The sequence below is a fragment of the Micromonospora humi genome (genome assembly GCF_900090105.1).
Lineage (GTDB): Bacteria > Actinomycetota > Actinomycetes > Mycobacteriales > Micromonosporaceae > Micromonospora > Micromonospora humi.
This window is the reverse complement of the sequence record NZ_FMDM01000002.1, coordinates 166,129-223,019: the sequence shown is the minus strand read 5'-3', so window position 1 is coordinate 223,019 and position 56,891 is coordinate 166,129. Positions and strand designations below refer to the sequence as shown.

The following is a 56,891-nucleotide window of genomic DNA, read 5'->3' as shown; positions in this document are numbered from 1 at the left end:
TCGAGGACGTCGCGGGCCAGCGGTGGCAGGGAGTCGTAGCCGACCTGGCCGATCCGGTCGCCGCCGAGCAGGATCTCGCAGAGCCGGCGGACGTCGCGCCGGCCGGGCACCACGTCCTTCTCGATGCAGGTGACCGCGGCGTCGGCGAAGTCGTACGGCGTGGGTCGGGCCCGGTTGCGCAGGTTGGCCAGCAGGATCGAGGTCTCGAACACGGCGATCGCGTCGGCGGTGCTGGCCAGGTAGCCGTTGCGTCGGGCGAGCCGGACGATGTCGACGCACCAGCCGCGCAGCTCGGCCTCGTCCAGCTCGTCGAGCGTGGGCGGCGCGGCGAGGAAGCCGGTGAGCCGGTCGGTGGTCACGTCGGACGGGGCGGGCGCGGTGACGGCGCGGGATCGGCGCCCCTTCTTCCCGGTCTGCTGCCCGGCCAGCCGGAACGGCGTGACCCGGGTGCGGCCGAGCGCGGCGGTCCAGTTGGCGGCGGCGATGGAGACGGTGCCGGGAGCGAGCCCGAACTGCGCCTCGATGGCGGAGTGGCTGGACGGGATGAGGCCGTAGCGCCAGCGGGTGCCGGTGCGAGGGCTGATCGGGAAGTCCGGCGCGGTGGAGTCGAGGCCGAACTGTTCGACGCGGCTGGCGGCGTGGAAGGCGCCGCAGACGTAGAGGCAGTCGGCGGGGTCGGCGCCGGTGGCGGCGAGGTGCTGGCGCATCCGGGTCCACATGTGGCGCTCGCGGTCCTCGTCGCGGTCGTCGCGGGCGGACCGGCTCGGGCGCAGCCGGCGGAACAGGCTGCCGATCAGCACCATGACCTGCCGGTAGGTGTCGTGGTCGGCGTCGGCGAGGGGGCGTTCGACATACTGCTCCCACCACTCCGACCAGTGCCGGACCTTGCCGTGGTGCAGCAGGTAGGACTCGAGTTCGGCGAAGCGGGGGCGCAGGTCGCCGATCTCCACGCCGACCGCGTCGCCGTGCAGGGCGGCGTCCTCGTCGGCGGTCGGGGCCGGGTGGGGGCCGGCCGGCTGGTCGTCGCGGGGGGCCCACTGGTAGACGTGGTCGGTGGAGCGGTCCACCAGCACCAGCTCGACGCCCGGGGTGTCCAGCGCGTACGCGATGGCCTGGTATTCCGCGGAGGCCTCGGTGACGGGCGCGATGACGCTCAGCGGGCTCCACTCGGCGGGGAAGCCGTCGAGTTCGGTGGCGAACGCCTGCACGGCCACCGGCAGGCGGCAGTTGCGCAGCTCGTCGAGGAGGGGCCGCAGGTCCTCGCAGAGTTCGAGGTAGATGACCCGGGGTGGGCGGGCGCGCAGCCGTCGGGCCATGGCCAGCGCGGACGCGGGGGAGTGGTGGCAGACGGGGAAGATCTCGAGGCGTTCGCCGAGTGCCCGGTCGACGTCGTCGACCATGCCGGCGAGGATCCCGGCGAACGCGTCGGGTGAGCCGGCGAACGCGGCGGCGGCGTCGGTGAGCTGCTCGCGCAGCGCGCCGAAGACGCCGGTCGGGGCGGGCGCGGTCATGCCAGCGACGCGATCGCCTGGCGACCGCCGTCGAGGAAGCCGTCCCAGTCGCCGCCGTCGGCCTTGGCGCGGGGCTCGACGACGCCGTGCAGGTATTTGTTGAGGATGGCCAGGTCTTCCGGGCTGCGGCGGGCCAGCGAGCTGACCAGCGAGCCGGCGAGGGTCGCCGCGCGCAGCGTGCGGTCGCCGAAGAACTGGCTGTGCAGCACGGCGTCCTCCAGCACGCCGATCTGTTCGGCGGTGGACAGCGCCGACTCCAGCTTCTCGTCGTCGCTGGTGGCGGCGGACGCGGCGGCGCGCAGGTCGGCGAAGCTCTGCAGCAGGATGTCGAGCAGGGTGGGGGGCACCTCCAGCTCGATGCGGTGCCGGCGCAGCAGCTCCTCGGTGCGGAAGCGGACGATCTCGGCCTCGCTGCGCTTGTTGGTCACCACCGGGATGCGGACGAAGTTGAACCGCCGTTTGAGCGCGGAGGACAGGTCGTTGACGCCCCGGTCGCGGCTGTTGGCGGTGGCGATGATCGAGAAGCCGGGCTGGGCGAAGACGATGTTGTCGTGGTCCAGCTCCGGGATGGAGACGTACTTCTCGGACAGGATCGAGATGAGCGCGTCCTGCACGTCGCTGGTGGAGCGGGTCAGCTCCTCGAAGCGGCCGATCACGCCCTGTTCCATGGCGGTCATGATCGGCGAGGGGATCATCGACTCGCGGGACTGGCCGCGGGCGATGACCATGGAGACGTTCCAGGAGTATTTGATGTGGTCCTCGGTGGTGCCGGCGGTGCCCTGCACGACGAGGGTGGAATTGCGGCAGATCGCGGCGGAGAGCAGCTCGGCGAGCCAGCTCTTGCCGGTGCCGGGGTCGCCGATGAGCAGCAGGCCGCGGTCGGAGGCGAGGGTGACGATGCTGCGTTCGACGAAGCTGCGGTCGCCGAACCACTTCTGCGGGATCTCCCGGTCGAGGCCGTCGGCGCGTTCGGAGCCGAGCACGAACAGCCGGACCATGCGCGGGCTCAGTCGCCAGGAGAACGGCTTCGGCCCGGTGTCGACGGATTCCAGGTAGGCCAGTTCGTCGGCGTACTTGACCTCGGCGGGGGCGCGGAGCATGTCGGACATCAGGGGTGCTCTCCTAGGTGAGGAAGTTCTTGAGCTCGGTGACGAGCTTGCGGATGTGGCCGGAGATGACGGGCGTGCCGAGGTCCTTGAAGCGCTGCCGGAACCAGGGGTTGACGCTCTGGTGTCCGGAGCTGTTGACCGAGCCGACCGGGATGAACCTCACCCCGGAGCGGTGCACGGCCTCGATGCCGTCGAACAGCGGTTGCGAGCGGTCGAACTCGTAGAAGTCGGAGATCCAGACCAACACGGTGTTGCGCGGTTCGACGATCTTCGGGCGGGCCAGGGCCATGGCGACCGGGCCGTCGTTGCCGCCGCCGAGGTTGGTGCGCAGCAGCACCTCGAACGGGTCGTGCACCCAGGGGGTGAGGTCGAGCGCCCGGGTGTCGTACGCGATCAGGTGCACGTCGACCTTGGGCAGCCCGGCGAAGATCGAGGCCAGGATGGTGCAGTTGACCATCGAGTCGACCATGGAGCCGGACTGGTCGACGACCACGATGAGCCGGGCCGGGGTGGTGCGGCGGGCGGTCTGCCGGTAGTAGAGCCGGTCGACGTAGAGGCGTTCGTCGTCCGGGCTCCAGTTGGTGAGGTTCTGCCAGATCGTGCGGTCCAGGTCGAGGTTGCGGAAGACCCGCTTGGGCGGCACCGACCGGTCGACCGCGCCGACGGTGGCCTGGGCCACCTGGGTGCGCAGCACCTCGGCGACCTGGTCGACGTAGCGGCGGATCAGCGACTTGGCGTTGGCCAGCGCCACCCCGGACAGGTTCGCCTTGTCGCGCAGGAGCTGCTCGATCAGGGACATGCTCGGGGTGAGCCGGGCGGCCAGTGCCGGGTCGGCGAGCACCTCCCGCAGCCGCATCCGGCGGACCAGGTCGCCCTCGAGGCCGGCGAGGGTGGCGCCCAGGCCGGTGCCGTCGCGGCGCAGCTCGCCGGGGGCGACGCCGCACGCCTGCTCGAACCAGCCGGCGTCGGCCTGCCAGCGGGCCAGTTGCCCGGCGCTGACCTCGCCGGTGCCGGTGGCGAACACGTTGAGCAGCAGTTTGGACGCCAGCGCGGCGCGGCGGACCTCGGCCTCGGCCGGGTGGAACGGCTCGGCGCCGGTCGGGGTCTCCCGGTCGGCGGCGAGCAGGTCGCGCAGCTCGTCGGCGAGCGCCGGGAAGCGCTGGACGACGGTGTCGACGGAGACGGTCGGGTCGAGCAGCGCGGCGGGCAGGCCGAGGTCGTCGACCACGGCGACGCTGGCGGACTCCAGGGCGGGCTGCTCGTCCGGGCTGAACAGGCGGGCGAGGAGGCGCCAGTAGAGCACCTGGCGGCGGTTGGCGTGGGCGCGGTCGTCGTCGGTCATCGGCGCAGCAGCCGTCCCGCGCGCTCGCGCAGCACGGCCACCGCGTCGCCCGCTCTGGCCTCGGCCTTGGCGGCCTTCGTGTCGGTGACGCCGCACGCCCAGTCGCCGTTGTGCGCCTCGACGGCCTGCCGCTTGACGGTGGCCCGCACGGCGAGCGGTTGCAGCAGCCAGCGGTCGTCGTCCCAGCGCAGCAGGCCGAGGCAGGCGGTGGCGGCGGCGAGCAGCGTCGGGGTGAGCGGACCGGCCGCCGGCAGCCGGTCGGCGGCCAGCGGGATCACCGCGCCGTCGAGGTCGACCACCAGGTCACCGGCGGCGTCACGGACGACCCGGCCCTCGACGAGGACCGGCTCGGCGATCGCGGCGGGGTGCCGCTGCAGCGGCGGCGTCGCGGCGGCGGTCGCGCCGGCGAGCAGCACCCGGGCCGTGGCGAACGGGTCGGCCGGCTCGGCCAGCTCCGCGCGTGCGTCGACCCAGTGCAGGTCGCCGCCGTACGCCGGCAGGTCGGTGACGGTCATGCTCCGCCGCTCGGCCAGCGCCTTGAGCAGCACCGGACAGGCCTCCAGCAGCCGCCAGCCGGCCGGGCCGACGATGGTGGCCACCTTCGCCGCGCCCACGGTGACCCGGACCAGCCGGGGCGTGCCGCCGCCGGCCGGTTCGAGCAGCGCGTGCAGCTGCGCCTGGAACGCGGTGTCGTGTTCGTGCACGTCGACGCCGAGCGGCAGCAGCCGGCCGGACACCTGCTCGGGCGCCGTGGCCTCGGCGGCGGCGCCGGCGGCGAGCAGCACGCCCCGGGTCCACAGGTCGGCCCAGCGGCGGGCGGGCAGCCGCGCCGGGTCGGTCACCGGCAGGCCGGCGCGCAGCTCGGCGGCGAGACCGTCGAGCAGCACCGCGAGGCGGCGCAGCGCCGGCGCGGCGAGCGCGGCCTCCACCGGCGCGGCGGCGCCGGAGAGCAGCTCGTGGTCGGCGCCGCGCCAGCCGGTGAGCGTCAGCTCGTGCAGCCAGGCCCGGGCGCCGGCGCGGGCGGGCGCGGCGTCCGCCGGCCTGCCCGTGGCGGTGCCGATCGGCGGGCCCGGGGCCGTGGCGACCGCCGCCGCGCCCGGGATGGCGTCCGCCGCCGTGCCCGTGGCGGTGCCGGTGGGCGCGCCCGGGGCCGTGGCCCCGGTCGGCGCGCCTGCGTCGGTGGTGTCCGGCGGGGTGCCGGTGGCGGCGGCCCACGGGACACGGGACCGGTGCAGGGTGGTGTCGAGCCGGTCCAGCAGCGCGTCGTGGACGGCGCCGAGCAGCGCGGCACGGGCGCCGGCGAGCACGGTCAGGTGCTCCTCGGTGAGCGCGCCGGTGGTGGCGGCGCGCACCGCCTCGCCGGCCCGCGCGGCCATGGGCGTGCCGCCGACCGCCTCGGCCAGCGCCGCCCAGGCGGCCGCGTCCGGTTCGGCGACGCGGGCCAGGCCGCGGGTGAGCGTGTCGTCGACGCCGTCGACGACGGCGAGCGCCTGGGCCAGCCCGGCCGGCGCGTCGTCGTGGAGCTGGGTGAGCTGTGCGGCGAGCATCAGCGCACCCCCGCCGTGGCCGGGAACCAGTGCAGCTCGGGCACCGGCGTGGCGCTCGGCGGGACCTCCAGGTAGGCCAGGTGGCGCAGGAAGCGGCTGAACACCACCGCCGCCGGGCCGGGCTCGTGCCTCGCCTCGGTGCGCGCCAGCAGGTCGGCGCCGCTGTCGACGCCGTCGCCGACGTCGACGCGCAGGTAGCGGGCGACCTGGTCGACGCCGTACTGCAGCACGGCCTCGTCGGCCAGCGCGTGCAGGTGCTTGCAGAGCAGGCTGCCGCGCAGGCCGCCGCAGGGCCGGTTGTTGTTGGTGCTGCAGTTGACCGCGTGGCTGCCGGCGGTCACCGAGGAGACGTAGACGCGCTCCACGTCGGACCCGCTGGACACCACCCCCTGCAGCCGCCCGTCGGCCAACTCCACGAAGGGCACCTTGGCCAGCTTGCGGGCGCGCGCCGGGGGTGCGACCCGCAGCACGCTCCGCCGTCGCCAGGAGGCGTCCGTCGGCTCCGTCATCGTTTCGACCTCCCCGCCGACGGCCGGCACCGGGCACGCCGGAACGCCGTCGCCGGCCCGTGATCCGTGCCGCTGTGACGACAAGGATCATGGACCACGGGTACGACAGGAGCGCGTCGGCCTCACCCGGCGTCGAGCGCCACCAGCCGGGTTCGCAGCTCGACCACGACCGGGTGCTCCGGCACCAGGGCCGCCAGGGCGTCGGCGAGCGCCCGGCCCGGTGCCAGGTGCCGGTGGTCGCGCAGCGTGTCGAGCGCGGCGAGCAGCTCCAAGCGGGCCGGGCCGGGCCGGGTCAGCTGCTCGCGGACGCGCATCGGCAGCCGCGCGTACGCCTGGGCGCGGAACGCCGGGTCGGTCATCCCCGGCACCGCGAGCAGCAGGTCCACCAGCTCGGCGTCGGCGCCAAGCGACGGCGCGTCCCCGCCGGCGCGCGGTCGGGGGAGCGGGGTCGCCGGCGGTCGGTCGTCGGCGCGGGCCAGGCGCCGCAGCTCCTGGCGCAGCACGACGTAGGACCGGTGCGCCGGCGAGTCGGGCTGGACGATCGTGAAGTGGTCGCCGGGCAGCACGCCGGCGTCGGGGAACACGCTGCGGGCCGACGCCGGTGGCACCACGGCGTCGCTCTCGCCCGCGAACGCCAGCACCCGCGTCGACGGCTCGGCCGTGTGCACGATCCGGTGCAGCACGGCGCGCTGGGCGTCGAGGACGGCGGCGTTCAGCGGCCGCAACTGCCGCTCCTGCGGGTTGGCGCGCAGCAACGCCCGGCGCGCGGAGAGCCCGAGGTCCGATCCGGCGGTCGGGCAGGCGTACATCAGCAGCAGGCGGATCCGGGCCAGGTCGGCGTCGTCGTCGGTGAGCATCCGGGCCAGCGCCCGCTGCGCCACCAGGCCGCCCTGGCTGTGCGTGACGAGCGCCAGCCGGGACCGGTCGGCCAGATCGTGCCGCAGGAACGTGCGCAGCCCGTCGGCGACCTCGTCGAACGTCGGCACCTGCCGCAGCGGGTGCCAGGACAGCAGCGAGGTGGCGTACCGGAAGGCGTGTGTCTCGACGTCGTCGAGCGCGGGATCGGCACGGATCAGGTCGCGGAACGCGGTCCACACCCGATCCGAGGACAGGAAGCCGTGGACGAACACCACGGTGGTTCTGGCCACGACGTCACGCTAGCATCGCGCCGCACGGTGGCGGGGCGGCGCGAGTCGCCGCGCCACGCGGCGATTCTTCGGCCCACCGACCGTCCCGGAGGCCCGCCACTATGGATAATGACTCCCCGTGAATCAACCGTACGCTGTCGACGTCGACTCGGAACTGATCGATCTCAACCCCGTCGATCTCGCCCGGCTTCCCGAGCTTGACCAGGAGATTCTCGGCCCCGTGATGGGCCGGTTGCTGCGCCGTGTCGACGATCCCGAGAGCATCACCAGTGGTTACAATCCGCAACGACTCGACTGATCTCGCCCACCCGGGTGGAGGAAGCATGACCGTCACGCAGCCGACGGATGAGCTGGTCCGGCACCGGCTCGCCCGCCACCACTTCGGGGTCCTGGCGGCCGGCGGCGGCGACGCCGACACCGTCGAGGAACTGCTCGCCGCCGAGCACAGTTGGCGGCTGCTGCAGTTGCGCGCCGTGCTCGACGCGGTGGCCGGCACCCCGGAGGTGGCGGGTCCGCTGCCGCCGGTGGCCGAGGCGTGGGCGCTGCTGGTGGCGGCGCAACGCCGCGCCCCGGCCGAGGTCGACCGGCTGATCGCGCATCCGCACGTCGGCACCTGGGCCGGTTACGTGCTGCGCCGGCTACGCGGCTCCACGGTCACCGCCGACGGCCCGCTCTGGGCGGACCTCGGCTATCTGCACGCCCTCGCGGCCGTGGCCGGCCTGCGCGCCGGCCTGTCGTTCGCGGTGCGGGTGCCGGTCCGCGACGGCTTCGCCGCGCTGCCCACACTGGGCGGTGCGGTGCTGCCGGCCACGTCGCGGTGGACGGTGGCCGAGGTGGCCGGCGCCGACGGCGCGGCGACCGTCTCGCTGGAGGGTCACCGGGTCGCCGTCGACGCCGCCGGCGGCGGCGCCGACGGCTGGTTCGCGCTGCCCACCGTCCGGGCCGAGGCCGGCGGCCAGACGCTGACGGTCGGCCTGGACTTCCTCGACCCGTACCGCAACCTGCGCAGCCCGACCCCGCCGGACCTGGACACGGTCGCGACCGTCGACCGCTGGCGGACGCTGCTCACCCAGGCGTGGGAGCTGCTCGTGCGGGTCTGCCCGGAGCGTGCGGCGCCCATCGGCCGCGGCCTGTTCTCGGTGGTGCCGCAACGCCCGGCGGAGCGGTTCCGCACCATGAGCGCGTCGGCCGGGGACGCCTTCGGCAGCATGCTCATCTCGGAGCCGGAGGACGCGCCGGAGCTGGCGGTGACGCTGGTGCACGAGTTCCAGCACATCAAGCTCGGTGGCCTGCTGCACCTGACGCCGTTGCTGACCGCCGAGCCGCCGCACCGGCTCTACGCGCCGTGGCGGGACGACCCGCGCCCGCTGGGCGGCCTGCTGCAGGGCGTGTACGCGTTCGTCGGCATCACCGAGTTCTGGCGGGCGTACCGCCCGGTGGCCACCGGCGTCGGGGGGCCGGTGGCGCACTTCGAGTTCGCCAGGTGGCGGCGGCAGGTCGCCGCGACGCTGGAGATGCTGCGTGCCCGGCCCGAGCTGACCGACGTCGGCCGGCACCTGCTCGACGGGCTGGCCGGCACCGCAGCCACCTGGTGGTCCGAGCCGGTGCCGGCGGAGGTGCTCGCCGCGGCCGACGCGGCGGTCGACGACCACCGGGCCCAGTGGCGGCTGCACCACCGACACCCCGACCCGGCGGTGGTGCGGGTGTTCGCCGAGGCCTGGCAGGCCGGCGCGGCGCGACCCGCCGTGGACTACCCCGATCCGCCGGTCGTGGCGGACGCCGCCGCGCGGCGGCTCGACACCCGGGCGGTCCTGCTGCTGTGGCGGCTCACCGACCCGGAGGGCTTCGAACGGCTGCGCAAGGACCCGTCGGCGGTCGGTGAACGGGTCACCGGGGCGGGACCGGCCGACCTCGCCTACGCCGCCGGTGACACCGCGCACGCGCACCAGCTGCTGCTCGGGGAGCTGACCGGCGGCTCGGACACCCCGTCGGCGTGGGCCGGGCTGGCGTTGACCAGCGCCGCCCTGGGGCTCGACGAGGCGGCGACAGCGCTGCGGAGCCGGCCCGAACTGGTCCGCGCCGTGCACCGCCGCCTCGCCGCCGCGACGCCGACCGACCCGGTGGACCTGGCGGCCTGGATCGGGCCGGCGCCGACCGTCGGGTGACCCGCCCGCCTCGGTGGCGGTACGCGAGCCGCCACCGAGGCCGGGCCGGCTACAACGGCATCGGGTCGAGGTCGCAGTCGCCCCGCACCGCCGGGTCGAGGCCGGCGCGGGTGGCCGGGTGGGCGTCGCCGAGCGTCCGGTGGAACGTCGGGCCGATCTCGTCGAGCAGCGCCCGCCCCTCCGCCACCCGCTCCAACGCGATCAGGTCCATCGCCAGGTTGCCCAGCGCGATCAGCGTGGTCGGGTGCTCCGGCCCGAACACCTCCCGCGCCCGGTCCACTGTCGCCCGGTCCAGCTCGTACGCGGCTCCGTGGTCCTGGAGCACGTAGAGGTCGTTGCCGAGGTTGATCGAGGCGGCCAGCACCAGCGGGTGGTCCGGGCCGAGGCGGCGGGTGAGCACGGCCAGACCGGACTCGTTGACCGACCGGGCGAGCCCCGCGTCGCCGCGCAGCCGGTGCACGATCGCGGCGTTCGCCCGGGCCGCCACGGTGTAGGGGTGGTCGTCGCCGAAGAGCCGCTGGTAGCTCTCGCCGATCTCCTCGCTGAGCCGGGCCGCGGCCGCCAGGTCACCGGTGGCGCGCAGGTCGACGGCGAGACCGAACGCGGCGAGCAGGGTGTCCGGGTGGCCCGCGCCGTAGCGGGCGGCGAAGCCGTCGCGTACCTCCTGGGAGAGGGCGCGGGCGGTGACGTGGTCACCGGCCTTGCGCACCGCGGAGGCCAACCGGCGCCGCGCCAGCAGCGTCTGGGTCTGCGCGCTGCCCCAGACCAGCGGCAGCCGGTCCACCACGTTCTGCATCTCCGCCCGGGCGGGCAGGTATTCGCCCAGCTCGCGCCGGTCGATGATGAGGTTGAGGTGGGACTCCAGGGTCTGCGCGTGGTCCTCGCCGAACAGCAGGACCCGGTGCGCGTAGGTGGCCCGGTCGACCGCGAACGCCCGTCGCATGTCGCCGGTCAGGCGCAGGCTGACCGCGAGATTGTGGGCCGCGTTGAGGGTGCTCGGGTCGTCCTCGCCGAGCAGCACCACGTGCCGGCGGTAGACGTCCTCGTCGATCTCGAGCGCCTGCGCGAAGTCGCCGGCGACGCGCAGGTCGGCGGCGACCGCGCCGAGCGCGCTGAGCAACTCCTCGGTGTCCTCGTGGGTGGCGCTCTCGTGGGCCCGCAGGATCCGGGTGTTCAGCTCGGCGGCCTCGGAGTGCCGGCCGAGGCGGTAGAGCATGAAGCCGAGCCACTGGCCGATCCGCAGGGTGGTCGGATCGGTCTCCCCGAGCCGCTGCCGCCAGGTGTCGTAGGCGTGCCGGGACAACTCCAGCGACGCCTCCATGTCGCCCCACCAGTAGAGGTAGCGGGCCTCGTTGTAGATGAGCTGGTGCACCCAGCCCTGGGCGGACTCGACCGCCCCGGAGACCAGCACGTGCGGGTAGAGGTCGGCGTAGCTGGGCCAGTTGGCCGGCGTGTCCGGGTCGTTGCGGTCACCGGTGGCGAGCAGCCGGTGGGCGCTGGCCCGCATGGCGTCGCGCTCGGCGGTGTTCATCCGGTCCAGCAGCACCGCCTGGATCAGGCGGTGCATCTGGATCGAGTTGGTCCGGTGGATCACCCGGGCCAGCGCGTACCTGTTGATGTCGCGGATCGCCCGGCCGAGCCGCATCGGGTCGCGCAGCGCGCCGTTGAGCTCGGGGTGGATGTCGGCGTTCTGCGCGCCGCTGAACAGGGTGCGGGGGATGGGCTCGGGGGCCAGGAAGGAGCACACCTGAAGCAGCCGGAAGGCGGCCGGGTTGGCGACGACCAGCCGGTCCAGCGAGACGTTCCAGGCGGCGGCCACCGGGAGCTGGTAGTCCATCGGCGGGGCCTGTTCGAGCAGCTCGACGCGCTTCTCCTCGAACACCCGCAGGTATTCCTCGGCCGGCATGCCGGTCTCGGCACGCCAGGCGGCCGCCTGTTCCAGGGCCAGCGGCAGGTCGCCGAGCGCGTCGGCCAGCCGGTCGGCCTGCTCGTCGGTGAGTTCCGGGCCGCGCCGGCGCAGCAGTTCGACGCTCTCGGCGCGGGTGAAGACGTCCACCTCGAGGGTGCGGGCCATGGTGGCCCACTGCGGATTACGGGAGGTGATCATGATGCTGCCGGATCCGCCGGTCGGCAGGTAGGGCAGCAGCACCTCCGGGCTCTCCGCGTTGTCGAAGATCAACAGCCAGCGTGGGTAGGGCCGGCCCGTCCGCAGCGCCTCCTGCACCGCCAGCCGGGCGCTGCCGATGTCCGGGCCGGCGGTCAGGTTCATCCGGTGGGCCAGCTCGACCAGCGAGGCGCCGATCTGGGTGGCGCGTTCGGCCGGGATCCACCAGATCAGGTCGTACTCGCCCTGGTGCTGGTAGACGTATTCCACGGCGAGGTGCGACTTGCCGACGCCGCCCATGCCGTGCAGGGCGTGCGGCAGCACCGCCGTGGCGCCGCCCTGGATCTGGCGGTGCAGCATGGCCAGATGGTCGGCGCGGCCGGTGAAGTTCGGGTTGCGCGGCGGGACGTTGCCCCAGACGGCGGGAGTCCGGCCGGGGGTGCTGGCGTCCACTGGGGTCGTCGACAATCCGGCTCCTTCAGCGGGGACGCTACGGGGGACGTCGGCTTCTTCGCCTCCGTCCATGATGACATTCGTGCCCCGCGATGCGGGAGTGTCGCGGACGTCGCGTTCGTCCGGCGTGTCCCGCTCCAGCGCGCTCCGCAGCCGCCGGGCCCGCCCCAGGTAGCGGCCGGAGAGCGCGCCCAGCACCGCCACCTCGACCTCCGCGGCCGGGCCGGGCCGGTCCAGTGGCGTGCCGTCCGGGTCGGACAGCACCGGCCCCCACGCCGCCAGCTCCGGCCGGTCCGGGCCGAGACGCGCGGCGAGGGCGCGCAGGATCCGTACCGTCTCCGCCCGCCGGCCGATCGCCAGCAGCTCCTCGCGCACCCCGGGCCGGAAGTCGAGGCCGAGCTGCCGCGGCCCCGGCCCGACCAGCGGGCCGGTGAGCAGCTCGGCGAGGTGCACGTCGCCGGCCTCCGGCACCGCCTCGTCGCGGACCGCCGCGATGGCCGCCGCGTCCAGCGGAGCGGCGGCCAGGCCGGTGGCCAGCCGCAGCGCCGCCGGGGACGCCCAGGAGACGAACTCGCGCACCGCCGCCGCCGGATCCCACCGCTCGGGGGTACGCCGGTCGGCGGGGTGCGGCGGCCGGGCGTACGCCAGGACGGCGGGCAGATCGACCCAGCGCGGGTGCCGGCCGGCGACCAGGTCCACCCACGCGGCCAGCCAGCGGGGCCGCAGCTCCACCACCGGCACCGGCACCGCGTCGGGGTCGGCCGGCCGCCCGACGTCGGTCCACGCCCGCAGCGGGTCCGGCTGCCGCCACCACAGGCGGGAGTTCGGCGCGCCGGCCCGGGGCGCCCGCAGGCCCAGACGCTGCGCGGCGAGCCCGCCGCGGTGCCACATCTGCTGCGGCAGCAGGTGCACCACCGCCACCGGCTGGCGGCGCGCCCACGCGTGCAGGTGCGGCAGGGCCGCGCCGCTGCGCCAGGCCGGGGCGGCCCCGTCGGAGAGCACCAGCACGATCCGGTGCCGGCGCACCGCGGGCAGTCCCGCCGCGGCGGGCACGGCCGGGCCGCGCCGGCCGCGGCGCAGCAGGACCTCCTCGGGGCTCGTCCCGCCGGTGGCGAGGTGGCACACCCGCACGTCCTGGAAGGCCATGTGCCGGCGCAGCAGGGTGGTGAACGTCCGTACCCGGGTCGACCAGACCGTCATCGAGGGGTGCTCGTCCACGACCAGCACCACGTCCCAGCGGGCCCGGACCGCCCGCCGCAGCACCGGCCGGACCAGCCCCGCCTCGGCCTGCGCGGCGGTGGCCTCCTCGTCGTACACGAACAGCTCCCGCGGCGAGACCAGCCGCCGGAACGGACGCAGCACGTCGGCGAGCGACTCCTCGCCGGTGGCAGCGGCACCGGATTCGGCCGGGCCGGCGGGGGGCCAACCCGGCAGGATCATTCCGGGTCCGCCGTCGGCCCGCCGCGCCACAGCACCTCGGCGAGGCGGTCCCAGTCCGGGGCGTCGTCGGCGTCGGCGGCGGCGAGCTGGACCGCGTCGAGCAGCTGGTCGAGGGTGGGCGCGTCGGGGCCGTGTCGCCGGTCCAGGTACGCCCGGACCAGCCCGGCGGCGCCCGCGGGTCGCTCGGCGAAGTGCGCGTCCACCATCCGCAGCAGGGCGGCCTCGTCCGGGTCGGCCAACCGCAGCCGCAGGCAGTGGCGCAGGAACGCGGGTGGGAACACCCGGTCCTCGGTGCAGGTCATCACCACCAGCGGGAACTCGTGGCAGCGGACACGCCCGCCGCGCACCGTGGCCCGGCCGCCCGGGTCGGCGGTGTGCACGGTGACCTCGGGGCTGCGCCCCGCGGCCCGGACCAGCTCGGGGATGTCGAACCCGCCGTCGTCGAAGACGGTACGCAGTTGCTGGGGCAGGTCGATGTCGCTCTGGTCCAGCTCGTCGACGAGCAGCACCCGGGGGGCGCGGTAGGGCAGCAGCGCGGTGCCCAGCGGCCCGAGGCTGAGGTGCTCGCCCAGCTCGTCGCCGACCGAGCGGTCGTCACCGCGGCCGGCGCGTACCCGCCCGAGCGGGTCGTGCTGGTAGAGGCCGGCGCGGACGGTGTCGTGGGCGGACACCGGCCAGTGCAGCACCCGGCCCAGGCCGAGTTCCCGGGCGATCCGGTAGGCCAGGCTGGACCGGCCCGACCCGGCGCGGCCGGTGACCAGCAGCGGCCGGCGCAGCAGCAGCGCGGCGTTCACCACGTCCACCTCGCGGGGGTCCGGGCCGGCCGGTGCGGTCGCGGTGCCGAGCCGCCGTCGGAGGTCCGGGTCCTCGGAGGGCGCCGGTGGCTCGTCCGGCCCGCCGTCGAAGGCACGCCAGCGTGGCGGCGCCGGCCAGCGCCGGTCGCGCTCCGCCGGGTCGAGCGGCTCCCCGGTGCCCCGGTAGACGCGCCACCCGGCGACCTGCGGGGCGCTCACGCCGGCCGTCCCGGTCGGTCGTCGGGCCGGTGCAGCTCGGGGGTGCGTTCCGGGTCGTCCCAGAGCACCACCAGGTGGCGGCCGTTGTGTCGGTCGGCGTGCGGCTCCAGGGCGAGCGCGTCCAACCGCGCCCGCCGGGCGTGCACCGGGAGGCGCGCGATGCGTCCGTCGGCGGTCATGTCCCGGATCTCCTCCCAGAACTCGGTGTCGGACGGGCGGGTGCGGTGCCAGACGATCACCGGCAGTCCCGCCCGCAGGGCGGTCATCACTTCCTTGAAGCCGAGCGGGTTCGCCGGCGTCGGCGGCGCGCTGAGCAGCAGGGTCGACCAGCGCGGATCGGTGGTCAGCTCGGCCTCCAGGCGGGTCAGGTACGCCGGGCCGTGCGGCCGGCTGCGGAACAGCCGGCTGTGCGCCGGCTCGGCCTGCAGGTGCTCCCACCGTCGCCGCCAGGCCCGGTGCCACTCGGGTTGCCGCAGCCGGTTGAGGCTGCGCACGACCACCGGGTAGTCCATCGCCAGCACCTTCTGTTCCAGGTGGACACTGGCCGCCTCCTTGCGCCACCAGGCGACGTCCTCGTTGAGCAGCTCCACCGGCAGCACCAGTTCGACGGCGACGTCGGCGCGACGGTCGGACCACTCGATCTCCATCTGCTGGACGATCCGCTCGACGGTCGCCTCCAGTTCGGCGTGCGCGACGTCGGTGAGCTGGCCGTGCCGTCGGGAGTGCCACCCCTGCGCGCCCTGCCACTGGCGGTAGTGCGAGACGGTGTAGCCGGCGCTGCCGGGGGCCAGGTCCGGCTCGACCTGGACGACCAGGTAGACGTACGGCTCGGGGGTCTGGTCGCCGGCGTTGACCTGGGCCCGGCGGCGGTCCAGGTCGGCGGTCAGCTCCAGCAGGCTGGCCTGGCGCCGGTTGCGGTGCCGGATCACCTGGGCCGTCTCGGTGTCCACCTCGTGCTCCAGCAGCACCAGGAAGAGCATGCTCGGGGGCAGCCCGCGCGGCGGCGCGTTCTGCCCGCTGAGGTAGACGAAGACGTCCCAGGCGCTGACGCACCAGGACGGGGGTGTGGCCGTCTTGTGGTCGGTGGCCCGCTGGTACAGCCAGCCGAGCGACTCCGGGCGGTGGGCGGTGAGCGCCGGTCGCAGGTCGGTCCAGTCCTCGGCGGCCAGCAGCTCGAACGCGTCGACCTCGTGCCGCAGCCGGTGCAGCGGGCCGAGTTGGGCCGCGGCCGGCTCGAAGAGCGCCACCACGTCGACCAGGGCGGCCAGGTCGCCGAGGCAGACGCGGGCCACCTCGATGCTCTGGTCGCGGGGGTTGGCGTAGTCGTTGACGCCGTGGTCGGCGAGCCGCTCGCGCAGCCTGCCGACCATGAGCCGGCGGCTGTCCGGCTCCTGCAGCAGGCGCATGCCGGAGAGCAGGTCGACCAGTTCTTCCTCGATGCGGTGTCGCTGGGCGGCGCCGGGGGACGGAGGGTGCGTCATGGGCCATCCGGTTCGTCGCACGGCGGGTGTCGGAGGTCGGCCGGTGCGGCCACGCCGGCGCGGCGGCGGGCGGCGGCGGACGTCCATGATCGCAGTGGGGGGAACGGTCTCACGTCGACTGTCCGGTCCCCGACACCGTTTGCATCGGTACCCTCCGATTCGTCGTGGCGGAGCACGCACCATTCTGACGCTGCGGTCAAGCGCCGGCCACGGGCCGTGGGCGCGGGTGGACTCCCGCCGACGCCCAAACGACCGTTAAGCTGCAGGGGTCCACACCCGGACGCCGCACCGGCTCACCCACCCCCACGGAGCTCATCGCGCTATGGACGTCGACCGGATCCTCCCCACCGACGAGGCCCACGACCTGCTGGACCTCGCCACCGAGCTCGCCGACCGGGAGCTGGCCCCGCGGGCCGCCGGCTTCGAGGAGCGCGCCGAGTTCCCCCGCGACGTGCTGCGCACCCTGGGCCGCGCCGGCCTGCTCGGCCTGCCGTACGCCGAGGAACACGGCGGCGCCGCCCAGCCGTACGAGGTCTACCTGCAGGTGCTGGAGATCCTCGCCAGCCGGTGGCTGGCCGTGGCCGAGGCGGTCAGCGTGCACACGCTGTCCTGCTACCCGCTGGCGCAGTTCGGCACCGACGCGCAACGCAAGCTGCTGCCCGACATGATCGGCGGGGAACTGCTCGGGGCGTACTGCCTCTCCGAGCCGCAGGGCGGCTCGGACGCGGCGTCGCTGACCACCCGGGCGGTGCGCGACGGCGACGACTACGTGGTGACCGGCACCAAGGCGTGGATCACCCACGCCCGGGTCGCCGACTTCTACAACATCTTCTGCCGCACCGGCGGGCCCGGCCCGAAGGGCATCTCCTGCCTGCTGGCCGACCGGGGCACGGCCGGAATCCACCCGCAGGCCGCCGAGCGCACCATGGGCCTGCACGCCTCACCGGTGGCGCAGGTCGCCTTCGACGACGCCCGGGTGCCGGCCGAGCGGTTGCTCGGCGGCGAGGGCGCCGGCTTCACCATCGCCATGGCCGCGCTGGACTCCGGGCGCCTCGGCATCGCCGCCTGCGCGGTGGGGTTGGCGCAGGCGGCGCTGGACTACGCGGTCGGCTACGCCCGGGAACGCCGGCAGTTCGGCCGGGCGATCATCGACTTCCAGGGCCTCGGGTTCAACCTGGCCGACCACGCCACCGGCATCTCGGCGGCCCGCGCGCTCATGCTGGCCGCCGCGCGGCTGCGCGACGCCGGCCGACCGTACTCGATCGAGGCGGCGAAGGCGAAGCTGTTCGCCACCGACCTGGCGATGCGGGTGACCACCGACGCGGTGCAGGTGCTCGGCGGCGCCGGTTACGTCGCCGACCACCCGGTCGAGCGGTACATGCGCGAGGCGAAGGTGCTGCAGATCGTCGAGGGCACCAACCAGATCCAGCGCCTGGTCATCTCCCGCGCGCTCGCCAGGGACTAACCTGTCGCGGTGACCTTCCCCCGGATCACCGTCGACCCCGACGTCATGGGTGGTGCGCCCTGCGTGCGGCAGTCGCGCATCCCCGTGGCCACGCTGCTGGCCATGATGGCCGAGGGCATGTCCGTCACGGACATCCTCACCGACCTGCCGTTCCTCGACGAGGAGGACATGGCCGAGGTGCTGAACTACGCCGCGGACGCGGTCCGCGACCGCACGGCCCGCTGAGCGTCACGACGGCGGGGCGGGTACGCCGTGGGAGCGCTATCTCCGGTAGGTTGCACCGCGTGGAGGACATCGACCGCGCCATCGTCGCCGCGCTGACCGGCGACGGTCGGCTGTCGTACACGGACCTGGCCGAACGGGTGGGCCTGTCGGTGTCCGCCGTGCACCAGCGGGTCCGCCGGCTGGAGCAGCGCGGTGTGATCAAGGGCTACTCCGCACGCGTCTCGTTCGAGGCGCTGGAGCTGCCGCTGACCGCGTTCGTGGCGATCCGGCCGTTCGACCCGTCGCAGCCCGACGACGCGCCGGAGCGGCTGGCCCACCTGCCCGAGATCGACTCCTGCTACTCGGTGGCGGGGGAGGACTTCTACCTCCTGCTGGTGCGGGTCGCCGGCCCGGCCGACCTGGAGCGGCTGCTGCAGGAGATCCGCACCTCCGCCAACGTCACCACCCGCACCACAGTGGTGCTCTCCACGCCCTACGAGAACCGCCCGCCGAAGATCAGTGCCGAGCTGTCCGGTCGGGGTCGTTCCCGTTCGGCGGCGGAGCCGGCAGGTTCCACCGCTGGATGACCCGCCGGCCGTGTTCGTGGCCGAGCACGCTGAGCGTGGCGGTGTCCAGGCGCAGCAGCCCGCCCGCCGACGGCGGCAGTCCGATCCAGCGGGCGCCGAGCACCCGCAGGCTGTGCCCGTGCCCGACCAGCGCGACGCTGCCGCGCTCGAGCAGCGGGGTGACCCGGTCGAGGACCCGGTCGAGGCGCGCGGCCACCTGCTCCGGTGACTCGCCGCCGGGGCCGCCGTCGGTCCAGATCGTCCAGTCCGGCCGTTCCTCGGTGATGGCCGCGGTGGTGCGTCCCTCGTAGTCGCCGTAGTTCCACTCGGCCAGGTCGGGGTCGGTGGCGTCGACGGTGAGCCCGGCCAGGTGGGCGGTGCGGGTGGCGCGCTGCCGGGGGCTGGACAGCACCCGCACGAAGCGCCGGCCGGTGAGCAGGGGAGCGAGCGCCCGGGCCTGCCGCTCGCCGTCGGCGGTCAGCTCGAGATCGGTGTACGAGGTGTGCCGGTGGCTGGCGCTCCAGGTGGTCTCGCCGTGCCGGACCAGCAGTATCTCGTTCACCGACCCAGTCAACCACGCCCTCGGTGCGACCGCCGGTGCAAGCTTCAACCTATCATCCTAGGATGCCTTAGAGGTGGTGCGTATCCGCACCACGTTTCACCAGCACGGCACCGGGGACGCAACCGGAGCAACGCTCAGCCGGACGAGGAGGGCGACATGAGCTTCACCGACAAGGCGAAGAACAAGGCCCAGGAGATGAGCGGCATGGCGAAGGAGCGCATCGGCGACGTGACCGACAACGAGCGGTTGCGGGCCGAGGGCGCCAGCGAGCAGAGCACGGCGCGCGCCAAGCAGGCCGGGGAGAACGTCAAGCAGGCCGGCCGCGACGTCAAGGACGCGTTCGAGAAGTGACCACGAACGAGGGCGGGCCACCGGTACTCCGGTGGCCCGCCCTCGGATGGCAGAGAGCGCGGGTCAGTCGTCGCGGTGGGCGTGCCACCAGGCCTGACCGGCCTCGGGCAGGGTGTCGATCGGGTCGTAGTAGGCGTAGCGCTTGTTCAGCGCCTCCAGGTCGGCCGACTCGATCGAGGTGCGGTAGTTCTTGGTCCAGTAGGAGATGCCGCGCTCGCGGTCGTAGTCGGTGAGCATGTGCACCCAGCGCTTGCCGACGAACGGGACGTCGCAGACGATGCGCGGGGTGGCGTAGCCGGGCAGGTAGCCCATGATGTCGTGCTGGAGCTGCTGGGCGTGCCAGACCGGGACGCGCCAGTGCTCGGCGTTGGGGATCATGTCGCACATGTAGAAGTAGTACGGCAGGATGCCCGCCTCGCCCTGGAGCGCGAAGCACAGGTCGAGCAGGTCGGCGTTGGTGGCGTTGACGCCGCGCATGAGCACGCCCTGGTTACGCACGTCGCGCACGCCGACGTCGAGGGCGGTCTGGGCGGCCTTGGCGACCAGGGGGGTCAGCGACTGGGCGTGGTTGACGTGGGTGTGGATGGCGAGGTTGACGCCGCGGCGGGCGGCGGTGCGGGCGACCCGCTCCAGGCCCTCGACCACGTCCGGCTGGAGCCAGTGCTGGGGCAGGCCCATGAGGGCCTTGGTGGCGAGGCGGATGTCGCGGATGGTCTCGATCTCGAGCAGGCGCATGAGGTAGGACTCGAGGTTCTTCCACGGCACGTTTGCCACGTCGCCGCCGGAGACGACCACGTCGCGGACGCCGGGGTGGGCCTTGAGGTAGGCGATGTGGGCGTCGTAGCGGTCGACCGGCTTGAGGGTGAGCTTGAGCTTGTCGACGGCGGGGGTGGAGTTGCCGACCAGGTCCATCCGGGTGCAGTGGCCGCAGTACTGCGGGCAGGTGGAGAGCAGCTCGGCGAGGACCTTGGTGGGGTAGCGGTGGGTGAGGCCCTCGGCGACCCACATGTCGTGCTCGTGGAGGCTGTCGCGGCTGGCGTAGGGGTGCGACGGCCAGTCGGTGCGCCGGTCGGAGGCGACGGGGATCATGTAGCGGCGGATCGGGTCGGCGAGCAGCGCCTCGGTGGTCATCGGCGCGAACGGCACCATGGTGTTGATCATCTGGGGCGGCACCAGCATGGACATGGTGGCCAGGGCCTTCTGGTCGGCCTCCAGGTCGGCGTAGAAGGTCTCGTCGACGAGGTCACCGAGCACGGCGCGGAGCTGCTTGATGTTCTTGACGCAGTTGACCCGCTGCCACTGGGCGCTCTCCCACTGTTCGCGGGTGACGTGGCGCCAGCCGGGGAAGCGGGTCCAGTCGGGTTCGACCAGCGGGGTGCGCCGGTATTCGTAGGGTTGTCCGGCGGTGGGGACGGCGACCGGCGTGGAGCGGGGCGTCGGGATGGTCTCCACCGGTTGGGTCTGGGTCACGGCCCCTCCTCGTCAGCGGTGCGGGTTGATCAACCTTGCGAAGGCTACTGGAAAATCTGCGGTGAAGAAATTAGTCTGCCGTAAGTTTTCCCGCGACGCGAACCCTGGCCGGGGGTTCGGGCGGCTGAACATAGGGGGTCGGCGTGACGTCACCGGTGGGTCTGCACCGAGTCGTGGAACCGGCGGGGGTGCTGCCGCAGGCGGCCTGGCGCCTGGACGCCGATCCGCGGATCGCGGCGAACGAGGTGCGGATCCGGGTGGAGCGGCTGAACCTGGACGCGGCGAGTTTCCGGCAGCTGGCCGAGAAGCACGGCGGGGACGGCGAGAAGGTCCGCGCCGAGGTGTTGGAGATCATCTCGACGCGGGGCAAGATGCAGAACCCGGTGACCGGCTCCGGCGGCATGCTGATCGGCACGGTGGAGGAGGCGGGGCGCCGCTCACCGCTGGGGCTGCGCGCGGGGGACCGGGTGGCCACGCTGGTGTCGCTGACGCTGACGCCGCTGAGCATCTCCGACGGGCTGGCCCGCTGGGACGGGCGCAGCGAGCAGGTGCCGTGCGACGGGTACGCGATCCTGTTCGCCCGCTCGATCGCCGCGGTGCTGCCGGCGGACCTGCACCCGGAGTTGTCGCTCGCGGTGCTGGACGTGTGCGGGGCGCCGGCGTTGACCGCGCGGGTGGTGGCCGAGCAGGTGGCGCGGCGGGGCCGCGAGGGTGATCCGCGTCCGGTGTCGGTGGCGGTGATCGGTGGGGCCGGTAAGAGCGGCTCGCTGTCCCTCGCGGCGGCGCGGCGGGCGGGCGCCGGTCGTACGGTCGGGGTGGTGCCGGTGGCGGCGGAGCGTGACGCGCTGGTGGCGGCCGGGGTGGCCGACGCGGTGGCGCTCGCCGACGCGCGGGATCCGGTGGGGTTGTCCACGGCGGTGACGACGGCGCTGAGCGCGCCGGCGGACGTGACGGTGGTGTGCGTGGACGTGCCGGGGTGCGAGCACGGCGCGGTGCTGGCCACGGCGGACGGCGGTACGGTGATCTTCTTCTCGATGGCGACGAGTTTCGCGGCGGCGGCGTTGGGTGCGGAGGGCCTGGCGGCGGACGTGACGATGCTGGTGGGGAACGGGTTCGTGCCGGGGCACGCGGAGCTGGCGTTGGAGTTGTTGCGCTCCGAGCCGGGGGTGCGCGGCCTGTTCGAGGCGCGGCTGGCGGCAGACTGAGGCCATGACGAACCCCTCGACGCTGTATCGCGGTGGAGTGCTGCACTGTCCGGCCGAGCCGAGCGCGACGGCGCTGTTGGTGCGCGACGGGCGGATCGCCTGGTTGGGTACGGACGCGGACGCGCCGGCTGCCGACCGGGTGGTGGAGTGGGGCGGTGCGCTGGTGACGCCGGCGTTCGTGGACGCGCATGTGCATGCGACGGACACCGGCCTGGCGTTGTCGGGGCTGGACCTGTCGGCGGTGCGGTCGGCCGGTGAGCTGGTGGCGGCGGTGTCGGCGTTCGCGGGCGGGTTGCCGGGTGACGCGGTGGTGCTGGGGCACGGGTGGGACGAGTCGTGCTGGGCGGAGCCGGTGTTGCCGGACGCGGCGGCGTTGGACCGGGCGGCCGGGGGTCGCCGGGTGTACCTGTCGCAGGCGTCGATCCATTCGGCGTTGGTGTCGTCGGCGTTGCTGGCGGCGTGTCCGGACGCGGCGGGGGCGGCGGGGTTCGACGGGTCGGGGTGGTTGCGGCGGGACGCGCACCATGTGGTGCGGGCGGCGGCGTTCGCGTCGGTGACGCGGGCGCAGCGGGTGGCGGCGCAGCGTCGGGCGTTGGCGCATGCGGCGTCGTTGGGCATCGCGGCGGTGCACGAGTGCGGTGGTCCGGAGATCTCCGACGAGGAGGACTTCACCGGGCTGTTGGCGGTGTCCGGCGACGGGGTGCCGGAGGTGTACGGGTACTGGGGTGAGTTGCTGGGCGCGGCGCGGGCCCGGGACCTGGGTGCGGTGGGTGCCGGTGGTGACCTGTTCGCGGACGGTGCGTTGGGGTCGCGGACGGCGCACGTGTCGGCGGCTTACCTGGATGGTGAGCCGGGGGCGTGTGGGCACGGGTACGTGTCGGCGGAGCAGGTTCGTGATCATCTGTTGGACTGTGCGGCGCACGGGATGCAGGGCGGTTTCCACGCGATCGGTGACGCGGCGATCGGGACGGTGCTGGCGGGGTTCGCGGAGGCGGCGCGGAAGCTGGGCACGGAGCGGTTGCGGGCGGCGCGGCACCGGGTGGAGCACGCGGAGATCATGAGCAAGCGGTTGATCGCCGGGTTCGTGGAGTACGGGATCGTGGCGTCGATGCAGCCGGCTTTCGACCGGTTGTGGGGCGGTTCGGGGCGGATGTACGAGTCGCGGTTGGGCCTGTCCCGGGCGTGGGAGTCGAATCCGATGGGTGCGATGCACGGGGTGGGTGTGGCGTTGGCGTTCGGGTCGGATTCGCCGGTGACGCCGTTGGATCCGTGGGGGTCGGTGCGGGCGGCGGCGGCGCATCACAACCCGTCGCAGCGGATGAGTGTGCGGGCGGCGTTCGCGGCGCACACCCGTGGCGGGTGGCGGGCGGTGCACCTGGACAACGAGGGGGTCCTGGCGTTGGGTGCGCCGGCGACGTTCGCGGTGTGGGACTCCCCGGCGGGGGTGGAGCGGGGTCTGCCGGTGTTGCAGGCCGAGGATCCGGAGGTGCGGGGTGCGGATGATCCGACTCCGCTGCCGGTGTGCCGGGCCACGGTGTTGCGCGGTGACGTGATCTATCAGGAAGGTTCTTCGTGACGGGCAAGCTTGGGTTGGATCCGGCGCTGGTGGCGCGGGCGCGGGAGTTGGCGCGCCGGGCGGGGCAGCCGGTGGTGGATCTGGCGCGCAGCCACACCACGGTGTCGGTGGAGCGGGCGGTGTTGCGGCTGGCGGGGGTGTCGGGCGCCGACCCGGACGGCATTCCGTGGGTGAACCGCCTGGTGGACGCGGTGGTGGCCGATGTGGGGCTGGGGCGCGGGGTGGCGTTGCCGGTGTTCGACGCGTTGGCGCGGGAGGGCATCGCGGATGTGACGTTGCTGGCGCAGAAGGCGGCGGCCGGGTCGGTGCGGTTCGACCAGCCGGCCGGGAAGGCGGCGACGGCGGCGCGGCGGTCGTCGCGGCGGGCGGTGGCGGCGGGGATCCGGCAGATCGACAGGCGGCGTGCGGAGCGGGACCGGCTGGTGAAGCGGTTCGGGGATCCGAAGCAGCGGCCGTGGATCTATCTGATCGTGGCGACCGGGGACATCTACGAGGACATTCCGCAGGCGCAGGCGGCGGCGCGGGCCGGCGCGGACGTGATCGCGGTGATCCGGTCGACGGGGCAGTCGTTGTTGGACTACGTGCCGGAGGGGGCGACCCGGGAGGGGTTCGCCGGCACGTACGCGACGCAGGAGAATTTCCGGTTGATGCGGGCGGCGTTGGACGAGTCGTCGAGGGAGTTGGGCCGGTACGTGCGGCTGACGAACTACGCGTCGGGGCTGTGCATGCCGGAGATGGCGACGTTGGCCGGCCTGGAGCGGCTGGACATGATGCTCAACGACTCGATGTACGGGATCCTGTTCCGGGACATCAACCCGATCCGCACGTTCGTGGACCAGCGGTTCTCCCGGCAGGTGCACGCGCGGGCGGGGATCATCATCAACACCGGTGAGGACAACTACCTGACCACCGCGGACGCGGTGGACGAGGCGCACACGGTGACGGTGTCGCAGTTGTTGAACGAGTTCTTCGCGCACGAGGCGGGGTTGGCGGACCGGCTGTTGGGGTTGGGGCACGCGTTCGAGATCAACCCGGATGTGCCGGAGTCGCTGCGGTTGGAGTTGGCGCACGCGTTGTTGGCGCGGGAGTTGTTCCCGGACGCGCCGTTGAAGTGGATGCCGCCGACGAAGCACATGACCGGTGACGTGTTCCGGGGCAATCTGCTCGACGGGTTCTTCAACCTGGTCGGGGCCATGACCGGGCAGGGCATCCTGCTGGTGGGGATGATGACCGAGGCGGTGGTGACGCCGTGGTTGTCGGACCGGGACATCGCGTTGCAGAACGTGCGGTACGTGTTGGGCGCGGCGGGTGGTCTGCACGAGGACTTCGTGCCGGCGTCGGGCGGGTTCATCCAGCAGCGGGCGCACCGGGTGCTCGGTGAGGCGGTGGAGTTGCTGGAGCGCATCGGGGAGCAGTCGTTGTTGACGGCGATCGCCGAGGGCACGTTCGGGATCATGAAGCGGCCGGCGGACCGGGGCAAGGGCCTGGACGGGGTGGCGCGGCACGCCGACGACTACTTCAACCCGGCGACGGAGATCCTGGAGCGGCAGCCCTGATGAGCGAGCGGAAGACGGTCGTGCGGCCGTACGGGGACACCACCGGTGACGGCATGGTGCAGGTGTCGTTCACGTTGCCGGTGCCGCACGACAAGCGGGCCGAGGGCGCGGCGGTGCAGTTGGCCAACCGGATGGGCATGGACCCGGCGATGCTGGTGCACGCCAAGCCGATCGGTGACGGGTTCACCTTCTTCGTGGTGTACGGGCGGGTGAACCATCTGGTGGACCTGGACCAGGTGCAGGTGGTGGAGCGGGACTTCCCGCTGCTGTCGGCCAAGGAGGTCAACGCGGTGGTGAAGCAGAAGATGCGCCGCAAGTTGTCGGTGGTGGGGGCGTGCATCGGCACCGACGCGCACACGGTGGGCATCGACGCGATCCTGAACGTCAAGGGCATCGCCGGGGAGAAGGGCCTGGAGTACTACCGGGAGTTGAAGGTCAGCAACCTGGGCGCGCAGGTGAGCGTGCCGGAGCTGGTCGAGGCGGCCCGGCAGGAGAAGGCCGACGCGGTGCTGGTGTCGCAGGTGGTGACGCAGCGCGACGCGCACCTGCACAACACGCGGGAGATGTCGGCGGCGTTCCGGGAGGCGATGCCGGCCGGGAAGCGGCCGCTGCTGATCGTGGGTGGGCCGCGCTTCGACGAGACGATGACCGGTGAGTTGGGCGTGGACCGGATCTTCGGGCGTGGCACCACCCCGGGTGAGGTGGCCAGCTACCTCGTGCACGCGTTGATCACTTCCAGGAAGGCGAGCAGTTGAGCGAGCAGGATCCCCGGCTGGGGTTGACCGTGGTGCACCGCCGGTACGTGCCGTACGCGCACGCGCACTACGCGGGGAATCTGGTCGACGGGGCGTACGCGTTGGGGTTGTTCGGTGACGTGGCCACCGAGGTGTGCATCCGCACCGACGGCGACGAGGGTCTGTTCGCCGGCTATGCGGATGTGCGGTTCACCGCGCCGATCCGGGCCGGTGACGTGGTGGAGGTGACGGCGCAGGTCGCCCGGGTGGGTTCGCGCAGCCGGACGCTGGAGTTGAGCTGCGTGGTGGTGTGCCGGGGCCGTCCGGAGCGGGGCGAGTCGGCGGCGGAGGTGCTGGATCCCCCGATCGTGGCGGTCACCGCGACCGGCACGGTGGTCGTGCCGGCGGCGTGAGCGGCGAGCCGATGCCGCGGCGGTCGCGACCGACCGGCGGCGCCGCGTGAGGGCCGTGGTCTGCGCCGACGTCGGGTCGACGTACACGAAGGCGGCGGTGGTCGACCTCGACGGCGGGCGGCTGGTCGGCGCGGCGTCGGCGCCGACGACGGTGGGCACGGACGTGCTGCACGGCCTGGACGCCGCGGTCGGCGCGGCCACCGCGTCGGCGGGCGTCGGTGAGGTGCCGTGGTACGTGTGCTCGTCGGCCGGCGGTGGGTTGCGGCTGGCCGTGATCGGCTACGAGCCGCTGGTCACCGCGCCTGCGGGTCGGCGGGTGGGCCTGTCGGCGGGGGCGAACGTGGTGCACGTGGCCGCCGGGCGTCTCGGCGCGGCGGAGCTGGCGGCGTTGCGGTCGGCCCGCCCGGACGTGGTGTTGCTGGTCGGCGGCACCGACGGCGGTGACGCGGACACGTTGACGCACAACGCGACGCGGCTGGCGCGGGCCCGCTGGCGGGTGCCGGTGGTCCTGGCGGGCAACGTCGACGCCCGCGCCGGGCTGTACGCGTTGCTCACCGACGCGAAGGTGCCGGTGACCGTGGCGGACAACGTGCTGCCGCGCATCGGGGTGCTGGCGCCGGCGTCGGCGCGCGCGGCGATCCGGGAGGTGTTCCTGCGGCACGTCATCGGCGGCAAGAAACTGTCCCGCGGGGTGCGCTTCGCGCGGCTGGTGCGCGCCGCCACCCCCGACGCGGTGCTCACCGGCGTGGAGGTCCTCGCCGACACGCTCGGCGGTGACCTGGCGGTGGTGGACGTGGGCGGCGCCACCACCGACGTGTACTCGGTGCTCACCCCCGACGAGCGGGCCGACGGCCCGGGTCGGGAGGTCACCGGCACCCTGTGGCGGGCCCGCACCGTGGAGGGGGACCTGGGGATGCGGTGGTCCGCGCCGGGGGTGGTGCGGGCCGCCGCCGAGGAGCGGCTGCTCGCTCCCGGGGAACAGGAGACCCTGGCCGCGGCGGCCGCCGTGCGGGCCGCCGACCCGGGGTTCCTGCCCGGCGGGGACGACGAGCGGGCCGCGGACCGGCGGATCGCGGCGCTGGCCGCGACCGTGGCGGTGCGCCGGCACGCCCGCGGCGCGGCGACCGGGGAACGCGCCGGCCGGGACCTGCGGGAGGTGCGGCTGCTCGTCGGCTCCGGTGGGGTGCTGCGCCACGGCGACCCGGGTGACGCCGGCGCGGTGCTCGACGCGGTGCTCACCGACCACGCCGGCGGGTGGCCGCTGCCGCGCGCCGCCCGCCCGGTCGTCGACGTCGACTACGTGCTGGCCGCCGCCGGGCTGCTCGCCGCCGAGCACCCGGGCGCGGCCGTCGCGGTGCTGCGCCGGCACCTCGGCGCCTGAGCGAGGCGTCCACCCATCGAGACGCGCCGACGCGACACGCCGTGGCGCAACACACGACAGGCCGGGGTGGGTTGACAGCGGCGGGGGTGCACGCCGTACCGTCTTTGAGTCCTACCACGGGAAGCGGCTGTTGTTCGTTTCGTCCTCTCGTCCGCTGGCCGAGCGACCGGAAGGTTGCGGCGGCCAGGTCCAGCGGGCGGGGGTCGGCGGGACGGCGCGAACCGGTCGCGGTTACCGGTGTACGGGCAGGGTGTGAGGAACGGCCAGTAGACAACGGCCAGGCGGGGGCAGCCAGTCCACGTCCGGTCGGTCCGAAGGTCGGCGCCGATCACTCTCGCCCCACCGGCCGGGGAGGGCCTGGGAGCATCGGGGCGCGGCTTAGGCCGCGCCCCGATTTCCGTCCCGGAGCCGGTCAGCGGCCGAGGCGCTGGTAGCGGCGCACCGCCGCCGGAGCGGCCACCGCCATCAACGCCAGCGGCCAGGCGATCGCCAGCAGCAGCGCGTGCCGCGCCGGCCACGAGTCCGCGCCGACACCCGGGTTGCCGAACAGGTCCCGGACCGCCGCCACGGTCGCCGACAGCGGGTTCCACGCCGCGACCGCGCCCAACCACTCGGGCATCAGCTCCGGCGCCACGAACACGTTCGACAGTGCGGTCAGCGGGAACGCCAGCGGGAACACCACCACCCCGACCGTGTCCGGGTTCGGCACCAGCAACCCCAGCAGCACCCCCACCCACGTCAACGCGACCCGCAGCAGCAGGAGCAACGCCACCGCCGCCAGCGCCGCGACCACGCCCTCACGCCACCGCCACCCCACCAGCAGCCCGCACACCACCAGCGTGGCCATCTCCAGGCACGCCCGGACCAGGTCCGCGCCGGCGCGACCGGACAGCAACGCCGAGCGGGCCATCGGCAGCGACCGGAACCGGTCCACCACGCCGCGCCCCGCGTCGACCGCGATCGCCGACGCGGTGGCCCCGAGGCCGTAGAGCATCGTCATCACGAACACCCCGGGCAGCAGGAACTCCCGGTAGCTGCCGTGGCCCGGCACCGCCATGCCGCTGCCGAACACGTAACCGAACACCAACACGAACATGATCGGCAAGCTGAAGTACAGGACGATCTCCTCGGGGGAGCGGACCACGTGCCGCAGGTTCCGCCCGGCCATCAGCCACCCGTCGGTCAGCGCCGTCACACCGCCACCCCCGCACGGTCGTCGCTCTCCGCCCGGTGGCCGGTCAGCAGCAGGAACGCCTCGTCCAGCGTGGGCCGGCGCACCAGGACGTCCTCCACCGCGATCCCGGCGTCGGACAGCGCCCGCAGCACCGCGGTGAGCACGGCGATCCGGTCGGTCACCGGCGCCTGCACCCGGCGCAGTTCCCCGTCCACCCGCACGGCCGCGCCGGTGATCCGCTCGAGCACCGCCGCCGCCACCGGCACGTCCGCGCTCCGGCGGACCACCAGCTCGACCCGGTCGGCGCCGATGCGCGCCTTGAGCTGGTCCGGGGTGCCCTCGGCCACCACCCGGCCGGCGTCGACCACGCACACCCGGTCGGCGAGCTGGTCGGCCTCCTGCAGGTACTGGGTGGTCAGCAACACCGTGGTGCCGTCGGCGACCAGGTCCCGCACCGCCGTCCACAACCCGTTGCGGCTGCGCGGGTCCAACCCGGTGGTCGGCTCGTCGAGGAACAGCACCCGCGGCGGGACGACCAGGCTGGCCGCCAGGTCCAGCCGGCGGCGCATCCCGCCGGAGTAGGTGCCGGCCGACCGGTCCGCCACCGGCGCCAACCCGAACCGGTCCAGCAGCTCGTCGGCGCGGCGGCGAGCCGCACGCGCCGGCAGGCGCCGCAGCCGGCCGAACAGCACCAGGTTCTGCCGGCCGCTGAGCACCTCGTCGACCGCCGCGTACTGCCCGGTCAGGCCGATCGCCTCGCGTACCCGCTGCGGCCGGGTGGCCACGTCGTGCCCGGCGACGCGGGCCCGCCCGCCGTCGAAGCGCAGCAGCGTGGTCAGGATCCGCACCGCCGTGGTCTTGCCCGCCCCGTTCGGGCCCAACACCCCGCACACCGTGCCGGCCGGCACCACCAGGTCGAACCCGTCGAGGGCGGTGGTCGGGCCGTACCGTTTGCGCAACCCGTCGGCCAGCACGGCCGTCGTCTCATCCGTCATGCCGCCCAGCGTCACCGCCACCGCTGACCGACCACGCACCGCCGGCTGACCGGCACCGGGAGGCCGCGGTCAGCCGGCGTTCAGCAGCGCCACCGCCCGCGGGCGGGTCAGGCCCGCGCCGCGGCTGAACGCCGCCGCGAACGCCGCCGCGCCCAGGTGCGCGCGCAGCGCGTCGGCGACCGGCGCGCGCCCCGGCGCGTCGGCCGCGCCGGTGCCGGCCAGCAGCGCCGAGGTCGCACCCAGCAGCCGCGCGGCCCGTTCGTGCCCGCCGGCGTCCAGCAGCGGCCGCAGCAGCCCGTCCACCGCGGCGAGCACCGTCGGGACGTCCCACACCCCGACGGTCGCGGTGAGGACCCGCAGGTAGTGGGCGCGGGCCGCCGCCGCGTCGCCGGCGGCGGCGGCGAGCCGACCGAGCGTCACCTGCGCCGCCAACCGGACCATCTCCGCGCCGAACCAGCCCGACGGGCACCGCGTGAGGGCCCGCTCGCACAGCGCCCGGGCGCGGTCCGTGTCGCCGTCGCGGCGGGCGATCTCCCCGAGCCCCAGGTCGGCGGCGGCGACCAGCTCCGGCGCGCCGGCCGGCCCGGCGATGCGGCGCACCCGCCGGTAGTCGTCGCCCGCCCCGGCCAGGTCGCCGACGAGCAGCCGCCCGTCGGCGCGGGTGCGCAGCAGCTCCGCCAGGTCGAGGGTGGAGCCGAGTTGCTCGGCCAGGCGCAACGCCTCCGCCATCGGCGCGGCAGCGGTGTCGGCGTCACCCTCCCGGTAGGCGGTCTCGGCGAGGGTGCTCAGTGCCAGGATCATGCCCCACCGTTCACCCAGTGCCCGGAACCCGGCGAGCGCGTCGGTCAGGTCGGCGCGGGCCCGTTCATGCCGGCCGTGCAGCAGGTGCACGGTCGCGGTGCCGAGCGCGCCCAGCGCCCGGCTCCACGGGTCGGCGCCGAGCAGCCACTCCCGGCCGGCCCGGTCGGTCAGCAGGGCCAGCCGGTGCGGCGGCGGCGGGCCGCTGGCCATTCCGGACAGGTAGAGCAGGAACGGGTGTCGGGGCGGCCGGTCGCGGTCCCAGAGGATCCGCCCGGCGGTGGCGACCGCCGAGGCGTCGCCGGCGCCCGCGAGGGTGGCGACCAGCAGGCACATCGCGTATTCCTCGTCGAGGTCGGCCGGCGCCCCGTCGAGCCGGTCGACCAGCCGGGCGGCCAGCGCGGCGCCCTCGCCGCGCAGCCCTCGCAGCCACCAGTAGAACGCCGACGCCGCCACCAGCCGCAACGCGGTGGCGGTGTCACCGTCGTCCACCGCCCGGCGCAGCGCCGCGTGCAGGTCGTCGCGGGCGGCGTCCAACCGCCGCAGCCACCGGTCCTGGCCGACACCGCGCAGGCCGGCGTCGCCGGCGCGGGCCAGGTCCAGGAAGTACGCGGTGTGCGCCGCCCGCACCCGCGCGGCGTCACCGGCGTCGTGCAGCCGCGCTACCGCGTACGCGCGGATCGTCTCCAACATCCGGAACCGCCCGCCGGCGGCCTCCACCAGCGACTTGTCCACCAGCCCGGTCAGCGCGTCGGTCACGTCGTCGTCCGCCGGGGCGCACACGGCCTGCACCGCCGCCAGGTCGACGGCGCCGGCGAACACACCCATGCGGGCGGCCAGGCGCCGCTGCGGGGCGTCCAGCAGCTCCCAGCTCCAGCCCACCACCGCCTCCAGCGTCCGGTGCCGGGCCGGCGCCGCGCGGTCGCCGCGGCTGAGCAACCGGAACCGGTCGTGCAGGCGCGCGGCGACCTCCGCCACGGGCAGCGCGCGCAGCCGCGCCGCCGCCAACTCCAGTGCCAGCGGCAGACCGTCGAGGGTGCGGCAGATCCGCAGCACCGCCGCCACCGTGTCGGCGTCCAGGGTGAAGCCCGGCGCGACGTCGACGGCCCGCTCGGTGAACAGCCGCACCCCGGCGTAGCCGGTGGCCGCCGCCGGTGGCACCGGGCCGGCCGGCACCGGCAGCCCGCCCACCGGGCAGCACGCCTCGCCGGTGAGGCCCAGCGGCTCCCGGCTGGTGGCCAGCACCCGCAGGCCCGGGGCGGCGGACAGCAGCCGGGCGGTCAACCGGGCGGCGTCGTCGACGACGTGCTCGCAGTTGTCCAGCACCAGCAGCAGCCGCCGGTCGGTCAACGCCGCCACCAGCCGGTCGGTGAGGTCCCGGGGGCGGCCCGCGGCGCGCAGCCCCGAATCCCGCAGGTCCAGCGCGGCCAGCACCGCCGGCGCGACGGCCGACCCGGGTGGCACCGACGCCAGCTCCACCAGGCACACCGGGGTGTCGTGGCGGCTCGCGGCGGCGACGGCCAGGCGGGTCTTGCCGGCGCCGCCCGGGCCGAGCAGGGTGACCAGCCGCGCCGAGGCGAGCAGCGCACCCACTCGGGCCAGCTCCCGGTCCCGGCCCACGAAACTGGTCAGCGGCGTCGGCAGGCGCGCGACACCGGAGGGTGGGGCGGCGTCGTCGCGCAGCAGCGTGGTGTGCAGCGCGACCAGCTGCGCCGACGGGTCGGCGCCCAACTCCTCGGCGAGGACCTCCCGCGCCCGGGCGAACACCGCCAACGCCTCGGCACGGTCACCGGCGCCGTGCAACGCGCGCATCAACTGCCCGTGCAGCCGCTCCCGCAGCGGGTGCGCGGCCACCAGCGCCCGCAGCTCCGCCACCAGCGGCGCGCCGGGCGGCCCCGACGCCAGCTCCGCCTCGACGCGGTCCTCCACCGCGGCCAGGCGCAGCTGGCGCAGCCTGGCCGCCTCGACGGCGGCGAACGGCGCGGCGGCCACGTCGGCCAGCGGCTCGCCGCGCCACAGGCCCAGCGCCTCGCGCAGCAGCCTGGCCCCGTCCGCCGGGTCACCGGCGGCCAGCGCGGCCCGCCCGGCCCCGGCCAGCGCGGTGAACCGGTGCACGTCGACGCGCTGCGGATCCACGTCGAGGCGGTAGCCGGCCGGCCCGAATTCGATGTGCGCCGCGGGCAGCAGCCGGCGCAGCCGCGACACCTGAGACTGCAGGGCGTTCGCCGCCCCCTGCGGCGGCCGGGCGCCGTAGACGCCGTCGACGAGCCGTTGCGGCGACACCGTGCGTCCCGCGTCGAGCAGCAGCAGCACCAGCAGCGCGCGTAGCCGCCCGCCACCCACCGGCAGTGCGGTGCCGTCGGCGGCGTACGCCTGGGTGGGACCGAGGACACCGAAGTGCATGCGCCCGATTCTCGCCCCCGCCGGGTACGCCCGGCCGCCCGGCCCCGGCCGGTGGCGTCCGTGGCCCGGCGCACACCGGCGAGGCCGGTCGACGTCGCGGCCGGGTAGCCTTCGGCCCGTGATCGTGGTGAGGTGCCGGTGACGACGCTCGAGCAGGACCAGCCGCGTGCCGCCGACGGGGCAGGCCCGCACGCCGGTGGGCGCGCGTTGCCGCTGACGGTGGCCGTGCCGGCGGCCGTAGCGGCCGGGTTGGCGCTGCTGGCGGCGTTCCCGCCGTACGGTTTGTGGCCGCTCGCGCCGGTCGGGGTGGCGTTGCTGGCTGCCGCGGCGCACCGGCGGCGGTTGCGCGCCGGGACCGGGCTGGGGTTCCTGGCCGGGGTGGCGCTGTTCGCGCCGCTGCTGGAGTGGACGAACCTGCACACCGGCTGGTTGCCGTGGGCGCTGCTGTCGCTGCTGCAGGCCGGCTATCTGGCGCTGCTCGGCGCCGCCACCGCCTGGGTGTCGCCGCTGGTCGACCGGTGGCGGGCGGCGTGGCCGCTGCTGACCGGTGTGCTGTGGGTGGGGCAGGAGGCGCTGCGCGACCGCACCCCGTTCGGCGGGTTCCCGTGGGGGCGGCTGGCGTTCAGCCAGGACACGTCGCCGCTGCTGCGCCTCGCCGCGCTCGGCGGCGCGCCGCTGGTCACGTTCGCCGTCGCGCTCGCCGGTGGGATTGTGCTCACCGCCGCCTGGCGGGACTGGCGCCGGCCGGCCGGGCAGTGGCGGCCGATCGCCGGGCTGGCCGCCGCCGGAGCGCTGCTGCTCGCCGCCGGGCCGGCCGTCCCGGCGGGGGTACGCGGCGCCGGCGACACCGTCACCGTGGCGATCGTGCAGGGCAACGTGCCGCGCCTCGGCCTGGACTTCAACGCCCAGCGTCAGGCGGTGCTCAACAACCACGTCGACGCCACCCTGGAACTGGCCGAACGGGTCACCCGGGGCGCGCAGGAACGCCCCGACCTGGTGGTGTGGCCGGAGAACTCCAGCGACATCGACCCGCTGCGCAACCCCGGCGCCGGCTACCGCATCTCCCAGGCCGCCGACGCGATCGGCGCGCCGATCCTCGTCGGCGCGGTGCTGCTCGGCCCCGGCCAGGGGCAGGTCCGCAACGCCGGCCTGCTGTGGCGCCCCGGCAGCGGCGCCGACCTGAGCCAGGTCTACACCAAGCGGCACCCGGTGCCGTTCGCCGAGTACGTGCCGCTGCGCTCCATCGCCCGCAAGGTCAGCGCCGAGGTCGACCGGGTCCGCTCCGACTTCGTCCCCGGGGACCGCCCCGGCGTGCTGGACGCCGGCGCGGCCACCCTCGGCGACGTGATCTGCTTCGAGGTCGCCTACGACGGCATCGTCCGCGACACCGTCACCGGCGGCGCGCAGCTGCTGGTGGTGCAGACCAACAACGCCACCTTCGACGTGGCCGAGGCCCGCCAGCAGTTGGCCATGGTGCGGCTGCGCGCCGTCGAGCACGGCCGCGCGGCGTTGATGTCCTCCACGGTCGGGGTGTCCGGGTTCGTTTCCCCCGACGGGCGGGTAGACGGTGCCACCGGGTTCAACACCGCCGAGACGGTGGTGCGGCAGATGCGACTCGGTGACGGGCGTACCCCGGCCACGACGGTCGGGGTGTGGCCGGAGGTGGCGCTCGCGGCCCTCGCGGTCGCGGCCCTGGCCGGCTCGGCCGTGGCACGCCGCCGCCGGGAGGTCACGCCCGGCTGAGGCGACGGAAGGGCGGTGCGACGGTGGGTGCGGCAGCCGGCCATCCCGGGGTGGGGCGGGTCCTCGTGGTCATCCCCACCTACAACGAGGCGGACAACGTGCGCCACGTCGTGGCCCGGGTCCGCGCCGCGGCGCCCGCGGTGGACGTGCTCGTCGCCGACGACAACAGCCCCGACGGCACCGGCGGCATCGCCGACGCGCTGGCCGGCGTCGACACGCAGGTGCACGTGCTGCACCGCCCGGGCAAGGACGGCCTGGGCGCGGCGTACCTGGCCGGGTTCGCGTGGGCGCGTGAGCGCGGCTACGACGCGGTGGTGGAGATGGACGCCGACGGTTCGCACGCCCCGGAGGACCTGCCGGCGCTGCTGCACGCCGCCCGCGACGCCGACGTGGTGATCGGCTCGCGGTGGACGCGCGGCGCGCGGGTGCTGAACTGGCCGTGGCGGCGGCTGCTGCTGTCGCGGGTGGGCAACCTGTACGCGCGGGTGGCGTTGGGCATGCCGGTCAGCGACGCCACCGGCGGCTACCGGGTGTACCGGTCGGCGGCGTTGGACGCCATCGACCTGGGTTCGGTGCGGTCGCAGGGCTACGCGTTCCAGGTGGAGCTGTCGCGGTTGGCGCACCGGGCCGGGGTGCGCATCGTCGAGGTGCCGATCACGTTCGCCGAACGGGAGCACGGTGACAGCAAGATGAGCCCGCTGATCGTGGCGGAGGCGCTGTGGCGGGTCACCCGGTGGGGGGTGCGGGACCGCCGGGCGGCGGTGCGGGGTCGGCCGCGGGCGTTGGCCCGGTGGCCGTGAGCGCGGTCGTGTCATGCTGGAGGGGCGTGAGGACACACCGGGCGGATGGGGTGAGATGCGCCGAGGACTCAGATTCGTACCACCGGCTCTGCTGCTGTTGACGCTGCTGGAGCTGGCCGTTTTCGTGCTGGTCGGGCGGGCCGTCGGGTTCGGCGCGGCGCTGCTGCTGGTGTTCGCCGCGTCGCTGCTGGGGCTGGTGCTGCTGCGCCGCGAGGGGATGCGGGCGTGGCGCGGGTTCCGGGCCGCCGCGCAGGCCGGCCAGCCGCCGGGTGCGCAGGTCACCGACGGTCTGGTCGGGTTGGCCGGTGCGCTGCTGCTGGCGCTGCCCGGCCTGGTCAGCGGTGTGGTGGGCCTGCTGCTGCTGGTGCCGCCGCTGCGCCGCCTCGCTGGCGGCGGGGTGCGCCGGGCCACCGAGCGGCGGGTGTCGTCGATGGTCGCCGGTGACCTGTTCGGTCCGCGCCGGGTGCGGGTCTATCCCGGCGCGCCGCAACCGGCGCCCACCACCCCCACCACCCCCACCAACACCGTGCAGCCGCCGGCCGGGCCGCAGCAGCAGCCCGGCCCGGCGATCGAAGGGGAGATCGTGGACCGCTGAGGCGGAACCGCCCAGACGTGACGAAGCGCCCCCGGGATGATCCAGGGGGCGCTTCGACGCATCAGGTGCTCAGGCGCGACCGCGGCGGGTGCGGACCTCCTGCAGCCGCTCGGCGAGGATGTCCTCCAGCTCGGCGATCGAACGCCGCTCCAGCAGCATGTCCCAGTGGGTGCGCGGCGGCTTGGCCTTCTTCTGCTCCGGCTCGCTGCCGTCGACCAGCCGGGCGACGCTGCCGTCGAACTTGCACTCCCAGGTCGTGGGGACCTCGGCGTCGACGGCGAACGGCACCTCGAACTGGTGGCCCTTGGCGCACAGGTACTCGCGGGTCTGACGCGGCGCGAGCTCCGTGTTGCGGTCGGATTCGTAGCTGACCGCGCCCAGCCGGCTACCGCGCAGCATACGCTCGCCCATGATCGACTTCCCCTCGTTCGTGGTGCTGGTCCTCAGGTGTAACGGCCGGTCACCGTCCGCCCATTCCCCACCCACGCCGGCCGGGCCGTACGCGGGTCGGGAAGCTCAAGGGTAACCGGCCGCGACAGCCGACCGAATCGGTGGAGTGTTTCGCCCGTCACCGGGGATGTTACCCACCACGCGTGCCGGAGGTGACGATGAGCAGTGACGCGCCGGTCGGGGCCCGACCGCCCGCAGGGAAGACGTTCTTCGGTCACCCGCGGGCGCTGTCCACCCTCTTCCTCACCGAGATGTGGGAGCGGTTCAGCTTCTACGGCATGCGGGCCATCCTGGTGCTGTACCTGACCGCGGCGGTCGCCGACGGCGGCCTCGGCATCGGCGAGTCCACCGCCAACGCCGTCTACGGCACCTACAACGCCATGGTCTACCTGATGGCGCTGCCCGGCGGCTGGGTCGCCGACCGGCTGATCGGGGCGCGGCGCAGCGTGCTGTGGGGCGGCGTGGTCATCGCCGCCGGGCACTACGTGATGGCGATCCCCACCGGGTGGAGCGTGTTCGCCGGCATGACGCTGATCGTGCTCGGCACCGGCCTGCTCAAACCCAACATCTCCACCATGGTCGGCGACCTGTACGAGCGGGACTCGCCGCGCCGCGACGCCGGGTTCTCCATCTTCTACATGGGCATCAACCTGGGCGCGTTCATCGCCCCGCTGATCACCGGCTTCCTCGGCGAGAAGATCAACTGGCATCTGGGGTTCGGCGCGGCCGCCGTCGGCATGACCTTCGGCGTGCTGCAGTACGTGGCCGGGCGGCGCAACCTCGGCGACGCCGGCGCCCGCCCGGCCGACCCGCTGCTGGGCGCCGACCGCCGCCGGGCGTTGACCCGCGCCGGCATCGCCGTCGGCGTGCTGCTGCTGGCGCTGCTCGTGCTCCTGGTGGCCGGCTGGTTCACCGTCGACACGGTGGTCAACCTGCTCGCCGTGCTCACCGTGCTGGTGACCGTCGGCTACTTCACGCGGATCCTCACCGACCGGGAGATCAGCGACACCGAACGCAGCCGGATGAAGGCGTACGTGTGGTTGTTCGTCTTCGCCGCCGCGTTCTGGCTGATCTACGACCAGGCCGGGTCGGTGCTGAACATCTTCGCCGCCGACCGCACCGACCGGAACGTGGGCGGGTTCACCTTCCCGGCGTCCTGGCTGCAGTCGGTCAACCCGATCCTGATCATCATCGGCGCGCCGCTGGCCGCGTGGCTGTGGCTCAAACTCGGCCACCGGGTGTCCACGCCGACGAAGTTCGCCGTCGGCCTGGTGCTCAACGGCCTGTCGTTCGTGCTGATGGCCGCCGCGGCGCGCGCCGCCGTCGGCGGCGACCTGGTCTCACCGTGGTGGCTCGTCGCGGTCTACGCGATCCAGGTCGCCGGCGAGCTGTCGCTGAGCCCGGTGGGCCTGTCCGCCACCACGAAACTCGCCCCGGTGAAGTACGCCAGCCAGATGCTCGGCCTGTGGTTCCTCGCCACCGCCGTCGGCGACGCGATCGGTGGCCAGGTGGCCCGGCTGGCGCAGAGCTGGTCGCAGTCGACCTATTTCCTCACCTTCGGGCTGGCGTCGGTGGTGCTGGGCCTGGCGGCGGTGATGTTCACCCGCCAGATCCGCGGCCTGATGGCCGGCATCCACTGACCGGTGGGCTCAGCGCGCCGGCGTGGGAGGCAGCGGCAACGGCAGGCCGGGCAGCCCGTCGATGCTGCGCGCGACGTGCTCCTTGCCGGCGAAGTAGGCCGACAGCGACGTGTCGTCCTCCCGGGCGAAACGACGCCCGTGCAGGTCGCGATCGGCGTCGTAGCTCATCAGCGGCACCGCGTAGCCGCAGGTGTCGCGGACCAGCTGGGCGCGCACCACGATCACCGCCCGCAACCCGTGCGGCGTCGGGTCGACGTCGAAGTGTCGCAGCAGGTCGGGCCAGCGCGGATCGTCGCGGAACACCGGCTCACCGCGCCCGTGCACCCGCACGATGTTCGGCGGGCCGTCGAACGCGCACCACATCAGCGTGACCCGGCCGTTCTCCCGCAGGTGGGCGATGGTCTCGGCGTTGCTGCCGGCGAAGTCGAGGTAGGCCACGGTGTGCTCGTCGAGCACCGCCAGCGTGCCCCGCAGGCCCTTGGGGGACAGGTTGACCGTGCCGTCGCCGGCAAGCGGGGCGGTGGCCACGAAGAACATCGGCTGCGCCTCGATGAACTCCCGCAGCCGGCCGTCGATGCGCTCGTACGTCTTTCCCATGCCGTCGATCCTCGCCCGGCACGCCGACGTCGCGCTGCCCCGTCCCGGTCCGTGGCCGCTCAGCCGGCGCGCGACCCGAGCGACGCCAACGCGCCCGCCAGGTCGCTGACCTGGTCGGCGAGCTGCCCGGCGCGGCGCGTCGCGGCATCCCGGTCGGTCTCGGCGGCGGCCAGGCGCGCCGCCAGGTCGCTCCCGCGCGCCTGCGCCGCGGCGGCGGCACGCCGGGCCTCGGCCAGCTCGCCGCGCAACGCCTCCCGCTCGGCGGCCCGGGCCGCCACCGCCTCGGTTGCCTCGGCGCGGGCCGCGTCGGCCGCCGCCACCGCGTCGACGCGGGCGGCCTCGGCGCGGTCACGCTCCGCGGCGGCCTGCCGGGCGGCGGCGGCCTCGGCGGCGGAGTGTTCGGCGGCGGCCTGCGCCGCGCGGCGGTCCTCGGCGGCCTGCGCCCGGGCGGCCTGCGCGTCGGCGCGGGCCTCGTCGGCCTCGGCGCGCAGGCGGTGCGCCCGGTCCAAGGCCTCGGCGGCGGAGCGGGTGGCGCGTTCGGCGTCGGCGCGCGCGGCGTCGCGTTCGGCGGTCAACTCGGCGACCCGCTGCCGCTCGGCGTCGCGTTCGGCGCGCACGGCGCGCAGCTCGACGCGCGCGGCGTCGCGGTCACGTTCGGCCTGCACCCGCAACGCCTGGGCGGCGCCCGCCTCGGCACGGGCGGCGTCGCGGGTGGTCTCGGCGGCGGCGGCCCGTTCGGCGGCTGTGGCGGCCGCCGCGTGCGCCCGCTCGGCCCGCTGACCGGCGGTGTCGCGCTCGGCCAGCGCGGCGCGGGTTGCGTGCCGGTCGCGGGCGGCCGCGGCGGCGGCGTCCTCGGCGTCGCGGCGGGCCTCGTCGCGCTCGGCGTGCGCGGCGGCGACCTGCGCGGCCGTCTCGGCGCGCAGCTCGGCGAGCTGTCGTTCCACACCGGCCGGGGACAGCTCGGCGTGCAGCGCCTCGGTGAGCGTCTCCACCACCTGGTCGAGCCGGTCCACCGCCTCCCAGGTCCGCGCCACCTGCCCGGGCAGGCCGGGGGAGTTGCGGTGGCGCATCCGCGAGTTGCGGGCGGCCCGCTGGCAGGCGCCGTCGTTGTCCCGGCAGTAGCGGAACGGGCGGCCGGCGCCGGCGCGCTGCGGCACCTCCCGGCCACAGTGGGCGCAGGGGCGGGTCTCGGTGGCGGGCTCGGCGTCCATCGGGGGCGAAGTCTAGTGCTCGTCGCGGGCGGCGCCGTCCAGGGTGTAGCGGCGCTGCACCAGCAGCGCGAGCACCATCACGGCGGCCGGCAGCAGGCCGAAGCCGTAGCGCAGCGCCGCGAGGGCGCCCGGCGACTGCACCACCGTCTGCCCGGCGCCCGACGCCACGAACCCGCCGGCGGCCAGACACAACGCGTACGCGTAGGGGCCCAGCGCGGCGCCGGTGGCCTCGGTGGCGGTCCACACCCCGGTGTAGGTGCCGGCCCGTGGCGCGCCGGCGGCGCGGATCACGTCGGGCAGCATCGAGAACGGCAGCAGCTGCATGCCGGCGAACGCCACGCCGAGCACCGCCACCGCGGCGACCAGCACCGGCAGCCCGGCCGGCCGGCCGATCGCCAGCACCAGCGACCCGGCGGCGAACGCGGCCTGCGCGCCGAGCAGGGCCCGCTGCTTGCCGACGCGCCGGGCCAGCACCAGCCACCCGGGGGTGACCAGCAGCGCCGGGGCGACGAACGCGGCGACCAGCACCGTGGTCAGCCCGGCGCGGCCCAGCTCGTACTCGGCGTAGTAGGGCACCCCGGCCAGCACCAGGTGAGTGGTGGTCGACATGGCCAGGTACGCCCCGGCGAGGCGGCGGAACTGCCGGTCGCGCAGGCTCGCCGCCAGCGCCCGCCACCCGCCCGCACCGTGCCCGGCCGCCGGGGCGGGCGCCGCGCGGCGCAGCCGGCCGATTCCGGCCACCCCGACCGCCATCGCGGCGAGCATCCCGGCGGCCAGCAGCACCGCCATCCGCAGGTAGCCGGCCCGGGTGGCGTCGTCGCCGCCGGCCAGCAGCGGCGCGAGCAGCCCGGAGACCAGGATGCCGAGGGTCAGCACCACCATCCGGAAGGCCATCAGCCGGGTCCGCTCGTGGTAGCCGATCCGCAGGTCCGCCGGCGTCGCCAGGTAGGGCACCTGGTAGGCGGCGAACAACAGGTTGCCGGCCACGAAGAACACCGCCACCCAGGCCGCCGCGCCCGCCCCGGTCAGGCCGCCGGGCACCGCGAACAACGCGGCGAACGCCGGCGGCAACGCGCAGCCGGCAAGCAGCAGCCGCCGCCGGTGGCCCCGGCGGGCCTGCTCGACGTCGCAGCGGTGCCCGATCCACGGGTGCAGCAGCACGTCGGCGACCTTCGGCAGCAGCAGGGTCAGCCCGGCCAGCCACGGCGCGACGGCGAGCACGTCGGTGAGGAAGTAGAGCAGCAGCAGGCCGGGCACGGTGACCCAGACGCCCATGCCCAGCGAGCCGGCGGCGAACCCGACCAGCGGGCCACGCGGCAGGGCGACGGCCTCGCGTCGCGGCGCCACAGCGGTCATCGCCACTCCAATCCAACGGTTGCTGGATTGTAGGGGGAACAATGGCCGGATGACCATGCCCCGCCGCCGACCGGGTCGGCCCCGCCGCGACGACCAGCGACCGACCCGCGACCTGGTGCTCGCCGCCGCCACCGCGCTCTTCGCCGAGCGGGGCTTCGACGCGGTGAGCGTGCGGGACGTCGCCGCCGCGGCCGGCGTGGACGTGGCGACCGTCGCGCACCACACCGGCGCCAAGGCGCAGCTCTACGACGCCTGTTTCGCCCGGGTGTTCAGCGCCGAACGGCAGGCCCTGGAGGCCGCCGGGGAACGCGCGCGCGCCGCCCTGGCGGCCGGGCCGGCCGACGCGCTGCGCGCCCTGCACGACCTGGTCGACGTGTTCGTCGACTTCCTGGAGGACCGGCCGGAGACCACCGCGCTGTGGCTGCGCCGCTGGTTGGAGCCGCAGCGCCACGCCGAACTGGACCAGCGGTACGCCGCCCCGCTGTACGCGCTGGTCGAGGGGCTGCTCGCCGCCGCCGCCGACGCCGGGGCGCTCGTCGAGCCGGCGCCGCACGTCACCGTGCGCAGCCTGGTCTGGGCGGTGCACGGGCACGTGGTGGCGCTGGCCGCGCGCACCGGCTCGGCGGCCCGCGAGCGGCGGGAGTTCCGCGCGTTCGTGCACCGGCTGCTCGACGGGCTCTACCCGCCCTCGCGGTAGCCCGACGCGCGGTGGGTCACGTCGTGCCGCCCTGCCGCCCGGTGCGCATGTTGGCGGTGGCGGCGGTGATGACCCGGTCCAGCCTCTCGTGGGTGTCGGTGAGGTCGGCGATCCGGCGCTCGACGCGGTCCCGTTCGGCCGCGAGTCGCTCCAGCAGTTGCGGGGTGGCCCGGCCGTCCACCACGCACGGCAGCAGGTCCACGATGGACCGGCTGGACAGGCCGGCGGCGTACAACTGCTGGATGAGCCGGACCCGCTCGACCGCGTCGTCGGGGTAGTGGCGCTGCCCGCTCGCGCTGCGGGTGGAGTCGAGCAGCTCCTGCTGCTCGTAGTAGCGCAGGGCCCGAACGCTGACGCCGGCCCTGGTGGCGAGCTCGCCGATGCGCATCCCGCTGCCTCCCGGGTGAGTCGGACCACCTGACTTGCCGCTGACGTCAACGTCAGCTCTTAGCGTACCGGGGACAGCTCGCCCGGCTACCGAAGGAAGCCCACCCATGAGCGCATTCGTCCCGTCCGTCCCCGCCGCGCCCGTCGTCTCGGTGCAACCGGTCCTGCTGGCGGCTCCGGGCCGCGGCCTGGACCTGTCGGTGCGGGTCACCGCCCCGGTGACCGGGAGCGGCCTGCCGGTCGTCGTCTTCTCCCACGGTTTCGGTTCGTCGCTTCAGGGCTACGGGCCGCTGGTCGACTTCTGGGCCGCCCACGGGTTCGCGGTGGTGCAGCCGACCCACCTCGACTCGCGCACGGTGGGCCTGGCCGCGGATGATCCCCGCCGGCCGCAGCTCTGGCGCACCCGGGTGCGGGACCTGACGCTCGTGCTCGACCGGCTCGACGTGCTGGAGGCCGCCGTGCCCGGCCTGGCCGGACGCCTCGACCCGGGCCGCGTCGCGGTGGCCGGGCACTCCTTCGGCGGGCAGACGGCGGGCAACCTGCTCGGCCTGCGCGTCCTGGATCCGGTCACCGGGGCCGAGGAGGACCTGTCCGACCCGCGGGTCACCGCCGGGGTGCTGCTGGCCACCGCCGGCGCCGGCGGAGCGGACCTCACGCCGTACGCGGCCGAGCACTTCCCGTTCATGAACCCGAACTTCTCCACCATGACCTCACCGGCCCTCGTGGTCGCCGGGGACCGGGACGACTCCCCGCTGTCGGTGCGGGGACCGGACTGGCTCACCGACCCGTACGTCCTGAGCCCGGGGGAGAAGAGCCTGCTGACGCTGTTCGGCGGCGAACACTCGCTGGGCGGGATCGCCGGCTACGAGGTCCGCGAGACCACCGATGAGCACCCCGATCGCGTCGCGCTGGTCCAGCGGGCCACCTGGGCCTACCTGCGCCACGCGCTCGGCGTCGAGGACGCCGATTGGGCCGCGCTGCGCCGTCGGCTGACGGACGGCTCCGACCCGATGGGGCGGGTCGAGTCCCGCCCGGCGCCCTGAGGCACCACGCGGGCTCTTGACCGCGCGACACCTCGCCGGGGATTATCCAGCGGTCGTTGGATTAAGGGGGCGGGGATGGCAGCACCACCGAGGGTCGCGGTCGTCGGCGCGGGCGCCGCCGGCCTGGCCACGCTCAAGGCGCTCGCCGACGCCGGGGTGCCGGCGGTCGCGTTCGAGACCGCCGGCACGCTCGGCGGGCTCTGGGTCTACGGCTCGCCCGGCTCGCCCGCCTACCGGACACTGCACCTCAACACCAGCAAGGGGCGCACCGAGTTCGCCGACCACCCGATGCCGGCCGACTGGCCCGACTACCCCGACCACACCCGCGTCGCCGGCTACCTCGCCGCCTACGCCGACCGGTTCGCGCTGCGCGAGGCGGTACGGCTGCGGCACACCGTCGACCGGGTCGCCCGCGCCGGCGACCGCTGGCGGGTGCACGCCACCGGCCCCGACGGGCCGGTCCAGGTCGACGTCGAGGCCGTGGTGGTCGCCAACGGGCACAACCGGGTGCCGAACCGACCCGAGCCCTACCCGGGCGAGTGCGCCGCCGCGCAGATGCACAGCCACGACTACCGGGGGCCGGAACAGCTCGCCGGCCGGCGGGTGCTGGTCGTGGGCGGCGGCAACTCGGCCATGGACATCGCCGTCGACGCGTCGCACGCCGCCGACCGGACGCTGCTGTCGCTGCGCCGCGGCGTCTGGGTGGTGCCCAAGTATCTGCTCGGGCGCCCGTCGGACACCCTCAACGGGGCGCTGGCCCGCCGGTTGCCGTGGCGGCTGCGGCAGCGGATCAGCCAGCGGATGCTCACCGCCACCGTCGGACCGCCCACCCGCTACGGCCTACCGGCGCCGGCGCACGGCTTCCTGCAGGACCACCCGACGCTCTCCGACGCGCTGCTGTCCCGGCTCACCCACGGCGACATCCAGCCCCGCCCCGGCATCACCCGCCTCGACGGGCACCGGGTCGAGTTCACCAACGGCCACGCCGACGAGGTCGACCTGGTCATCTGGTGCACCGGCTACCGGGTGCGGGTGCCGTTCCTCGACCCGGGCCTGCTCGGTGACGGCGCCGACCGGCTGCCGCTGTACCGGCACGTGTTCCACCTGGACGCCCCCGGGCTGGCGTTCGTCGGGCTCATGCAGTCCACCGGGGCGGCGTTCCCGCTGCTGGAGGCGCAGGCCCGACTGGTCGCCGCGCGCCTGGCCGGCGACTGGGCGCCACCGGAGCCGGCCCGGCAGGCCGCCGCCTGCGCCGCCGAGCTGCGCGCCGCCACCGCCCGCTGGGGGCACCGCCGCCCGCACATGCGGGTCGACTTCGACGCCTACCTGGCCGAGCTGCACCGGGAGCTGGCCGCCGGCCGGCGGCGCGCCGGAGCGACGCGGTGAGCGCGCTGGCCGGCCGGCGGGTGCTGGTCACCGGCGCGCGCGGCACCTTCGGCCGGCGCCTCGGTGACGCGCTGACCGCCGCCGGCGCGCACGTGGTCGGGCTGGACCTGCACGCCGACCCCGACGGCACACCGCCGGTGCTCGGGGTGGACCTGACCGACCCGGCGGCCACGCCGGCGGCCGTGACCGCCGCCGTCGGCCGGCTCGGCGGGCTGGACCTGCTGGTCAACAACGCCGGCGTCGGCGGGCCCGCGCCGGCCGAGCTGGCCCCCGACGAGGTGGTACGCCGGCAACTGGAGGTGAACCTGCTCGCCGCCTGGCGGACCACGGCCGCGGCGCTGCCCGCCCTGGAGGCCGCCCGCGGCCGGGTGATCTTCGTGGCCAGCCGGATGGCCGTGCTGCCACTGCCGCTGGCCGCCGCGTACGGGGTGAGCAAACGCGCCCTGGTCGCGTACGCCGACGCGCTGCGCCACGAGGTCGGCACGCACGTCGGGGTCAGCGTCGTCTACCCCAGCATGGTCGACTCGCCGATCCACGACAGCACGGTGGCGGCCGGGCTGTCGCTGAGCGGGGTGTCCCGGCCGGAGCCGGTCGACGGGGTGGTGGCGGCGATCCTGCGCACCGCCGCCGCCCGGCGGGCGCCCCGCGACGTGGCCACCACCCGGCGCGGGCGCGTCGAGCTGGCGCTGGCCCGGCACGCGCCGGCGCTGGCCGACCGGCTGGTGCGCCGTACCGTCGCCGGGCGCGTCGCCGCCGGTGACCTGGACCGTGCGGCGCTGGCCGCCGGGATGCTGCGGCGGCACCGCGAGGGCCGGCGGTAGCCTGCTCGCCATGCCCGTGTCGCCGTACATCGCCCGGCTGCGCCAGCACGTCGGCCAGGACCTGCTCATGCTCTACGGGATCAGCGCGGTGGTGACCGACGACGCGGGGCGGGTGCTGCTGGCCCGCCGCGGCGACAACGGGCGCTGGTCGGTGCCGGCCGGCACCGTCGACCCGGGCGAGCAACCCGCCGACGCGCTGGTGCGTGAGGTGCGCGAGGAGACCGGCGTCGACGTGGTCGTCGAACGGTTGGCCGGCGTCGCCACCCACCCGGTGGTCTACCCCAACGGCGACGCCTGCGAATACCTCAACGTCTGGTTCCGCTGCCGGGCCGTCGGCGGGGTGCCCACCCCCGACGGCGACGAGTCGCTCGCGGTGGCCTGGTTCACCCCCGACGCGCTGCCCGACCTGGACGACTGGGCGCGGCTGCGGATCGACACCGCACTGGCCGAGGGCCCGCCCTGGTACGCCGCGCCGGGCGAGCGGCACGCCGCGTTGCGCCGGCCCGACAGCCTCTGACCGCCCCGGGGCGGCCTCCTTCATCTCGTCGCCGCAGTCCATCCGGCTGCCACGGAAGGGCTGTAGTACCGGGTGAAACCGCAGCCCCACGCGATCGGGTCGGCGAGCGGCGCGCCGCCCCAGCGGGGCGTGCCGGACACGAGCAACCGGGTGCCGATCCGATAGGCAGGGACATGCTCGGACGTGGCATCGCCCGTCCCGGCCCTCGCGGCGGGCGGCGACATGTCCACCACGGCGGTGCCCGCCGAGCCACCCCTGAACCAGGTGTGCACCTGGAAGGTCACCGATCGCAGGTCCCGGGGCGGCTGCGTGCCGCGCCCGGTTCGTGCCGGTCCGATGCCGGTCACGGTGCCGTCGAAGGCGAAGGCCTGCTCGGCGAGCGCCCGCGGTGAGTACGTCTTGACGCACTGCGCCTCGCCGACGGCGAGCGGATCGCCCGGCTTCACCCCGGCCGGCAGATCGGCCGCCGGCGCCGAAGCGACGGGTGCGAGCGAGGACGTGACCGGCGGTCGCGCCTGCGGCGTCGCGGCCGGCCGGTGAACGCCGTACACGCCCGCCGCGACGATCACCGCGGTCGTGGCCGCCGCCACCACCAGGGTTCGGCGCCTGCGGTGGACCCTGCGTACCGCCGCCGCGGCCACGGCCGACTCGTCGGGGGCGTCGGCGGCGTCGGCGGCGAACAGCTCGCGCAGCTCGCGCTCGGTCGACTGGTTCATCAGGTCTCCCTCTGTGCGTCGATGGCCGCGGGCACGCGCAGGCTCGCCAGGGCACGCGAGGCGGTGGCCCGCACCGAGCTCTCGCTGACCCCCATCGCCGCGGCGATCGCCGCGTCGTCCAGGTCGGCGTAGTAGCGCAGGACGAGCACCGTGCGCGCGCGGGGGGCAAGCCTGCTCAACAGCACCCGCATCTGGTCCCGGGCGGCGACCGCGTCGGCCGGGTCGGCCACCGTGGCGCCGGTCTCCTGGCTCAGGTCGGCGGGCCGCTCCGTCGTCCAGCGCCGGCGACGCCAGCTCAGATGCGCGTTGACCAGCATGCGGCGTACGTAGGCCTCGGGGTCCGCCGCCGCGCGTACCCGCTTCCAGTGCCGGTACGCATCGGCCAGCACGGTCTGGGCGAGATCCTCCGCCAGCTGCCGGTCGCCGCTCAGCACGAACGCCAGTCGCACCAGCGACCGGCCGTACCCCGCCACGAAACTCTCGAACGACACGCCCGCTCCCGTCAGTGCTCCTCACCAGGAAGACGCATCGGCTGCCGCCCCGCGCTGCACGCCCGCCGCTCCTAGCTCAAAGCCGAACGTTTGTCAGCCCGCTGCCGACCGCTGTCGGCAATCGAACTCATTCGATTGCGATGTGCTCCCGTGCCATAACCTGACGATCGGCAGTCATCCATACCTGCCGCTGCGGCACCTTCGCCGCGCCGACAAATCGGGGGAAACATGCAGGTCAATCATCGCTCACGGTGGCTGTTCGCCACCGCGACGGCCATCGCGCTGACAGTGGCCATCCTGCCGGGCGCCGCCCACGCGTCCACCACGCACGCGTCCGCCGCGACGTTCATCGACCCGGACGAGCAGTACGCCGCCTTCCTGGCGGAGAAGAAGGCGGACGGCAGCTGGGCGGGCTCCGCCGACCCGGGCGCCAAGGCCAAGGCCCCGGCCACCGACCTCGCCGCCTACCCCAAGCTCACCGACCAGCAGCTCGCCGCGATGAGGGCATCGGCGACCGCCGCCGCGCCGGTCGGCGCGGCGGAGCCGGTGACCGTGCAGAGCGTGCAGGTCACGCCGACCGGCATCAGCGTGACCACCTACGACCCGGCGCCGGGGTTCACCCCGGAGAGGTTGGCGGACAAGCTCCGGGCACAGGGCAAGACGTCCGTGCGCGTCGTCCGGCCGGCGCCGACCGACGGCATCTCAGCGATGGCGGCCAGCGACTGCGCGTACGGCTCGGCCAGGAGCTGGAGCTGCCCGGTGTCGTTCTGGCGCAACCAGGGGTGGGAGGACCCGTACGTGCGGTTCAACGACCACTCCGGCTCGTCGTGGCCGGTGTCCTCGGTGGTGCCCAAGTGGAACACCGTGAAGAACATCGACAGTGAATACCGTTGGAACAGCTGCCCGGCGGTGTCCGGCTCCCGGTGCGTCGACGTCTTCTCCGGCAACTACGGCGCCGGCTGGACCGGGCTGACCACGCTGTTCTACGCGTCGGGTTCGCCCGGCGCGTTCTCCAACACGGGCGCGAAGGTCCAGCTCAACGACTACTACGACTCGGTTGCGATCGGTGGCACCCGTAACAACACCACCACCCACGAGTTGGGCCACGCCCTGGGGCTCGGCCACAACACCTACAGCAACGACGTCATGTACTACGCCATCAACAAGCGTGAGGACCTCGGCGGCGAGAACCCGGTGCTGCTGGCCAGCATCTACTCGGTGACCCGCTGACCTTCGCCCCACACCGGAGCCGGCCCGTCACGTCGCGGGCCGGCTCCGCACCGGTGCCCCTCCCGGTCCTGTCGACGGTGACCTGGCGCCGGCGTCACCGGCTGGTGTCGCGCACGGTCAGTCGGGGCTCCAGCAGGGTCACCTCCGGCACCGGCTCGTCGCGCAGGCGCCGCATCAGCAGCGTCACCGCCTGCCGGCCGACCTCCTCGGCGGGCACCGGCACGCAGGTCAGCGCGGACGGTTCGGCCAGTTCGTCGGGGCAGACCGCGACCACGGAGACGTCCTGCGGCACCCGACGGCCCAGCGTCGGCAGCGTGGACAGCACCGGCTCGACGGCCGACTCGTTCTGCACCACCAGGCCGGTGATGTCGGGATGGTCGGCCAACAGCGCGGTCAGGTCCCGGCGTACCGCCGCCGGGTTCTCCTCGCAGGGCCGGGTCACCGCCTCGACGCCGAGCCGGCCGGCCGCGGCCAGCACGCCGCGGCGGGTGCGGTGGGCGAAGCCGGTGCCCCGGTCGTAGACGGCGGCCGGGGCGCCGAGCAGCGCGATCCGCCGGTGCCCGGCGCCGGCCAGGTGCTCCACGCACAGCTCGCCGGCGCGCCGGAAGTCGAGGTCCACGCAGGCCAGACCGGTGCTGTCGGCCGGGTGCCCGATCAGCACACCGGGCAGCGACAGCTCCCGCAGCAGCGGCACCCGGGAGTCCTCGAGTTCCACGTCCATCAGCAGCACCCCGTCGACCAGCGCGCTGCCGGCGATGCGGTGCAGCCCGGACGGGCCCTCGTCGGCGGTGACCAGCAGCACGTCGTGGTCGTAGCGGCGGGCGGTGGTGACCACCGCGGTGGCGAAGCGCATCACCACCGGCACCTGCATGCCGGTGCGCAGCGGCAGCACCAGCGCGATCACGTTGGCCTTGCGGCTGGCCAGGGCGCGCGCGCCGGCGTTCGGGTGGTAACCCAGGGCGCGCACGCTGGCCAGCACCCGGCTGCGGGTGGTGGCGGAGATGGCGCGCTTGCCGCTGAGCACGTACGACACGGTGCTCGCGGCCACCCCGGCGTGTCGGGCCACGTCCGCGATGGTGACCTGCTCGCCGGCGGCCCGGCCGCTCACCGGCCGGCCCCGGAGCGCCGCGCCGCGGGCGTGCTCACCCCGCCGGCGCCGGTCACGGTGACCGCGCCGACCAGCCGGATGTCGCGGGCGGAGCGGCCGACCAGCACCGAGTGGGTGGCGTCCTCCACCACCGGGGCGGCGCGGGTCTCGTCCCACCAGGCCAGTTCCGCGGTACGCAGCCGCAGGGTGACCCGGGCCGCGCAGCCGGGTTCGAGGGTGACCCGGGCGAAGTCGCGCAACTGGCGCAGCGGCTGCTTGGCCCGGGAGCGCCGCTGCCGGGTGTAGAGCTGCACCACCTCGGTGCCCGGGCGGCGGCCCGTGTTGGTGACCTCGACGCTCACCTCCACCTCCTCGCCGGCGTGCGCCGCGGCGGTGCTCAACCGGAGGTCAGCGTAGTCGAACTCGGCGTAGCTGAGCCCGTGGCCGAACGGGTACAGCGGCTCGCCCCGGTGGTAGAGGTAGGTGGCGTCCGCGCCGATGACGTCGTAGTCGAGCAGGTCGGGCAGCTCCGCGGTGTCGGCGTACCAGGTCTGGGTGAGCCGGCCGCCCGGGTCCTCCGCGCCGAGCAGCACGTCGGCCAGCGCGTTGCCGTGCTCCTGCCCGCCGTGGGCGCTCCACAGCACCGCCGGCAGGTGCTCCCGGGCCCACCCCACCGCGTACGGGTAGCTGCTGGTCAGCGCCAGCACGGTGCGCGGGTTCGCGGCGTGCACGGCGCGCAGCAGGTCGAGCTGACCGGCGGGCAGCGCCAGGTCGACGCGGTCCTCGGTCTCGCGGCCGTTGACCATCGGGTGGTTGCCGAGCACCACCACGGCCACGTCGGCGGCGGCGGCCAGCGCGGCGGCCTCGGCCGCGCCGTCGACGCGCAGCCGCACGGTGAACGCGGCGGGGGCGTCGGTGGCGACGCTGAGGCGGCCGCCGCCGTCGACGCCGACGTGCCGGCCGGTGGCGAGGTGGTGCAGCAGCGCCGTGCCGTCGGGCCGGTGGTGCAGGCGGAACGTCTCGCGGACCACCCAGCCGCCCGGGCCCGGACGGTCGGCGACGAGCGCGCCGGAGTCGTCGGCGCCGACGTAGCGGCCGGTGTGGACCGTGCACAGCGCCAGCACCCCGTCGCCCCAGTCGACCACGTCGAACTCGGCCGGCGTCGCGTCGGTGAGGGTCAGCGGCCCGTCGTCGGTGCGGCCCACCGCGCGACTGTCGACGTGCAGCGTGATCCGGTCCGCGCCGGCGTGGGTGGTGACCTCGCGTACCCGTCCGAGCAACCCGTCGTACACGCTGACCGCGTACGGCAGCGTGCCGCTGTACCAGTCGGTGAGCACGGTGTCGGCGAGCGGGCCGAGCACGGCGACCCGCAGGTCGGCCGCGAGCGGCAGCAGCCCGTCGTTGCCCAGCAGCACGATCGACTGGCGGGCGGCCTCGCGGGCGAGTTCCCGGTGGGCCGGACAGTTCACCACGTCGGCCGGCACGTCGGCGTACGGGTCGTGGCCGGGCGGGTCCAGGTCGCCCAGGCGCAGCCGCACCGACAGGATCCGCCGGACCGCCCGGTCCACGTCGGACTCGGTGATCAGGCCACGGGCCAGTGCCTCGGTGAGCCGTGCGACGGTGGGGCCCGGATCCTCGTCGTCCTCGGTGAAGCTGTCCACCCCGGCGCGCAGCGCGGCGGCGAACCCGGCGACGTGGTCGGGCAGGTGCCGCTGCACGCCGGCGATGTTGCCGACCGCGCCGGCGTCGCCGACCACCATCACCTCGTCGTCGGCCCAGCCGCGCAGCTCGCCGTCGATCAGCGGGCTCAGGTGCGCCGGCACGCCGTCGACCAGGTTGTACGACGCCATCACGGCGACCGCCGCGCCGGCGGCCAGCGGGGCACGGAACGCGGGCAGCTCGTACTCGTGCAGCACGCGCGGCGGCAGGTTGCTGGAGGTGACCGCCCGGTCGGTCTCGTTGTTGTAGCCGAGGAAGTGCTTGAGCGTCGGCGCGGTCCGCAGCCGGGTGGGGTGCTCGCCGCGCAGCCCGGACGCGTACGCGGTGCCGAGCCGACCGGTGAGCCAGGGGTCCTCGGACCAGCCTTCCTCGTTGCGGCCCCACCGGGGGTCGCGCAGCGGGTTGACCACCGGCGCCCACACGTTGAGCCCGACGCGCCGCGGGTCGGCCCGGTGCTTGGCCCGTACCTCGTCACCGACGGCGGCGCCGACCGCCCGGATGAGCTGCGGGTTCCAGCTGGCCGCGAGGCCGAGCGCCTGCGGGAAGACGGTGGCCTCGCCGAGCCAGGCGACGCCGTGCAGCGCCTCGGTGCCGGTGCGGAACGCGGGCAGGTCGAGTCGGGGGACCGGCGCCTGCCACTGGTGCAGCAGGCCGAGCTTCTCCGCCACGGTGAGGCGGGCCAGCAGGTCGTCGGGGCGGTGGGGGGTGCGGTCGGTCATGGCGGGCGCCTCCGGTGGGCGTGCGCCCGCCCGCCGGGGCGTCGAAGCGCTTCGACGACCGACCGGTGGACGGCGGCGCGCACGCGTGCAGAAAAGGGGGGTGGTCGGCCGGCGGCGGTCGGCCCGGAGCGTTGGTGAAGCGCTTCGACAACCACCGGAAAACAGGCCGCCCACGGGTTGCCCGGCCCGGTAGCGGCGCTACCGAGGTTGGCACCCGGGGGCGGTGCGGTCAAGGGTCAGGCGGCGGGCAGTTGCCCGGCCTCCACCGCGGCCAGTGCGGCGGTGGCGCCGCCCACCGCGCTGGCCACCGAACCCAACGCGCTGGCCTCCAGCCGGACCGTGGCCGGCGGCCCCGACGTGCGGGCGGAAACCTCGGCGCGGGCGGCCGGCAGCAGCCACGGCGCGAGCGCCGCCAGGTGACCGCCGACCACCACCACCTCCGGGTCGAGCAGGTCGACCAGGACGGAGATCGCGTACCCGAGCTGCCGGCCGACCTCGGCGAGCCCGTCGCGCACCGGGACGTCCCCGGCGCGGGCGAGGGCCTGGATCCGTTCGATCTCCGGCAGGTAGTCGGTGACCGGGCCGTCCGAGGCGGCGTCCGGCAGGAGGCGACGCACCACGGCGTCCACCCCGGCCACCGCCGCGAGACAGCCGTGCCGGCCGCAGTGGCAGGCCGGCGCCTCGGTCCCGGTCGGCGGCGGACCCGCCGCCACCGGCAGGTGGCCGATCGCGCCGGCGAAGCCGCGGCCGCCGCGCAGCAGCCGGCCGCCGCTGACCAGGCCGGCGCCGACGGCCAGCCCGCCGGTCACGTGCACCAGGTCGGCCGTGCCGGCGTACGGGCCGTGGCGCAGCTCGGCCGAGACGGCGAGGTTGGCGTCGGTGTCGACGCCGACGGGGAAGCCCGGGTCGCGCAGCGCGCGGCGCAGGGCGGCGGCGAGCGGCACGCCGCGCCAGCCCAGCGCGGGCGCGGCCGGCACGACGCCGTCGGCGTCGACCAGCCCGGGTACGCCCACGGTGAGGCCGAGTACCGTGCGGCCCGCGCCGGTGACCCGGGTGACCGCGCGGCGGGTGAGCGTGGCGAGCGCGCGTACCGTCTCCTCGGGCCCGGCGGTCGCGGCGGCGAACGCGCGTCGCCAGGTGAGCAGCGGCTCGCCGGCGAGGTCGGCGGCGACCACGACCAGCTCGTCGGCGCCGATCTGCAGGCCGAGACCGACGTGGCGGGAACCGTCCAGGACCAGCATGGTGGCCGGCCGGCCGACCCGGTTCTCGGTCAGCCCGGTCTCGCGCAGCAGACCGTGTTCGATCAGCTCGCCGACCAGGCTGGAGACGGTGGCCTTGTTGAGCCCGGTGCGCGCGGCGACGTCGGCGCGCGAGCAGGGGGCGTGCAACCGGACGTGCCGCAGCACGACGGCCCGGTTGGCCACCCGCACGTCACCCAGGTCGGCCGTCTGGAACGACCGGTCGATGCTGATCACGTGGTGCCCGCCTCCTGCGCCGCGGCCGTCGGGTTCGGCTACAGCTTAAACTAAATCGGCCACAGCCCCGGCCGGCGGCCTCAGCCGCCGAACCAGGGCTCGAACGGGGTCACCGGCGCCGGCTGGCCGTCGAGCACCACCCGCCGCGGCGGGTCGTCGCCGACCACGCTGACCCGGCGGACGTCCAGCGGTCCGTCCACCCGTACCCGCAGCGTGTCGCCGTCGCGGGCGGCGGTGACAGTGGTGTCGCCGTCGGGGTCGCGGATCACCGTCACCCCGTCGGTCCCACCCCAGGCGACGAGCGTGACGTCACGGAACGGGCCGTCGGCGACGGTCGACGCGGGCGCCACCACCGGCACCAGTGCCCCGTGTCGTACATACAGCGGCAGCCGGTCGATCGGCGCGTGCACCCGCAGGTGCCGGCCGCCGGCGTGGCGCTGCCCGGTGGCCGCGTCCAGCCAGTCGTCGCCGACGGGCAGGTAGACGGCGCGGCGCCCGGACTTGTCGAGCACCGGCGCCACCAGCAGGTCGGCGCCGAGACGGTACTGCAGGTCGGTGGCCCAGGCGGTCGGGTCGTCGGGCGTGTCGAGCAGCAGCGCCCGCATCATCGGGCTGCCGGTGCGGGAGGCCTCCACGGCCGCCGACCAGAGGTACGGCAGCAGCCGGTAGCGCAGCCGCAGCGCGGCCACCGCGTGGCGTTCCGCCTCCGGCGGGAAGTCCCACGGCAGCCGGCTGGTGGTGCCGTGCAGCCGCACCAGCGGTGACAGGGCGCCGAACTGGGTCCAGCGCACGTACAGGTCGGGCTCCGGCGTGCCGTGGAAGCCGCCGGTGTCGTGGCTCCAGAACGGCACCCCGGACAACCCGTGCGACAGCCCGCCGCGCAGCGTGCTCGCCATGCCCGGCCAGGTGGCGTTGACGTCGCCGCTCCACTGCGCGCTGTGCCGCTGCCCGCCCAGGTAGGACGAGCGCGCCCACACCGTGCGGTGCCCGGCCACCTCCTCGGTGACGTCGGCGACCACGTCGTTGAACAGCAGCGCGTAGACGTTGTGCAGCTCGACGCCGGTCATGCCGTTGTGCGCCACCGCGTCGGCGGGCACCGCCTCGGCGAAGTCGGTCTTGAACACCGCGACGCCCTGGGCGAGCAGCGGCCGCAGCAGGCCCTGGAACCAGCGCACCGCCGCCGGGTTGGTGAGGTCCACGATGGCGCAGACCGGATAGCTGCCGTGCCAGGTGTCCGCGACGTACGTGCCGCCGTCCGGGCGGCGCAGGAAGTAGCCGGCGGCGTCGGCCTCGGCGTAGAGCGGGCTGTCGGTCATCAGGTAGGGGTTCATCCACAGGCACACCCGGAAGCCCTGCTCGGTGAGGTCCTTGAGCATGCCGGGCGGGTCGGGGAACGCCTGCTCGTCCCAGCGCATCTCCGACCAGCGGCCGGCGACCTGCCAGTAGCAGTCCAGGTGCAGCACGTCGCAGGGGATGTCGCGCTCGCGGATCAGCCGGGCCCGCTCCCGTACCCGCTGCTCGCTGTCGGGGAAGAATCCGGAGGAGATCCAGGCGCCGAACGCCCACCTCGGCGGCAGGTACGGCCGGCCGGTCAGCGCGTCGAGCCGGTCCAGGATCTCGGCCGGGGTGGGGCCGGCCAGCACGTAGTAGTCGAGCAGGTCGTCCGGGACCAGCAGTTGCACGCTGCTGTGGGTGCTGGCGCAGACGTCGAACTGCACCGGCAGTCCGCTGTCCACGAGCACGCCGTAGCCGCGGTCGGACAGGTAGAACGGCACGTTCTTGTGCGACCGGTCGGACTCGCCACCGAACGCGTCGAAGTTCCACATCAGCGGGCGTTGGCCGCGCTTGTCGAGCGGGGTGAACTTCTCGCCGAAGCCGACGAACCGCTCGTCGCCGGGCGCCACGAAGCTCTCGTGCCAGGCGACCGGCTCGCCGTCCACGGTCGAGCGGCCCAGCGGCAGGGTACGCCGCCGGCCGCTGATGTCGCGGGTGCCGCCGTCGGTGGCCACCAGCAGCCGGCCGTCGGAGTCGAGGAACCGCAGCCCCCACGGGTCGAGGCGGATCTCGGCCACGGCGCCGCCCGCGTCCACCCGGGCGTACGCGTCGTCGACGGTGACCTCGGCCGGGTGCGGCGCGGGCCGGGTCAGGGTGGTGGCGGGCGCGGAGCGGCTGCGCACCGAGAGGTCGTCGGTGAGGCGTACCCGCAGGATCCCGTCCCCGGCGGCCTCGACCCGCGCGACGAGCGTGCGACCGGAGGCGCAGGTGGCGCTGAGCGTGACCCCGTGCGGGTCGGTCGCGACCACCTCGGCCCGCAGCACGTCGTCGGCGCCCTCCTCACCGGGGCAGCGGACCGGCAGGTCGGGCGGGTCGGCCACGAACGTCTCGTACGGGACCAAGGGCGGGCGGTACGGCATGGGCGTCTCCTCGCGGCGACCCGGGCGGCGGCACCGCCAGTTTCTTTGGAACCACAACTAACTGTCAATGATCGGCCGCATTGACTTTCCGCCTCACCTGTTCTTACTTTGGCCGGGATGACAACTAAAGCGCTGTGGTACGGCGGGGACTGGAACCCGGAGCAGTGGCGTCCCGAGGTGTGGCACGAGGACGTCGCCCTGATGCGCGCCGCCGGCGTCAACCTGGTCACGGTCGGCGTGTTCGCCTGGTCCCGCCTGGAACCAGCCCCCGCCCGCTACACGTTCGACTGGCTCGACGAGGTGCTGGACCTGCTGCACGCCGGCGGCGTACGGGCCGCCCTGGCCACCCCCACCGCCTCACCGCCGCCCTGGTTCACCCACGCCCACCCGGACGCGATGCCGGTCACCGCCGACGGCACCCGCCTGCACCACGGCAGCCGGGACACCTACTGCGCCGCCGCGCCCGCCTACCGCGCCGCGGCCCGCCGCATCGCCGCGACGCTCGCCGCCCGCTACGCCCACCACCCGGCGCTGGCACTGTGGCACGTGCACAACGAGTACGGCACCACCTGCCACTGCCCGCACGCCGAGACGGCGTTCCGCCGCTGGCTGGTCGACCGGCACGGTGACCTCGACACGCTCAACGACGCCTGGGCCACCAGCTTCTGGGGTCAGCACTACGCGGACTGGGCGCACGTCGGCGCGCCCCGCGCCACCCAGTACCTGGGCAACCCCGGCCAACTGCTCGACTTCCGTCGCTTCTGGTCGGACGAGCTGCTGTCGGCGTACACCGAGCAGCGCGACGTGCTGCGGGCGGCGAACCCGGCGGTGCCGGTCACCACCAACTACGTGCTCGGCGACTGGGTGCCGGTCGACCACGCCCGGTGGGCGCGCGAGGTCGACCTGGTGGCCGTCGACCACTACCCGGACCGGGTCGACGGCGGCGCCGAGGAGCAGACCGCGCTCGCCGCCGACCTCGCCCGCGGCTGGGCCCGCCACGGCGCCGGCCGGCCCGCGCCGTGGCTGCTGATGGAGAGCGCCCCCGACCGGATCCACACCGCCGGGCGGATGCACACCAAGGAGCCGGGACGGATGACCCGGCACAGCCTCGCGCACGTCGCC

At 74.9% G+C, this 56,891-nt stretch carries 47 protein-coding genes and 2 pseudogenes (2 of these 49 only partly in view); 23 read left to right on the top strand and 26 right to left on the bottom strand.

Annotated elements, in window-relative coordinates; all coding sequences use genetic code 11:
• The 6 genes from GA0070213_RS04105 to GA0070213_RS04080 all read right to left on the bottom strand — a co-directional run.
• Positions 1-1,511, bottom strand: the 5' portion of a protein-coding gene (locus tag GA0070213_RS04105; protein WP_091057408.1) for a DUF5682 family protein. 1,330 nt of this gene lie to the left of the window's left edge; only the first 1,511 of its 2,841 coding nucleotides appear in the window; the start codon lies at positions 1,509-1,511; its stop codon lies beyond the left edge, outside the window.
• The gene (locus tag GA0070213_RS04100) at positions 1,508-2,620 is read right to left on the bottom strand and encodes an ATP-binding protein (protein ID WP_091057404.1); all 1,113 of its coding nucleotides are present in this window, start codon (positions 2,618-2,620) and stop codon (positions 1,508-1,510) included. Before GA0070213_RS04100 ends, GA0070213_RS04105 begins: the two co-directional genes overlap by 4 nt.
• A 13-nt stretch (positions 2,621-2,633) precedes the next feature.
• Positions 2,634-3,962 (bottom strand): VWA domain-containing protein, encoded by a 1,329-nt coding sequence (locus GA0070213_RS04095; RefSeq protein WP_091057400.1) that lies wholly within the window; start codon positions 3,960-3,962, stop codon positions 2,634-2,636.
• Positions 3,959-5,509 carry a hypothetical protein gene (locus GA0070213_RS04090; protein ID WP_091057396.1) on the bottom strand — a complete coding sequence of 517 codons (1,551 nt, stop codon included), beginning with the start codon at positions 5,507-5,509 and terminating at the stop codon, positions 3,959-3,961. Before GA0070213_RS04090 ends, GA0070213_RS04095 begins: the two co-directional genes overlap by 4 nt.
• Positions 5,509-5,979: a hypothetical protein gene (locus GA0070213_RS04085; protein WP_175441216.1), complete on the bottom strand. Its 471-nt coding sequence runs from the start codon at positions 5,977-5,979 to the stop codon at positions 5,509-5,511. Before GA0070213_RS04085 ends, GA0070213_RS04090 begins: the two co-directional genes overlap by 1 nt.
• Before the next feature lie 161 nt (positions 5,980-6,140).
• Positions 6,141-7,166, bottom strand: a complete 1,026-nt coding sequence (locus GA0070213_RS04080) for an esterase/lipase family protein (RefSeq protein WP_091057393.1) — start codon at positions 7,164-7,166, stop codon at positions 6,141-6,143.
• A 118-nt stretch (positions 7,167-7,284) separates the two neighbouring features.
• Here GA0070213_RS04080 and GA0070213_RS04075 point away from each other — a divergent pair, with 118 nt between their 5' ends.
• Both GA0070213_RS04075 and GA0070213_RS04070 read left to right on the top strand, forming a co-directional pair.
• Positions 7,285-7,464 carry a hypothetical protein gene (locus GA0070213_RS04075; RefSeq protein WP_091057388.1) on the top strand — a complete coding sequence of 60 codons (180 nt, stop codon included), beginning with the start codon at positions 7,285-7,287 and terminating at the stop codon, positions 7,462-7,464.
• A 25-nt stretch (positions 7,465-7,489) separates the two neighbouring features.
• Entirely contained in the window at positions 7,490-9,331 is a 1,842-nt protein-coding gene (locus GA0070213_RS04070) for an HEXXH motif domain-containing protein (RefSeq protein ID WP_091057385.1), read from the top strand.
• 49 nt (positions 9,332-9,380) lie between these two features.
• Here the strand turns inward: GA0070213_RS04070 and fxsT are convergent, their stop codons facing one another.
• From fxsT to GA0070213_RS04055, 4 genes and pseudogenes are all read right to left on the bottom strand, one after another.
• Positions 9,381-12,092 carry an FxSxx-COOH system tetratricopeptide repeat protein gene (gene fxsT, locus GA0070213_RS32730; RefSeq protein ID WP_425412801.1) on the bottom strand — a complete coding sequence of 904 codons (2,712 nt, stop codon included), beginning with the start codon at positions 12,090-12,092 and terminating at the stop codon, positions 9,381-9,383.
• A gap of 156 nt (positions 12,093-12,248) precedes the next feature.
• A pseudogene (locus GA0070213_RS32725) lies at positions 12,249-13,439 on the bottom strand (SAV_2336 N-terminal domain-related protein); the annotation flags it as partial.
• A complete protein-coding gene (locus tag GA0070213_RS32720) occupies positions 13,325-14,341 on the bottom strand; it encodes an ATP-binding protein (protein ID WP_091057378.1) in 1,017 nt (338 codons plus the stop codon). The pseudogene GA0070213_RS32725 and the gene GA0070213_RS32720, both read right to left, overlap by 115 nt.
• The gene (locus tag GA0070213_RS04055) at positions 14,338-15,822 is read right to left on the bottom strand and encodes a VMAP-C domain-containing protein (RefSeq protein WP_091057374.1); all 1,485 of its coding nucleotides are present in this window, start codon (positions 15,820-15,822) and stop codon (positions 14,338-14,340) included. Before GA0070213_RS04055 ends, GA0070213_RS32720 begins: the two co-directional genes overlap by 4 nt.
• 322 nt (positions 15,823-16,144) lie before the next feature.
• On the opposite strand from GA0070213_RS04055, the gene GA0070213_RS04050 reads away from it, so the two are divergent.
• The 3 genes from GA0070213_RS04050 to GA0070213_RS04040 are packed head-to-tail and all read left to right on the top strand — an operon-like array spanning position 16,145 to position 18,078.
• Positions 16,145-17,287: an acyl-CoA dehydrogenase family protein gene (locus GA0070213_RS04050; protein ID WP_091057370.1), complete on the top strand. Its 1,143-nt coding sequence runs from the start codon at positions 16,145-16,147 to the stop codon at positions 17,285-17,287.
• 9 nt (positions 17,288-17,296) lie between these two features.
• Positions 17,297-17,512, top strand: coding sequence for a DUF433 domain-containing protein (locus GA0070213_RS04045; RefSeq protein ID WP_013286269.1), 216 nt, complete (start codon positions 17,297-17,299; stop codon positions 17,510-17,512).
• Between the two features lie 59 nt (positions 17,513-17,571).
• Positions 17,572-18,078: an Lrp/AsnC family transcriptional regulator gene (locus tag GA0070213_RS04040; protein ID WP_091057367.1), complete on the top strand. Its 507-nt coding sequence runs from the start codon at positions 17,572-17,574 to the stop codon at positions 18,076-18,078.
• Here GA0070213_RS04040 and GA0070213_RS04035 read toward each other — a convergent pair.
• Complete coding sequence (locus GA0070213_RS04035; RefSeq protein WP_091057363.1) at positions 18,008-18,619, bottom strand: histidine phosphatase family protein; 612 nt, start codon at positions 18,617-18,619, stop codon at positions 18,008-18,010. The two genes, GA0070213_RS04040 and GA0070213_RS04035, sit on opposite strands and share 71 nt — an antisense overlap.
• A 156-nt stretch (positions 18,620-18,775) precedes the next feature.
• Here GA0070213_RS04035 and GA0070213_RS04030 point away from each other — a divergent pair, with 156 nt between their 5' ends.
• Complete coding sequence (locus GA0070213_RS04030; RefSeq protein WP_091057359.1) at positions 18,776-18,970, top strand: CsbD family protein; 195 nt, start codon at positions 18,776-18,778, stop codon at positions 18,968-18,970.
• A gap of 63 nt (positions 18,971-19,033) precedes the next feature.
• On the opposite strand, the gene GA0070213_RS04025 is transcribed toward GA0070213_RS04030, so the two are convergent.
• Positions 19,034-20,440: a KamA family radical SAM protein gene (locus GA0070213_RS04025; protein WP_091057354.1), complete on the bottom strand. Its 1,407-nt coding sequence runs from the start codon at positions 20,438-20,440 to the stop codon at positions 19,034-19,036.
• A 143-nt stretch (positions 20,441-20,583) separates the two neighbouring features.
• Between GA0070213_RS04025 and kdd the strand changes: the two genes are divergently transcribed.
• From kdd to GA0070213_RS03995, 6 genes are read left to right on the top strand one after another with little or no spacing between them, the layout of a single operon-like run.
• Positions 20,584-21,645: an L-erythro-3,5-diaminohexanoate dehydrogenase gene (gene kdd, locus GA0070213_RS04020; protein ID WP_091057351.1), complete on the top strand. Its 1,062-nt coding sequence runs from the start codon at positions 20,584-20,586 to the stop codon at positions 21,643-21,645.
• 4 nt (positions 21,646-21,649) lie between these two features.
• Positions 21,650-23,221: an amidohydrolase gene (locus tag GA0070213_RS04015; RefSeq protein ID WP_091057348.1), complete on the top strand. Its 1,572-nt coding sequence runs from the start codon at positions 21,650-21,652 to the stop codon at positions 23,219-23,221.
• Positions 23,218-24,777, top strand: a complete 1,560-nt coding sequence (gene kamD / locus GA0070213_RS04010; protein ID WP_091057344.1) for a lysine 5,6-aminomutase subunit alpha — start codon at positions 23,218-23,220, stop codon at positions 24,775-24,777. Before GA0070213_RS04015 ends, kamD begins: the two co-directional genes overlap by 4 nt.
• The gene (gene kamE / locus GA0070213_RS04005) at positions 24,777-25,532 is read left to right on the top strand and encodes a lysine 5,6-aminomutase subunit beta (RefSeq protein WP_091057341.1); all 756 of its coding nucleotides are present in this window, start codon (positions 24,777-24,779) and stop codon (positions 25,530-25,532) included. The genes kamD and kamE overlap by 1 nt, the downstream gene beginning before the upstream one ends.
• Complete coding sequence (gene kal / locus GA0070213_RS04000; protein ID WP_175441189.1) at positions 25,529-25,924, top strand: 3-aminobutyryl-CoA ammonia lyase; 396 nt, start codon at positions 25,529-25,531, stop codon at positions 25,922-25,924. Before kamE ends, kal begins: the two co-directional genes overlap by 4 nt.
• Positions 25,925-25,970: 46 nt before the next feature.
• Positions 25,971-27,305, top strand: a complete 1,335-nt coding sequence (locus tag GA0070213_RS03995; protein ID WP_091057335.1) for a glutamate mutase L — start codon at positions 25,971-25,973, stop codon at positions 27,303-27,305.
• 412 nt (positions 27,306-27,717) lie between these two features.
• Here GA0070213_RS03995 and GA0070213_RS03990 read toward each other — a convergent pair whose 3' ends face one another.
• The 3 genes from GA0070213_RS03990 to GA0070213_RS03980 all read right to left on the bottom strand — a co-directional run bounded on the left by GA0070213_RS03990 (position 27,718) and on the right by GA0070213_RS03980 (position 32,675).
• Positions 27,718-28,500: an ABC transporter permease gene (locus GA0070213_RS03990; protein WP_245716249.1), complete on the bottom strand. Its 783-nt coding sequence runs from the start codon at positions 28,498-28,500 to the stop codon at positions 27,718-27,720.
• Complete coding sequence (locus GA0070213_RS03985; RefSeq protein WP_091058518.1) at positions 28,497-29,474, bottom strand: ATP-binding cassette domain-containing protein; 978 nt, start codon at positions 29,472-29,474, stop codon at positions 28,497-28,499. The genes GA0070213_RS03990 and GA0070213_RS03985 overlap by 4 nt, the downstream gene beginning before the upstream one ends.
• Positions 29,475-29,543: 69 nt before the next feature.
• Entirely contained in the window at positions 29,544-32,675 is a 3,132-nt protein-coding gene (locus GA0070213_RS03980; RefSeq protein ID WP_091058513.1) for an ATP-binding protein, read from the bottom strand.
• Between GA0070213_RS03980 and lnt the strand changes: the two are divergent.
• From lnt to GA0070213_RS03965, 3 genes and pseudogenes are all read left to right on the top strand, one after another.
• Positions 32,674-34,418, top strand: a pseudogene (lnt, locus tag GA0070213_RS03975) (apolipoprotein N-acyltransferase). The gene GA0070213_RS03980 and the pseudogene lnt overlap by 2 nt on opposite strands.
• Before the next feature lie 23 nt (positions 34,419-34,441).
• The gene (locus GA0070213_RS03970) at positions 34,442-35,218 is read left to right on the top strand and encodes a polyprenol monophosphomannose synthase (RefSeq protein WP_091057327.1); all 777 of its coding nucleotides are present in this window, start codon (positions 34,442-34,444) and stop codon (positions 35,216-35,218) included.
• A 55-nt stretch (positions 35,219-35,273) separates the two neighbouring features.
• A complete protein-coding gene (locus tag GA0070213_RS03965; RefSeq protein ID WP_245716248.1) occupies positions 35,274-35,813 on the top strand; it encodes an FxsA family protein in 540 nt (179 codons plus the stop codon).
• A 69-nt stretch (positions 35,814-35,882) separates the two neighbouring features.
• On the opposite strand, the gene GA0070213_RS03960 is transcribed toward GA0070213_RS03965, so the two are convergent.
• The gene (locus GA0070213_RS03960; protein WP_046564157.1) at positions 35,883-36,224 is read right to left on the bottom strand and encodes an RNA polymerase-binding protein RbpA; all 342 of its coding nucleotides are present in this window, start codon (positions 36,222-36,224) and stop codon (positions 35,883-35,885) included.
• Positions 36,225-36,421: 197 nt separating this feature from the next.
• Here GA0070213_RS03960 and GA0070213_RS03955 point away from each other — a divergent pair, with 197 nt between their 5' ends.
• Positions 36,422-37,903 carry a peptide MFS transporter gene (locus GA0070213_RS03955; RefSeq protein ID WP_091058509.1) on the top strand — a complete coding sequence of 494 codons (1,482 nt, stop codon included), beginning with the start codon at positions 36,422-36,424 and terminating at the stop codon, positions 37,901-37,903.
• 9 nt (positions 37,904-37,912) lie between these two features.
• On the opposite strand, the gene GA0070213_RS03950 is transcribed toward GA0070213_RS03955, so the two are convergent.
• The 3 genes from GA0070213_RS03950 to GA0070213_RS03940 are packed head-to-tail and all read right to left on the bottom strand — an operon-like array spanning position 37,913 to position 41,067.
• Positions 37,913-38,500, bottom strand: coding sequence for a pyridoxamine 5'-phosphate oxidase family protein (locus GA0070213_RS03950; RefSeq protein WP_091057323.1), 588 nt, complete (start codon positions 38,498-38,500; stop codon positions 37,913-37,915).
• A 59-nt stretch (positions 38,501-38,559) separates the two neighbouring features.
• Complete coding sequence (locus tag GA0070213_RS03945) at positions 38,560-39,711, bottom strand: hypothetical protein (RefSeq protein WP_091057320.1); 1,152 nt, start codon at positions 39,709-39,711, stop codon at positions 38,560-38,562.
• A 12-nt stretch (positions 39,712-39,723) separates the two neighbouring features.
• Positions 39,724-41,067, bottom strand: coding sequence for an MFS transporter (locus tag GA0070213_RS03940; protein ID WP_091057315.1), 1,344 nt, complete (start codon positions 41,065-41,067; stop codon positions 39,724-39,726).
• Between the two features lie 49 nt (positions 41,068-41,116).
• Here GA0070213_RS03940 and GA0070213_RS03935 point away from each other — a divergent pair, with 49 nt between their 5' ends.
• Positions 41,117-41,764: a TetR/AcrR family transcriptional regulator gene (locus GA0070213_RS03935; protein ID WP_245716247.1), complete on the top strand. Its 648-nt coding sequence runs from the start codon at positions 41,117-41,119 to the stop codon at positions 41,762-41,764.
• Positions 41,765-41,780: 16 nt separating this feature from the next.
• Here the strand turns inward: GA0070213_RS03935 and GA0070213_RS03930 are convergent, their stop codons facing one another.
• Positions 41,781-42,152 carry a MerR family transcriptional regulator gene (locus GA0070213_RS03930; RefSeq protein WP_091057312.1) on the bottom strand — a complete coding sequence of 124 codons (372 nt, stop codon included), beginning with the start codon at positions 42,150-42,152 and terminating at the stop codon, positions 41,781-41,783.
• 106 nt (positions 42,153-42,258) lie between these two features.
• Here GA0070213_RS03930 and GA0070213_RS03925 point away from each other — a divergent pair, with 106 nt between their 5' ends.
• From GA0070213_RS03925 to GA0070213_RS03910, 4 genes are all read left to right on the top strand, one after another.
• On the top strand, positions 42,259-43,194 hold the full coding sequence (locus tag GA0070213_RS03925) for an alpha/beta hydrolase family protein (protein ID WP_091057308.1): 936 nt from the start codon (positions 42,259-42,261) through the stop codon (positions 43,192-43,194).
• Between the two features lie 75 nt (positions 43,195-43,269).
• Positions 43,270-44,580 (top strand): flavin-containing monooxygenase, encoded by a 1,311-nt coding sequence (locus tag GA0070213_RS03920; protein ID WP_091057305.1) that lies wholly within the window; start codon positions 43,270-43,272, stop codon positions 44,578-44,580.
• Positions 44,577-45,401 (top strand): SDR family NAD(P)-dependent oxidoreductase, encoded by an 825-nt coding sequence (locus tag GA0070213_RS03915; protein WP_091057302.1) that lies wholly within the window; start codon positions 44,577-44,579, stop codon positions 45,399-45,401. Before GA0070213_RS03920 ends, GA0070213_RS03915 begins: the two co-directional genes overlap by 4 nt.
• Positions 45,402-45,411: 10 nt before the next feature.
• Positions 45,412-45,918 carry an NUDIX hydrolase gene (locus GA0070213_RS03910; protein ID WP_091058500.1) on the top strand — a complete coding sequence of 169 codons (507 nt, stop codon included), beginning with the start codon at positions 45,412-45,414 and terminating at the stop codon, positions 45,916-45,918.
• Between the two features lie 20 nt (positions 45,919-45,938).
• On the opposite strand, the gene GA0070213_RS03905 is transcribed toward GA0070213_RS03910, so the two are convergent.
• Both GA0070213_RS03905 and GA0070213_RS03900 read right to left on the bottom strand, forming a co-directional pair.
• Positions 45,939-46,634, bottom strand: coding sequence for a hypothetical protein (locus GA0070213_RS03905; protein ID WP_091057298.1), 696 nt, complete (start codon positions 46,632-46,634; stop codon positions 45,939-45,941).
• Positions 46,634-47,125: a sigma-70 family RNA polymerase sigma factor gene (locus GA0070213_RS03900; RefSeq protein WP_091057295.1), complete on the bottom strand. Its 492-nt coding sequence runs from the start codon at positions 47,123-47,125 to the stop codon at positions 46,634-46,636. The genes GA0070213_RS03905 and GA0070213_RS03900 overlap by 1 nt, the downstream gene beginning before the upstream one ends.
• Positions 47,126-47,353: 228 nt before the next feature.
• Here GA0070213_RS03900 and GA0070213_RS03895 point away from each other — a divergent pair, with 228 nt between their 5' ends.
• Positions 47,354-48,355: a matrixin family metalloprotease gene (locus GA0070213_RS03895; RefSeq protein WP_091057292.1), complete on the top strand. Its 1,002-nt coding sequence runs from the start codon at positions 47,354-47,356 to the stop codon at positions 48,353-48,355.
• 94 nt (positions 48,356-48,449) lie between these two features.
• On the opposite strand, the gene GA0070213_RS03890 is transcribed toward GA0070213_RS03895, so the two are convergent.
• From GA0070213_RS03890 to GA0070213_RS03875, 4 genes are all read right to left on the bottom strand, one after another.
• On the bottom strand, positions 48,450-49,463 hold the full coding sequence (locus GA0070213_RS03890; protein ID WP_091057289.1) for a LacI family DNA-binding transcriptional regulator: 1,014 nt from the start codon (positions 49,461-49,463) through the stop codon (positions 48,450-48,452).
• Positions 49,460-51,880, bottom strand: a complete 2,421-nt coding sequence (locus GA0070213_RS03885) for a glycoside hydrolase family 3 C-terminal domain-containing protein (protein ID WP_091057286.1) — start codon at positions 51,878-51,880, stop codon at positions 49,460-49,462. Before GA0070213_RS03885 ends, GA0070213_RS03890 begins: the two co-directional genes overlap by 4 nt.
• Positions 51,881-52,116: 236 nt before the next feature.
• Complete coding sequence (locus GA0070213_RS03880) at positions 52,117-53,355, bottom strand: ROK family transcriptional regulator (protein WP_091057283.1); 1,239 nt, start codon at positions 53,353-53,355, stop codon at positions 52,117-52,119.
• Positions 53,356-53,435: 80 nt separating this feature from the next.
• Entirely contained in the window at positions 53,436-55,769 is a 2,334-nt protein-coding gene (locus GA0070213_RS03875; protein ID WP_091057280.1) for a TIM-barrel domain-containing protein, read from the bottom strand.
• Positions 55,770-55,886: 117 nt separating this feature from the next.
• On the opposite strand from GA0070213_RS03875, the gene GA0070213_RS03870 reads away from it, so the two are divergent.
• Positions 55,887-56,891, top strand: partial view of a beta-galactosidase gene (locus GA0070213_RS03870; protein WP_091057277.1) — the 5' portion only. It continues 987 nt past the right edge of the window; 1,005 of the gene's 1,992 nt are visible here — the first part of the coding sequence; its start codon is at positions 55,887-55,889; its stop codon lies off the right edge, out of view.

What these genes read in the sequence shown, in the direction of transcription:
- GA0070213_RS03935 (WP_245716247.1), top strand. Translation starts at nt 41,117, where the DNA reads ATGACCATGCCCCGCCGCCGACCGGGTCGGCCCCGCCGCGACGACCAG.
- GA0070213_RS03950 (WP_091057323.1), bottom strand. Translation starts at nt 38,500, where the DNA reads ATGGGAAAGACGTACGAGCGCATCGACGGCCGGCTGCGGGAGTTCATC.
- GA0070213_RS03960 (WP_046564157.1), bottom strand. Translation starts at nt 36,224, where the DNA reads ATGGGCGAGCGTATGCTGCGCGGTAGCCGGCTGGGCGCGGTCAGCTAC.
- GA0070213_RS04030 (WP_091057359.1), top strand. Translation starts at nt 18,776, where the DNA reads ATGAGCTTCACCGACAAGGCGAAGAACAAGGCCCAGGAGATGAGCGGC.
- GA0070213_RS03905 (WP_091057298.1), bottom strand. Translation starts at nt 46,634, where the DNA reads ATGAACCAGTCGACCGAGCGCGAGCTGCGCGAGCTGTTCGCCGCCGAC.
- GA0070213_RS04100 (WP_091057404.1), bottom strand. Translation starts at nt 2,620, where the DNA reads ATGTCCGACATGCTCCGCGCCCCCGCCGAGGTCAAGTACGCCGACGAA.
- GA0070213_RS03895 (WP_091057292.1), top strand. Translation starts at nt 47,354, where the DNA reads ATGCAGGTCAATCATCGCTCACGGTGGCTGTTCGCCACCGCGACGGCC.
- GA0070213_RS03965 (WP_245716248.1), top strand. Translation starts at nt 35,274, where the DNA reads ATGCGCCGAGGACTCAGATTCGTACCACCGGCTCTGCTGCTGTTGACG.
- kamE (WP_091057341.1), top strand. Translation starts at nt 24,777, where the DNA reads ATGAGCGAGCGGAAGACGGTCGTGCGGCCGTACGGGGACACCACCGGT.
- GA0070213_RS03925 (WP_091057308.1), top strand. Translation starts at nt 42,259, where the DNA reads ATGAGCGCATTCGTCCCGTCCGTCCCCGCCGCGCCCGTCGTCTCGGTG.
- GA0070213_RS03945 (WP_091057320.1), bottom strand. Translation starts at nt 39,711, where the DNA reads ATGGACGCCGAGCCCGCCACCGAGACCCGCCCCTGCGCCCACTGTGGC.
- GA0070213_RS03930 (WP_091057312.1), bottom strand. Translation starts at nt 42,152, where the DNA reads ATGCGCATCGGCGAGCTCGCCACCAGGGCCGGCGTCAGCGTTCGGGCC.
- GA0070213_RS04095 (WP_091057400.1), bottom strand. Translation starts at nt 3,962, where the DNA reads ATGACCGACGACGACCGCGCCCACGCCAACCGCCGCCAGGTGCTCTAC.
- GA0070213_RS03875 (WP_091057280.1), bottom strand. Translation starts at nt 55,769, where the DNA reads ATGCCGTACCGCCCGCCCTTGGTCCCGTACGAGACGTTCGTGGCCGAC.
- GA0070213_RS03940 (WP_091057315.1), bottom strand. Translation starts at nt 41,067, where the DNA reads ATGACCGCTGTGGCGCCGCGACGCGAGGCCGTCGCCCTGCCGCGTGGC.
- GA0070213_RS04090 (WP_091057396.1), bottom strand. Translation starts at nt 5,509, where the DNA reads ATGCTCGCCGCACAGCTCACCCAGCTCCACGACGACGCGCCGGCCGGG.
- GA0070213_RS03885 (WP_091057286.1), bottom strand. Translation starts at nt 51,880, where the DNA reads ATGACCGACCGCACCCCCCACCGCCCCGACGACCTGCTGGCCCGCCTC.
- GA0070213_RS04050 (WP_091057370.1), top strand. Translation starts at nt 16,145, where the DNA reads ATGGACGTCGACCGGATCCTCCCCACCGACGAGGCCCACGACCTGCTG.
- GA0070213_RS04070 (WP_091057385.1), top strand. Translation starts at nt 7,490, where the DNA reads ATGACCGTCACGCAGCCGACGGATGAGCTGGTCCGGCACCGGCTCGCC.
- GA0070213_RS04015 (WP_091057348.1), top strand. Translation starts at nt 21,650, where the DNA reads ATGACGAACCCCTCGACGCTGTATCGCGGTGGAGTGCTGCACTGTCCG.
- GA0070213_RS04055 (WP_091057374.1), bottom strand. Translation starts at nt 15,822, where the DNA reads ATGACGCACCCTCCGTCCCCCGGCGCCGCCCAGCGACACCGCATCGAG.
- GA0070213_RS03910 (WP_091058500.1), top strand. Translation starts at nt 45,412, where the DNA reads ATGCCCGTGTCGCCGTACATCGCCCGGCTGCGCCAGCACGTCGGCCAG.
- GA0070213_RS03980 (WP_091058513.1), bottom strand. Translation starts at nt 32,675, where the DNA reads ATGCACTTCGGTGTCCTCGGTCCCACCCAGGCGTACGCCGCCGACGGC.
- GA0070213_RS03920 (WP_091057305.1), top strand. Translation starts at nt 43,270, where the DNA reads ATGGCAGCACCACCGAGGGTCGCGGTCGTCGGCGCGGGCGCCGCCGGC.
- GA0070213_RS03955 (WP_091058509.1), top strand. Translation starts at nt 36,422, where the DNA reads ATGAGCAGTGACGCGCCGGTCGGGGCCCGACCGCCCGCAGGGAAGACG.
- GA0070213_RS03985 (WP_091058518.1), bottom strand. Translation starts at nt 29,474, where the DNA reads ATGACGGATGAGACGACGGCCGTGCTGGCCGACGGGTTGCGCAAACGG.